The 57671-nt window shown below is 69.4% G+C and carries 53 protein-coding genes and 1 pseudogene (1 of these 54 running past the window's edge); 30 read left to right on the forward strand and 24 right to left on the reverse strand.

All coding sequences use genetic code 11. The annotated features are described in order from the left end of the window. Window positions 1–66: 66 nt before the first annotated feature. A protein-coding gene (locus ACYU8I_RS12195) for an IS3 family transposase (RefSeq protein WP_460841302.1) occupies window positions 67–1235 on the forward strand; the annotation gives its coding sequence in 2 pieces (ribosomal slippage) (window positions 67–333 and window positions 336–1235; 1167 coding nt in all). A gap of 403 nt (window positions 1236–1638) precedes the next feature. On the opposite strand, the gene ACYU8I_RS12200 is transcribed toward ACYU8I_RS12195, so the two are convergent. Beyond that, a complete protein-coding gene (locus ACYU8I_RS12200; RefSeq protein WP_460841115.1) occupies window positions 1639–1953 on the reverse strand; it encodes an Lsr2 family DNA-binding protein in 315 nt (104 codons plus the stop codon). A 367-nt stretch (window positions 1954–2320) separates the two neighbouring features. Then, window positions 2321–3919 carry a hypothetical protein gene (locus tag ACYU8I_RS12205; protein ID WP_460841117.1) on the reverse strand — a complete coding sequence of 533 codons (1599 nt, stop codon included), beginning with the start codon at window positions 3917–3919 and terminating at the stop codon, window positions 2321–2323. A gap of 367 nt (window positions 3920–4286) precedes the next feature. On the opposite strand from ACYU8I_RS12205, the gene ACYU8I_RS12210 reads away from it, so the two are divergent. From ACYU8I_RS12210 to ACYU8I_RS12225, 4 genes are all read left to right on the forward strand, one after another. Continuing rightward, complete coding sequence (locus tag ACYU8I_RS12210; protein WP_460841119.1) at window positions 4287–4421, forward strand: hypothetical protein; 135 nt, start codon at window positions 4287–4289, stop codon at window positions 4419–4421. 583 nt (window positions 4422–5004) lie between these two features. Further along, entirely contained in the window at window positions 5005–6216 is a 1212-nt protein-coding gene (locus ACYU8I_RS12215) for a 2'-deoxycytidine 5'-triphosphate deaminase (protein ID WP_460841121.1), read from the forward strand. 690 nt (window positions 6217–6906) lie between these two features. After that, complete coding sequence (locus ACYU8I_RS12220) at window positions 6907–9465, forward strand: DNRLRE domain-containing protein (RefSeq protein WP_460841123.1); 2559 nt, start codon at window positions 6907–6909, stop codon at window positions 9463–9465. 24 nt (window positions 9466–9489) lie between these two features. Beyond that, complete coding sequence (locus ACYU8I_RS12225; protein ID WP_460841125.1) at window positions 9490–9924, forward strand: hypothetical protein; 435 nt, start codon at window positions 9490–9492, stop codon at window positions 9922–9924. A gap of 169 nt (window positions 9925–10093) precedes the next feature. Here ACYU8I_RS12225 and ACYU8I_RS12230 read toward each other — a convergent pair whose 3' ends face one another. The 3 genes and pseudogenes from ACYU8I_RS12230 to ACYU8I_RS12240 all read right to left on the reverse strand — a co-directional run bounded on the left by ACYU8I_RS12230 (window position 10094) and on the right by ACYU8I_RS12240 (window position 11991). Further along, window positions 10094–10927: an ImmA/IrrE family metallo-endopeptidase gene (locus tag ACYU8I_RS12230; protein WP_460841305.1), complete on the reverse strand. Its 834-nt coding sequence runs from the start codon at window positions 10925–10927 to the stop codon at window positions 10094–10096. Window positions 10928–10996: 69 nt separating this feature from the next. Next, a pseudogene (locus ACYU8I_RS12235) lies at window positions 10997–11209 on the reverse strand (helix-turn-helix domain-containing protein); the annotation flags it as partial. Next, window positions 11206–11991, reverse strand: coding sequence for a hypothetical protein (locus tag ACYU8I_RS12240; RefSeq protein ID WP_460841126.1), 786 nt, complete (start codon window positions 11989–11991; stop codon window positions 11206–11208). The gene ACYU8I_RS12240 and the pseudogene ACYU8I_RS12235, both read right to left, overlap by 4 nt. Before the next feature lie 266 nt (window positions 11992–12257). Here ACYU8I_RS12240 and ACYU8I_RS12245 point away from each other — a divergent pair, with 266 nt between their 5' ends. The 6 genes from ACYU8I_RS12245 (at window position 12258) to ACYU8I_RS12270 (ending at window position 21224) form a co-directional block, all read left to right on the forward strand. Then, entirely contained in the window at window positions 12258–12467 is a 210-nt protein-coding gene (locus ACYU8I_RS12245; protein ID WP_460841128.1) for a hypothetical protein, read from the forward strand. Between the two features lie 208 nt (window positions 12468–12675). After that, entirely contained in the window at window positions 12676–12930 is a 255-nt protein-coding gene (locus tag ACYU8I_RS12250; protein WP_460841130.1) for a multiubiquitin domain-containing protein, read from the forward strand. Continuing rightward, on the forward strand, window positions 12905–14086 hold the full coding sequence (locus tag ACYU8I_RS12255; RefSeq protein WP_460841131.1) for a ThiF family adenylyltransferase: 1182 nt from the start codon (window positions 12905–12907) through the stop codon (window positions 14084–14086). The genes ACYU8I_RS12250 and ACYU8I_RS12255 overlap by 26 nt, the downstream gene beginning before the upstream one ends. Then, a complete protein-coding gene (locus tag ACYU8I_RS12260) occupies window positions 14083–14514 on the forward strand; it encodes a DUF6527 family protein (protein ID WP_460841133.1) in 432 nt (143 codons plus the stop codon). Before ACYU8I_RS12255 ends, ACYU8I_RS12260 begins: the two co-directional genes overlap by 4 nt. A gap of 326 nt (window positions 14515–14840) precedes the next feature. Beyond that, window positions 14841–17738, forward strand: a complete 2898-nt coding sequence (locus tag ACYU8I_RS12265) for a DNRLRE domain-containing protein (protein WP_460841134.1) — start codon at window positions 14841–14843, stop codon at window positions 17736–17738. A gap of 102 nt (window positions 17739–17840) precedes the next feature. Continuing rightward, window positions 17841–21224, forward strand: coding sequence for an RHS repeat-associated core domain-containing protein (locus ACYU8I_RS12270; protein WP_460841137.1), 3384 nt, complete (start codon window positions 17841–17843; stop codon window positions 21222–21224). Window positions 21225–21555: 331 nt separating this feature from the next. Here the strand turns inward: ACYU8I_RS12270 and ACYU8I_RS12275 are convergent, their stop codons facing one another. Beyond that, the gene (locus tag ACYU8I_RS12275) at window positions 21556–21975 is read right to left on the reverse strand and encodes a hypothetical protein (RefSeq protein ID WP_460841139.1); all 420 of its coding nucleotides are present in this window, start codon (window positions 21973–21975) and stop codon (window positions 21556–21558) included. A 479-nt stretch (window positions 21976–22454) separates the two neighbouring features. Between ACYU8I_RS12275 and ACYU8I_RS12280 the strand changes: the two genes are divergently transcribed. The 3 genes from ACYU8I_RS12280 to ACYU8I_RS12290 all read left to right on the forward strand — a co-directional run bounded on the left by ACYU8I_RS12280 (window position 22455) and on the right by ACYU8I_RS12290 (window position 24672). Then, window positions 22455–23990, forward strand: coding sequence for a DUF6119 family protein (locus ACYU8I_RS12280; RefSeq protein WP_460841141.1), 1536 nt, complete (start codon window positions 22455–22457; stop codon window positions 23988–23990). Window positions 23991–24084: 94 nt separating this feature from the next. Then, a complete protein-coding gene (locus ACYU8I_RS12285; protein ID WP_460841144.1) occupies window positions 24085–24306 on the forward strand; it encodes a hypothetical protein in 222 nt (73 codons plus the stop codon). Window positions 24307–24507: 201 nt separating this feature from the next. Next, window positions 24508–24672 (forward strand): hypothetical protein, encoded by a 165-nt coding sequence (locus ACYU8I_RS12290; protein ID WP_460841147.1) that lies wholly within the window; start codon window positions 24508–24510, stop codon window positions 24670–24672. On the opposite strand, the gene ACYU8I_RS12295 is transcribed toward ACYU8I_RS12290, so the two are convergent. Next, complete coding sequence (locus tag ACYU8I_RS12295) at window positions 24632–24799, reverse strand: helix-turn-helix domain-containing protein (protein ID WP_460841307.1); 168 nt, start codon at window positions 24797–24799, stop codon at window positions 24632–24634. The two genes, ACYU8I_RS12290 and ACYU8I_RS12295, sit on opposite strands and share 41 nt — an antisense overlap. Here ACYU8I_RS12295 and ACYU8I_RS12300 point away from each other — a divergent pair. Both ACYU8I_RS12300 and ACYU8I_RS12305 read left to right on the forward strand, forming a co-directional pair. After that, entirely contained in the window at window positions 24719–24961 is a 243-nt protein-coding gene (locus ACYU8I_RS12300) for a hypothetical protein (protein WP_460841309.1), read from the forward strand. The genes ACYU8I_RS12295 and ACYU8I_RS12300 overlap by 81 nt on opposite strands. 296 nt (window positions 24962–25257) lie before the next feature. Continuing rightward, window positions 25258–25749 carry a DUF427 domain-containing protein gene (locus ACYU8I_RS12305; RefSeq protein WP_460841150.1) on the forward strand — a complete coding sequence of 164 codons (492 nt, stop codon included), beginning with the start codon at window positions 25258–25260 and terminating at the stop codon, window positions 25747–25749. Window positions 25750–25758: 9 nt separating this feature from the next. Here ACYU8I_RS12305 and ACYU8I_RS12310 read toward each other — a convergent pair whose 3' ends face one another. Then, window positions 25759–26154: a low affinity iron permease family protein gene (locus tag ACYU8I_RS12310; RefSeq protein ID WP_460841152.1), complete on the reverse strand. Its 396-nt coding sequence runs from the start codon at window positions 26152–26154 to the stop codon at window positions 25759–25761. Between the two features lie 141 nt (window positions 26155–26295). Between ACYU8I_RS12310 and ACYU8I_RS12315 the strand changes: the two genes are divergently transcribed. The 6 genes from ACYU8I_RS12315 to ACYU8I_RS12340 all read left to right on the forward strand — a co-directional run bounded on the left by ACYU8I_RS12315 (window position 26296) and on the right by ACYU8I_RS12340 (window position 31469). Then, window positions 26296–27336: an amidohydrolase family protein gene (locus tag ACYU8I_RS12315; RefSeq protein ID WP_460841154.1), complete on the forward strand. Its 1041-nt coding sequence runs from the start codon at window positions 26296–26298 to the stop codon at window positions 27334–27336. Continuing rightward, window positions 27312–27911: a cysteine dioxygenase gene (locus ACYU8I_RS12320; protein WP_460841156.1), complete on the forward strand. Its 600-nt coding sequence runs from the start codon at window positions 27312–27314 to the stop codon at window positions 27909–27911. Before ACYU8I_RS12315 ends, ACYU8I_RS12320 begins: the two co-directional genes overlap by 25 nt. Window positions 27912–27940: 29 nt before the next feature. Next, window positions 27941–28972, forward strand: coding sequence for an aldose epimerase family protein (locus tag ACYU8I_RS12325; protein ID WP_460841158.1), 1032 nt, complete (start codon window positions 27941–27943; stop codon window positions 28970–28972). Window positions 28973–28997: 25 nt separating this feature from the next. Then, window positions 28998–29990, forward strand: a complete 993-nt coding sequence (locus ACYU8I_RS12330; RefSeq protein ID WP_460841160.1) for an aldo/keto reductase — start codon at window positions 28998–29000, stop codon at window positions 29988–29990. Window positions 29991–30339: 349 nt separating this feature from the next. Continuing rightward, window positions 30340–30843, forward strand: a complete 504-nt coding sequence (locus ACYU8I_RS12335) for a nucleoside deaminase (RefSeq protein WP_460841162.1) — start codon at window positions 30340–30342, stop codon at window positions 30841–30843. Next, window positions 30840–31469, forward strand: a complete 630-nt coding sequence (locus ACYU8I_RS12340; protein ID WP_460841164.1) for a CDP-alcohol phosphatidyltransferase family protein — start codon at window positions 30840–30842, stop codon at window positions 31467–31469. Before ACYU8I_RS12335 ends, ACYU8I_RS12340 begins: the two co-directional genes overlap by 4 nt. Before the next feature lie 62 nt (window positions 31470–31531). Here ACYU8I_RS12340 and ACYU8I_RS12345 read toward each other — a convergent pair whose 3' ends face one another. From ACYU8I_RS12345 to ACYU8I_RS12370, 6 genes are read right to left on the reverse strand one after another with little or no spacing between them, the layout of a single operon-like run. After that, entirely contained in the window at window positions 31532–33007 is a 1476-nt protein-coding gene (locus ACYU8I_RS12345; RefSeq protein WP_460841166.1) for a phytoene desaturase family protein, read from the reverse strand. Next, a complete protein-coding gene (locus ACYU8I_RS12350; protein ID WP_460841168.1) occupies window positions 33004–34104 on the reverse strand; it encodes a glycosyltransferase family 2 protein in 1101 nt (366 codons plus the stop codon). The genes ACYU8I_RS12345 and ACYU8I_RS12350 overlap by 4 nt, the downstream gene beginning before the upstream one ends. Beyond that, window positions 34101–34901, reverse strand: coding sequence for a carotenoid biosynthesis protein (locus ACYU8I_RS12355; protein ID WP_460841170.1), 801 nt, complete (start codon window positions 34899–34901; stop codon window positions 34101–34103). The genes ACYU8I_RS12350 and ACYU8I_RS12355 overlap by 4 nt, the downstream gene beginning before the upstream one ends. Further along, the gene (locus ACYU8I_RS12360; RefSeq protein ID WP_460841173.1) at window positions 34898–35587 is read right to left on the reverse strand and encodes a hypothetical protein; all 690 of its coding nucleotides are present in this window, start codon (window positions 35585–35587) and stop codon (window positions 34898–34900) included. The genes ACYU8I_RS12355 and ACYU8I_RS12360 overlap by 4 nt, the downstream gene beginning before the upstream one ends. Further along, window positions 35584–36489 carry a YhjD/YihY/BrkB family envelope integrity protein gene (locus tag ACYU8I_RS12365; protein ID WP_460841175.1) on the reverse strand — a complete coding sequence of 302 codons (906 nt, stop codon included), beginning with the start codon at window positions 36487–36489 and terminating at the stop codon, window positions 35584–35586. Before ACYU8I_RS12365 ends, ACYU8I_RS12360 begins: the two co-directional genes overlap by 4 nt. 36 nt (window positions 36490–36525) lie before the next feature. After that, complete coding sequence (locus ACYU8I_RS12370; protein ID WP_460841177.1) at window positions 36526–36969, reverse strand: hypothetical protein; 444 nt, start codon at window positions 36967–36969, stop codon at window positions 36526–36528. Between the two features lie 41 nt (window positions 36970–37010). Between ACYU8I_RS12370 and ACYU8I_RS12375 the strand changes: the two genes are divergently transcribed. The 3 genes from ACYU8I_RS12375 to ACYU8I_RS12385 all read left to right on the forward strand — a co-directional run bounded on the left by ACYU8I_RS12375 (window position 37011) and on the right by ACYU8I_RS12385 (window position 41921). After that, window positions 37011–37901 (forward strand): AAA family ATPase, encoded by an 891-nt coding sequence (locus ACYU8I_RS12375; RefSeq protein WP_460841180.1) that lies wholly within the window; start codon window positions 37011–37013, stop codon window positions 37899–37901. Further along, complete coding sequence (locus ACYU8I_RS12380) at window positions 37901–39412, forward strand: VWA domain-containing protein (RefSeq protein ID WP_460841182.1); 1512 nt, start codon at window positions 37901–37903, stop codon at window positions 39410–39412. Before ACYU8I_RS12375 ends, ACYU8I_RS12380 begins: the two co-directional genes overlap by 1 nt. 340 nt (window positions 39413–39752) lie before the next feature. Then, window positions 39753–41921 carry a HelD family protein gene (locus ACYU8I_RS12385; RefSeq protein WP_460841184.1) on the forward strand — a complete coding sequence of 723 codons (2169 nt, stop codon included), beginning with the start codon at window positions 39753–39755 and terminating at the stop codon, window positions 41919–41921. 103 nt (window positions 41922–42024) lie between these two features. Here the strand turns inward: ACYU8I_RS12385 and ACYU8I_RS12390 are convergent, their stop codons facing one another. Then, complete coding sequence (locus ACYU8I_RS12390; RefSeq protein ID WP_460841187.1) at window positions 42025–42990, reverse strand: type IV toxin-antitoxin system AbiEi family antitoxin domain-containing protein; 966 nt, start codon at window positions 42988–42990, stop codon at window positions 42025–42027. 297 nt (window positions 42991–43287) lie between these two features. Here ACYU8I_RS12390 and ACYU8I_RS12395 point away from each other — a divergent pair, with 297 nt between their 5' ends. The 3 genes from ACYU8I_RS12395 (at window position 43288) to ACYU8I_RS12405 (ending at window position 47241) form a co-directional block, all read left to right on the forward strand. After that, complete coding sequence (locus tag ACYU8I_RS12395) at window positions 43288–45117, forward strand: chorismate-binding protein (protein WP_460841189.1); 1830 nt, start codon at window positions 43288–43290, stop codon at window positions 45115–45117. A gap of 283 nt (window positions 45118–45400) precedes the next feature. Continuing rightward, window positions 45401–45991: an anthranilate synthase component II gene (locus ACYU8I_RS12400; RefSeq protein ID WP_460841193.1), complete on the forward strand. Its 591-nt coding sequence runs from the start codon at window positions 45401–45403 to the stop codon at window positions 45989–45991. Continuing rightward, window positions 45985–47241 carry an anthranilate synthase component I family protein gene (locus tag ACYU8I_RS12405; protein ID WP_460841195.1) on the forward strand — a complete coding sequence of 419 codons (1257 nt, stop codon included), beginning with the start codon at window positions 45985–45987 and terminating at the stop codon, window positions 47239–47241. Before ACYU8I_RS12400 ends, ACYU8I_RS12405 begins: the two co-directional genes overlap by 7 nt. A 291-nt stretch (window positions 47242–47532) precedes the next feature. Here the strand turns inward: ACYU8I_RS12405 and ACYU8I_RS12410 are convergent, their stop codons facing one another. The 9 genes from ACYU8I_RS12410 to ACYU8I_RS12450 all read right to left on the reverse strand — a co-directional run bounded on the left by ACYU8I_RS12410 (window position 47533) and on the right by ACYU8I_RS12450 (window position 55730). Further along, the gene (locus tag ACYU8I_RS12410) at window positions 47533–48873 is read right to left on the reverse strand and encodes a S1C family serine protease (RefSeq protein WP_460841197.1); all 1341 of its coding nucleotides are present in this window, start codon (window positions 48871–48873) and stop codon (window positions 47533–47535) included. Between the two features lie 153 nt (window positions 48874–49026). Next, entirely contained in the window at window positions 49027–50514 is a 1488-nt protein-coding gene (locus ACYU8I_RS12415) for a sensor histidine kinase (RefSeq protein ID WP_460841199.1), read from the reverse strand. Further along, entirely contained in the window at window positions 50511–51218 is a 708-nt protein-coding gene (locus tag ACYU8I_RS12420; protein WP_460841201.1) for a response regulator transcription factor, read from the reverse strand. The genes ACYU8I_RS12415 and ACYU8I_RS12420 overlap by 4 nt, the downstream gene beginning before the upstream one ends. A gap of 53 nt (window positions 51219–51271) precedes the next feature. After that, window positions 51272–52141, reverse strand: a complete 870-nt coding sequence (locus ACYU8I_RS12425; RefSeq protein ID WP_460841203.1) for a fructosamine kinase family protein — start codon at window positions 52139–52141, stop codon at window positions 51272–51274. 215 nt (window positions 52142–52356) lie between these two features. Further along, a complete protein-coding gene (locus ACYU8I_RS12430; RefSeq protein ID WP_460841205.1) occupies window positions 52357–52917 on the reverse strand; it encodes a TIGR03086 family metal-binding protein in 561 nt (186 codons plus the stop codon). Window positions 52918–52948: 31 nt separating this feature from the next. After that, window positions 52949–53995, reverse strand: coding sequence for a sigma-70 family RNA polymerase sigma factor (locus ACYU8I_RS12435; protein ID WP_460841207.1), 1047 nt, complete (start codon window positions 53993–53995; stop codon window positions 52949–52951). 120 nt (window positions 53996–54115) lie between these two features. Then, complete coding sequence (locus ACYU8I_RS12440) at window positions 54116–54637, reverse strand: low molecular weight protein-tyrosine-phosphatase (RefSeq protein WP_460841210.1); 522 nt, start codon at window positions 54635–54637, stop codon at window positions 54116–54118. Continuing rightward, a complete protein-coding gene (locus tag ACYU8I_RS12445) occupies window positions 54634–55011 on the reverse strand; it encodes a phage holin family protein (RefSeq protein WP_460841212.1) in 378 nt (125 codons plus the stop codon). The genes ACYU8I_RS12440 and ACYU8I_RS12445 overlap by 4 nt, the downstream gene beginning before the upstream one ends. A 29-nt stretch (window positions 55012–55040) precedes the next feature. Continuing rightward, window positions 55041–55730: a GntR family transcriptional regulator gene (locus ACYU8I_RS12450; protein WP_460841214.1), complete on the reverse strand. Its 690-nt coding sequence runs from the start codon at window positions 55728–55730 to the stop codon at window positions 55041–55043. Between the two features lie 77 nt (window positions 55731–55807). Here ACYU8I_RS12450 and ACYU8I_RS12455 point away from each other — a divergent pair, with 77 nt between their 5' ends. Both ACYU8I_RS12455 and ACYU8I_RS12460 read left to right on the forward strand, forming a co-directional pair. Next, window positions 55808–56704 carry a dimethylarginine dimethylaminohydrolase family protein gene (locus ACYU8I_RS12455; protein WP_460841217.1) on the forward strand — a complete coding sequence of 299 codons (897 nt, stop codon included), beginning with the start codon at window positions 55808–55810 and terminating at the stop codon, window positions 56702–56704. A gap of 256 nt (window positions 56705–56960) precedes the next feature. Next, on the forward strand, window positions 56961–57671 hold the 5' portion of the coding sequence (locus tag ACYU8I_RS12460) for a histidinol-phosphate transaminase (RefSeq protein WP_460841219.1). 384 nt of this gene lie beyond the right edge of the window; only the first 711 of its 1095 coding nucleotides appear in the window; its start codon is at window positions 56961–56963; the stop codon falls past the right edge of the window.

Here is a 57671-nt window from a genome sequence, read left to right on the forward strand (position 1 = left end):
GGAACTCTCTCGGGAACGCCTTCGGCATGGTGTACATCCTTCCAGCGCCGACACACATCGACGCAGATCAGATGTCACCGATCAGTGCAGCAGACCCCCCGCAACCGCGGTCCCGGCGTGACGCTGGCCCAGATCGCTCAGGACTTCGGGGTCCATGAGATGACGATCTCGAAGTGGATTCGTCAGGCCGATGTCGAGGACGGCGCAAGGCCCGGAGTCACCACGCAGGAGTCTCGCGAACTGCGTGAGCTCAAGCGTCGCAACCGGCTGCTGGAGCAGGAGAACGAGGTGCTGCGTCGGGCCGCGGCTTACCTGTCCCAGGCCCAGCTACCGGGAAAAGGCTCTACCCGCTCGTGAGAGAGCTCGCCGCGGCCGGCAACCCTGTTCGGGTGCCGGCCGCGGTGGCGTGCCGGGTGCTCAAGCTCCACCGCCAGCACTACTACGCCTGGCTCGCCTGCCCCGTCACCCCCACCGAACTCGAGGAGGCCTACCTCGCGAACGCGGTCTTCCACGCTCACCGCGAGGACCCCGAGTTCGGCTACCGGCTGCTCTTCGACGAAGTCACCGACGCCGGCCACCAGGTCAGTGAGCGGACCGTGCGGAAGATCTGCTCGGCCAACCAGTGGTGGTGCGTGTTCGGCAAGAAGCGCCGCGGAAAGAAGGGTCTGCCCGGCGCACCCGCGCACGACGACCTCGTCCGCCGACGGTTCACCGCACCCGGTCCGAACCAGCTGTGGCTGACCGACATCTCAGAACACCCCACCGCGGTCGGGAAGCTCTACATCTGCGCAGTCAAGGACGTGTGGTCCAACCGGATCGTCGGCTACTCCATCGCCGAGCGGATGACCTCCCAGCTCGCCGTCGACGCCCTTGAGTCTGCCGTCGCACGGCGCATTGCACGGGGCGCATCCGTGGCCGGCTGCACGCTTCACTCGGACCGAGGCGGCCAGTTCAGGAGCAGGAAGCTTCAGCAATCGCTATGGCGTCACCAGATGCTCGGATCGATGGGCCAAGTCGGCTCAGCCGGTGACAACGCAGCTATGGAGAGCTTCTTCAGCCTGCAACGCAACGTGCTGGACCGGCAGAAATGGACCTCCCGCGAAGAGCTCCGCATCGCCATCGTGACCTGGATCGAACGGACCTACCATCGCCGCCGACGCCAAGCCCGACTCGGCCGATTGACCCCCATCGAGTACGAAGCCATCATGACCACGCTGGTCGACCAGGCCGCGTGACCGACTGTCACAGATTGGTGCAGCAGCCCCAGGTCTTGTCAGCGTGTGAGGCCGTCAAGCAGCAATCTTTTGAGCGGAGGGTGACTGACCGTGTCGGTCTTGTCATCATGCCGATCGTAGTAACCAGTGCCCCGTTGGTCCGATGCTGGCTAGACGAGAACGGCGCATTGCAGCTCGCGAAGATCGAGTCTTTCCAGGTGTGGGGCAGTGGTGCTGACGACGAACCCCGGCGCACCTATGTCGTTTCCGAGGCTCGTCTGCCAGAGTTCGCGCAAGGACTCCGCCGGCTCGCGAGGGAGGCGAACCACAGACTGGTCGACCGCGTCCCCTAGAGCGAGCCTTCGACGGATCGTGAAGATGGTCCGAGAGCCGAAAGTCGACCAACGCGGCGGGATCGCGCCGGTCACCTGTGCCGTGGTGGCTGGGAGTTCGCCGCGACGTACTGCTCTCGTAGCTCGACCGGAGTGCGCCCACGGGGGGTCACGTCGACTCCGTGAACTTGAGCCGACTCCCGAATAGCCTTGCCGTCGCTCTTGCCGGCCGACTTCGCACTGGTCCTGCGCGCTGCACATCGTGCGAGCAGCCGCTCTGCTGGTTCGGCGCCACTCGTACTGGTGACTGCCAGCGCACGCACGGCCACGAGCAACTGTGCGCCAACGAGCAGTGCGACCGGTGAATGGAACACCCATAGCCCTCCGACACTGTCCTGATCAGCCACAGACGCTCGGCGGCCGCCACGAGCCGAGTCGCGGCCGCGTGCTGGTCACTATCTTGCAGACGCCCCAATGGGCGACAACGCCCTGGGTCGAACTACTTCTTCCCAAGCAATTTGTGGAAAGCTATCAAGCTGTCTTCGAGTTCATCCTGCTCTTCTTTGGATATCTCGGCGGACACCCCCTCGCCACCCTTCGGGATGGTCCAGGCCTCCTCATCCAGCGGTGAATCTGGTCGCGGTTCGCTCAAGACAAGCCTCCCCAACCACGCTTGTACGCGACCCCGGGATGGCCGAGGCTCACGGCAGTGCTTTGAATAATTCGGTAACATCTACCGACCATTATAACGCCTTTCGTATTTGAAGCAACGCACTACCATCGGCGTCGCGCGAATCTCGAGTAGGTCAGGGTGCGGAGGAGCCACCAATAGATCGAAAAACAGCTGATCGAGGCCATAAATGCGGCTCCGACCTTTGTGGCTAGGTCCCCTCCGAGCAAGACGAATGGCGCCGAGGTCAGGGATGTGAACAAGGTCGCCAAAACAGAGAGGCGGGCTCCGAGAGGCTGGCCTATTGAGAGGGAGGGGGTACTAAAGCCAGCCCACGCGGCGGATGCGACGGGGAGGGTGAATAGTGCGGCTGCAATAAAGCGCGCTTCGGCTGCGCCAACATAGAGACTGCTCACTAAGAGTAGCGTTGCCGCCACCGCTCCGATACTAGCGAAGGCCAGGCTCCCTGGGGGGCGTTCGATGAAAGTAAACTGCACTTCGATCGGGGCTCCGAGTCGACGAGCCCTTCGCACGTAGAAGTGGGCGAAGCGCTGGCCCAGCCTAGGCATCCAGCGGTCGTAGACGCCAGCGTGCTCTAACGCTGCTCTACTCGAGCTAACTAGCTTCTGACTGGCCAGATATGTGTTCTCGGGCCCTACGAACTCCAGGTGGTAGGAACGAGCGTCGCTGGCTAGGGCGCAGGAGATGCGGTATCGCGCGGGCGACGCCGCGAAGGCGGCAAGTATTGCCTTTCGAAACTCGCGCATCTTGCCTCGAAACCCAGTCTTGTCATTCGATGAGGAACTAGGTACAACGAAGTCCTCAATCTTCAGCAGGCGGGTATCCTCGGGGCTCTGAGGAAGCGCTACAACTATGACGTGCCGCGTGGCCAGAACGTCAAGCAGGCGAGCGAGCGACTTCATTTCTTTCGGGTGCGCAACCTTGGCAGATGCCAAGTGGCTCTTGACGGCGCTGAGCGCGGCCTGAACCTTCTCGGGATCGTCGCGCGTCGAGATTGCGGTGAGCGCGTTTCCCTCGATCTTTGTAAACAGATCAGCCGCCGCCGCAGCGCCAGTTTCGGCAAAACACTCCATAAGAACGCGACGCATCACAGCCATCGCAAGCGCAGTCGACTGGAAAAATGTGAGCGTGGTCAGTCCCTTGCCTCCTTCCGAAACGGCGCGGAAGTTTTGGAGGGTGCGTTTGTCCACGATGAGCACGGGGGTGAAGCACGGTGAGTTCGCCGGCACTCGCATCTCATGCTGAATCGTCCGCCTGACCGACCTAGTCTGTGGGGTAAGACGCTCCCGCGTTCGTTGGCGAACGAGATGGGGCAGCACGACGCCTTGCAGATAATGTTCAAGAGCGGTGTCAGTCAGTAACCCGCTGAGCCTCTCTCGCTCCGCGGCAACCTCGCCGCGCTTCAGTTGATGAGGGCGTGCGCCGGTGTTCTTCTTGCTGTAGGCGTAGCGGGCTGCATCTAGCTGATAGTGCGCCAATAAGGCCATGGCCGCGGCGGACAAGGAGGCGATGATGACGTAAACCACAGGCTTGCTGCGGTCCAGAAGAATCAAGAGGGCGCTGGCGACCGACACCAGGCTCAACGCCAGAACGCCTATCGCCTGACGGGAGAATCTGTTCGAGTCCTCCTCTTCGGAGGAGTCCTCCGTGTCCTGCGTGGGCGGCGCAGATCCATCCGGCATGCGCGAAGTGTCCACCAGGGGCGGTGATCTTGTGAAGATCGTGTCTCGCCATGTCCTCCGAGTGCTATCACGCTTGCGCCTAGAAACCGCTGAACTGCATGTTCGACTCGCTCTTGTCAGCTCTCCGGTCTGTCGAGTCCCGCCTCGGATGCCGATTATCCAGCACGAGAGCGAGTCGACGAGTATGTCTATTATTCAGCCGATCCGTTCGAACTGTGCGGGTCGTCGCGGCCCGTCCCGCGACCTGACCCGCATCTCCAACCTCACTGACGTGTAGATCGCCACCGTCAGGGCCGCCGCTGAGGCCGAGGCGGCCCGAGTCGACGGCCTGCGTGCCGTCGCTCGCCGCGCCATGCACGGCGTCGCCATGGTCAGCCAGCTGGAGCAGCAGCTGTCGCAGATGATGCCGCTAGCGACCAGCAGGCTCCAGGCCATCGGAGACATGCACGCCCTGGCCAGCGCCGAGATCGTCGCCGACACTGCACGCTGGCTCGGTCGGTAAGTGTCGTGGGTGCCCTCCTGGCGCTGGCGGTGCTGCTTGCCATCGGGGGCGTGCTCTGGTGGGTCTGTCACGAGGGAAGCCGCTCCATAGCCGACAGTCGAGACCGTCGGCGTCGTGAGGTGCAGCTCCAGCCGATGACCTACGCCGCCGTCATGCAGATGCTGGCCGAGGCCCGGCGCCAGGCGGACAGTTCCGCCACTGGACGGCAAACCCCGGGACGCAAGGAGGGTCGACGGCTCTGGAGACGGCTCACCGAACTGTTCAGCCGTCGCTAAGGACCCGATGGCACGCCGCGTCGGGTTGAACGACCCAAAGCACTCGTCAGGCGGATCACGGAGCGTTTTTCTCTCGTCCGGGGCGCCCGGCGCCACAGCGCGCCTGCCAATCGCTCAGCGTGGAACGGTGCCCGGGGCCGCAGATCGCGGCGGTCGCCGCGCCCCAACCGCTTCGCTCGGGGTCTGGGACGCCGCCTCCGTCCCGATCTGGCGCGTCGCAGGTTCGGCGCGGGGTGCCGCTTCAGCGCCCTGGGCAATACGCTCAGCACGTTGGGCAGGTTGCCTCAACGTAGAAAGGACTTGAGCGGTTGAAGACCTGGCGGGCTGAAGCGGGGGGCGTACTTCCCGACAGTCACCTCAAGAGGGCGATTGCGCAGGAAATCATCACAGGTGCGGAGATCCCTCCGGCCAACATTCAACCGGCCAGCTTGGACCTGCGGCTCGGAGAGGTGGCACATCGCATCCAGTGCAGCTTCCTGCCGGGCAATCGCAAGGTGCAGGAACGGCTCGAGGAGCTGACCACGAACCGACTTGAGTTGTCAGGGGACGGTGCAGTGCTTGAAGTCGGCCTGCCGTACATCATTCCGCTCATGGAGCGTTTGCGGCTACCGCAGCAAATGCGCGCCAGGGCTAATCCAAAGAGTTCAACGGGCCGTGCTGATGTCTTTACCCGCGTACTTACCGACGGTGGCGCGCGATTCGATGACGTGAAGCCCGGGTATGTCGGGCCACTCTATGTTGAGGTCGTGCCGCTGTCCTTCCCGGTTCGCGTGCGTAGCGGCCTGACTCTTAATCAGCTGCGGCTTAGTGTCGGCGACACAACACTGTCCGACGCAGACATCCGTGCGGAGCACGCCGCGCGCAGCCTGTTATCGCTGAACGGCAAACCTGTCAGACGCCAAGACTTGCAGTTGGCAAGCGGTCTATTCGTAGGTCTCAATCTGCGACAACCCAAGTCGCGAGGTGTTGGCTGGAAAGCTAGACGCCCGGCGCCGCTCCTCGATATGACTCGGACTCGCAGCGCCGAGCCGGAACATTTCTGGGAGAAGGTCGAGCGAGTCGAAGGTAACCGTATCATTTTGCAGCCCAACAGCTTCTACTTGCTGATGTCGCAGCAAGAAATCACCATACCGCCGCACCTTGCCGCGGAGATGGCTGCGTACGATCCGACCAGTGGCGAGCTGCGCACGCATTATGCCGGGTTCTTCGACCCAGGCTTTGGTTTTTCGGACACGAGTCCTGGCAGTGGTTCGACGGCCGCCCTGGAGGTACGCGCTCATGATGTGCCTTTCCTAGTCGAGCACGGCCAGCATGTTTGCAAGTTGACCTACGAGCGCATGCTGGAGCCCCCGTCGCAGTTATACGGCAGCGCCACGTCGGGATCGAACTATCAAGGGCAGACCGAGACACTGGGCAAGCACTTCGCAACTTTTCGCGAACCCCAGGACCGCCGAGAATCGGCTGATGTCCAGATGCCTAGCGGCGACGTACAGCTGAACCTGCCGACAGGTGACCTATGAGTGGCCCGCCCGACTCAAGTGAATGCCTGGGACCAGCCGATGTCGGCAAATTCTTCCGAGACGCCGTGAACGATGTCGACTACGCCTGTGAATATGATCCGCGACGCGACACGTATACGTGGGTAATCATCCCACCGGTTGATGAAGACTAACTTCGTCGGGCCGCACAGCGTGGCCACGGTGGCGAGAGAGTGGGCGAGCGTCGTCAAGCGAGGCAGGGACAGGCGCGGGGGGCTCCTGTAGCGCTGACGACTGGGCCCGGGCGCAGGGTGCCGGCGGTTGGTCACGGGTGTACTTGTCTTGATGAACGTTGAGCAGGGCGTTCGAAACGTCCGTGGGCAACACGAGATTGACAATGGCTCGCTACCGCTCGAGGCAGGAACGCCAGGGCCACGAGGAGTCGCTAGGATGGACTCGCACTGGGAATCGGAGTCGGCAACAGGCTCTTGCTCATGGCCTCAATCGCCGAGGCGAGCGCGCTGATAGTTGCGAGTCACAACCGATGGTCCTCCGTGAGTATGGCGACGTATTCCCAACCTGGCCGCGCTCAGACGCGGCTGGCGGTTTCTCGCCACATCATTCCGTTTCGCGCCGGACACGTCCTGGGCGTCCTAGGTTGCCAACACCCGTCGCACCTTCGACGGAGATCTTCACGGCGTTGCCCACGCCGTTCGGTCTGTTGGAGGACCCGTGCTCAGTGCTTCATTTCGCCGCTTCAGCCCCGTACCCGCGCTCGCTGCCCTGCTGATCAGCAGCTCGCTCGTCGCAATCCCAGTGAGCGCGAATGCAGAGCCTGAGGGGTCTGCGGCGGTGGAAACGGATCAGGAGCCGGAGCCCCAGGACCGTAACGGCGAGCTGGCTGCGGAGGCTCGCAGCTCCGGTGAGCGCGTGGAGGATGTCGAGAGCCGCACGGAGACGACACAGGTCTTCGTCAACCCGGACGGCACCGTCACCACTGAAATTGCATCGGGCCCCGTGCGCGCGCAGAACGCGGACGGCGACTGGGCAGACATCGACACCACGCTTGTCGAGGTAGAGGGAGGCTGGGCGCCGGCCAATGCCGCCAGTAGCTTTGCCATCCCTAGCGGCGGGTCGACGTTCGCGGACATGACAGTCGAGGGACGTGACATGAGCTGGCAGTGGCCGAGCGCCCTGCCGGAGCCGGTTATTGAAGGATCGACCGCCACCTATCCCGACGTGGTCGAGAACGGCGACCTAGTTGTCACCGCGACAGCCACTGGTTTCCGCCACGACATCGTGCTGCGCGAGGCGCCCACGAAGCCGGTCACATTCGAGATCCCCATCGTCGCTCCCCAGACGCGGGTCAAGGAAGAGGGCGACGGCAGCTTCACGGTCGAGACCTCGACGGGACGCGACCTGGTGACCTCCGCGCCGCCGATTATGTACGACGCCGACGTCGACGCCTCGGGCGAACCCGCGGACGTTGCTCCCGTGGATGCCCAGATCACGCGCACCACCCAGGGCGGTGTCATGACCCTAGCGCCGAGCCAGGAGCACCTCACCGACCCCGACACGACTTACCCGGTCACGGTGGACCCTTCGTTTACCGACACCCCGAGCGGTGACAACTGGGTCGACAGCGACGCACCTAACACTGGCTACCCGCATATGGATCGGCTGCACGTCGGCTACATGGCTGGCGGCAAGCGTCGCGCGTTCGTCCGTTTCAACAATGGGGCCGGCCCCTGGACGGGCCAAGAGGTCCTCGACGCCAAACTGGTGATGGAGAACTTCGACACTAGCTCGTGCTCTACCGGCACCATGCGCGTCTTCCGTGTCACAAGCCCCTGGCAGAACGACAGTCTCATTTGGAACAATCAGCCGGGTGCCACGCTTGACGGTATGGCCTCGACCTCGGTGGCCAAGGGAGCCAGTGGTTGCCCCGCCGGCAGCGTCGAGTGGGACGTCACCGAAATTGTCGATCACTGGACCTCGACCGATACCTCCAACAACCCCACGAACTTCGGGTTCCGAATCAACGCTGCTTCCGAGGCCTCGGGCGGCGGCTGGCGGTCCTACCGATCTGCCAATGAGGCGACAGGCAAACCTCGTCTCATCGTCAACACACTCGCCGCGCCTAGCACTACGTCGTACGGGGTTGACGAGTACATGCTGGAGGACCTTAAGAGGGTAGCCCAGTCTGAGGGAGTCTCTCTTGACGAAGCGGTAGCGAGATGGGGTTGGCAGAACGAGTTTGCAGATATTGTCGAAGAGATGAGCGAGACTCACCCCGAATCGTTCTCCTCTGCAGGCATAAATGAGTCGGGTGAGGTTGGCGGCACGATCTCCTTCACCAGCGATGCCCCGTCTGCTATCCAGTCCGAAGTAGACGTTGCGACCGACGATCTTCCCGTAGACATTGCCGTGGAGACCGACGCGACGTATACGCAGTCGGAAGAACTCTACGTTGTTACGCAAGCTCGCATCGCTGTCGAAAATGCCAGCGGCAGGACTGACGTCTCAACCGAATATGATGAAGTTGCAAACATTGTGCAGGCGACGGTAGGTGGAGGCGGGAGCCTGTCGGAGTCTAGCGTCGAAGCAGATGTCGCCGATCAACTAGATAACACGCTGCCCCCGATCGAGGTGCCGGGCGTAGAGGTCACCCTCCTAACGGGCAGCGCTGGTGTCAGCGAGACACTTCGAGGCGGAGCGAAGATCGCCAATGCCTCGGGGGCGTTCTGTACTTCCGGGTGGCCCGTTAAGGTCTTCGACCAACCGGAGTACGGGCTCGTAACGGCTGAGCACTGCCCGAATGACGCCACAATTTACTCCGGCCGCAGCGGCGCCTTGCGAGACGCATCCAAGAAACTTCCTGAGGCGAAGGGTGACATTCAGTATCACCGTGCCGGCAATGAAGGCGTCGGCAAGGCGTTCTACTACCAAGTAGGCAGGAAGCGGCTTGCGCTCGGTGTTAAGAAAGCCGTAAAGGGACAGTTCGTGTGCGTGTTCGGACGCACATCAAACGGCTCCCGCGAATATCATGGCGAACAGCTTCCCACGTGCTCGACTATACGGAAGGTGAATACGTCGGCGAGGGGCTACGACGGGCTGGCTTCACTCGGCAGCCACGTAACGAAGCCGGGCGACAGCGGCGGTCCTTGGTACTCGGGCGGGTATGCTTACGGCGTCCATTCTGGTACCCACGTGCGTCGCTGGGTCACTAGGAGCCAGTTTACGCCCGTGTATGGGAACCTCTTGGACATGGGTCTTATTCTCAACTATTGAGAGCGACTGAGAGGTCGTGGATAGATGCGCACCGTACTGTGGGCGGCCGGGGCTGGCGTCGGGGCGATGGCCGTCTTAGCTGTACTCGCCATTGCACACGGGGATAGCAAGAACCCTCGCTCCGTCGAGACCCCTGGAGGAGTCGTCTTGATTGCCGGCCCGACCGAAGACAATATGGAGGCCGCATTTCAAGGCCGGCTGGAATTCACTGCGGACGGTTGTCTAGGACTTGCGGGACCGGGACAGGCAGAAGCTCAAACAGTGCTGATCTTCCCAGCTAACGCAGCCGTGGTCGAATCAAGCCCCCTGAAGATCGAAGTCAATGGCAAGGTCGTGCGAATCGGCCAATCCTTCAGTGGTGGCGGCGGGTATGTAAGCGATCCCGGAGAGAGCGAGCTGATACCAGAGATTCCGAACAGCTGCCTTGGGCAAGAAGTATTTCTGGTATCCACGGACTAGCCGCTAGCTGATCAATCTAGCGGTGGCCTACTTCGCGAGAGTCGCTTCCGCTGGCAGGTGCCTCCAGTGGACGGCTCGACGGCTGGCTCATCGCATCGTTGCCCGTTTCTGAGATCGCAACGCCCGCTCTTCTGAGAATTCTTCGATGGCCCAGCAAGTCGATTCCCGGCTAGGATCCGTCGAAGATGACGCGCGGCCTATCAGCACTGGTCGCGGCCAGCACCCGATCAGTGATCTCGGCGGGCAGCCGGCTGGATGCCAGCAGCTCGTTGAAGTCAATCCCGCTCTCAATCATGAGCGATCGAGCCATGCCAAGCAGCTGTGGCGACTCCGCCGGCCCAAGCGGGCCGGGCTCCGGGAGGCCCCAGATCGAGAGTTGCTGGTTCGCCCGCCGGTAAGACGCGTCCGACAGACGCCCCAGCGCATGCGCGCGGTAGACGAGGGACTTGAGACTCACGCCCCATGTCCGCTTGAGGTCGTGGAAGGTCGGCCAATCGATGCGGCGAGGCAAGTCATCGATGATCTGTTCGCGAGGCATCAAAAACTCGGCGGCGAACATCTGAGCTTGACTCTCGACCACCTTGGAACCCGGCTCGATGTCCGGGTGCAGCAGCAGGTGCCCGAGCTCGTGCGCTGCGTCAAAGCGACTGCGTGCGCGGTCTTCTCGACCCTGACTTAAGAACACCAACGGTCGGCTACCCGAGTCGGTCGAGAAGGCGTTGACAGCTCGATCCGTCTTGTCGGGCAACCGCATCGTCACGATGCCGTGTGCCTCGAGAAGCTGAACGACGTTCCCGACTGGTCCGGGCGCAAGACCCCAATGGTGTCGCGCCGCGGCGGCAGCAGTAGCGATGTCGTCTGCATCGACTTGTTCCGGCACTAGGACATCGGGCAGAGAGCGCTCTGGTAGGTCGACGTACTCCGAGACCAGCTCGACTAACTCAAGACATAGCTCGCCATATGCGAGGGCTTGTTCGCGCGACATAGCCGTCGTCGATCTCAAGGATCGGAAGTGTGCGTGAGCGGCCGGAAGCGGCCGAAGCGGGCGACCAGCCCCGAAGAACTCTCGCGGCAATCCCAACGCAAGGGCGAGGTCACGTAGTACGCCCTGGGTGGGCTTCGTCTGATTCCGCTCGTACTGAGCTATGGCGGTCGGCGTGAGGTCTACTGCCCGGGCCAGGGCCGACTTCGTCAACCGGCGCAGTCGGCGGGCGACGGTTAGGCGTGTTCCATCGAAGTCAGTTGAGTCAGCTGGCGGGCGGCCAGGTCGGGATTGCTTCGTCATGACGACGCTCCCGTACCCGCGTCACCCCCGTGTGCTGGGCGCTTGCCGTGTGTCTTCAACGTGATCTTGGGAGTCGGAGACGACTGCTCATCGAAGCTCGGCCTGCGCGGTCCCGTGTGGCCGCCATTAGCTTCAGCCTTGCTGGACTCGTCGTGCCACAGCGCCCGCCATGCACCAAATGCCATCTCTCCCGCCGTCGGGACAGCGAGCCATCCAGACGTCAGCGGCAGGTCACGCTCACCCGCCCAGAGCACCATGAAGTTGCGAAGATGGCCTCGCGCCGGTCTACGACCGAGGTCAAACTCCAGCTGCCCATCGGGAGGTGTCGTGTAGCCGGAGAGCGCGCGCGAGTTCTCGAGTGCGAAGTCGTTTCGGACTTGACTCTCGTACTCCCAGTCACGGAAGCGATCCCACCTGGGCGACCTTCCGTGCTGCATGGGAACTTTCATGACGGCGATACGGAGATATGCGAGCTGCATCATGAGGGTGTCCCGCGGCGTAGACACCACGAGGCCGGGCACCTCCCAGCGGTCCTCGCTGGCGACACCTGCATCCCCGTGGAAGCGACGCTTAGCTCGTTCGCGAATGTTTTCACTGCACTGGATGCCAAGGGACTTTGCGGTGTCGCCGAGCTCGTCCGGCTCGAACCGCCCCAAGTTGTCGGACCAGACGTCTTGCAGGAGCGCTCGGAGGAGCTCAGTTAGACCAGAGTCGGCAAGTCCGGACACCGCAGTGTCGAGGTCACGGTCGATTGCCTCTTGCGCGTGAGTCACGTAAGACATGAAAGCACAGCGGACGTGTGGAGGCGGTGCTTGACAGCCGGTGAGCGCAAACATTGCTCAAAACTGAAGCATCGCGCTTGCGCTGCCGCCAGCGACATGCTGGAGTTGGCGCTGAGCACGGAGGCCCCGGCCGGGGCATCCCGGGCCGAGGCCTCACGCTTCCGTTGGAGTCGGAGCGGCGAGGTTATCCGCTCACGTGGTCTCTCACCAAGAGGGGCCAGTGGATTTCGAGGGCCGGGTGGTAGTGCTCGGAAGGAGCACCAGTAATGGGACGCAGCGTGAGCAGGAGCGCCAAGACCGGGAAGTTCGTCAGCAAGGCCACCGTGGCGCGGTGGTCCGGCAAGACGACGACGGAGCGGGTCGGGAGCGGGACGGGCAACAAGCGGACCGTCAACCGGTCGGCATCAAGCGGCCGGTTCATGACCGGCGCGACCGTGAAGCGCAATCCGGACGGCACCATCCAGCAGCAGGTCTGACCAAGACGGGGAGGCGCTCCGGGGAAACTCGGGGCGCCAAACCGATCGATGCCTCTCTTGCACAAGTCGTGATGCACGCCGCTGCATCTGGGCTCCGTGGCGTTGCGGGATGCGGTTGTGTAGCCGCTCGCAGCTCCTCAATATTTTGGCTTTCTGAAAATTTCTGTAAAATGCAAGTACTGAGAAACCTGGCTTAAGGAGGTAAAGCATGACTGACGAAAAGAAGCGTGTAATCACACTGATGGTGAACGGCCGACCCAGGGAGTGGCGCGATAAAGAAATCTCGTTCGAGGCAGTCGCCGCGCTCGCCTATCCGGAGCCGCCGTTCGGCGGCAATGTCGAGTACACCATTGGCTATCGGCGAGGTGAAGGCAACAAGCCTGAAGGGACCTTGACTGAAGGGAAGTCGGTCAAGATCAAGGACGGGATGATCTTCGATGTCACTCCTACTGATCTCTCGTAGCGAAGACCTCTCGCAACTACATGCCGAGGGATACGACATCCAGATCCGCGCAAATTACTTGATAGTGCGGTCTGTGCCCTACGTGGACGGAGACCAGAGCGTTCGCCGAGGAACGCTCATGTGCCCGCTCGAGCTTGCCAACGACCGGACAGTCCCGCCTGGCGATCACACCATGATGTTCGAGGGAGCCCGACCGTACACGTCCTCTGGCCAGCCACTGACCATCGTGGCAAGCGAAGGTCGACAGGAGCCGGCGCGCGGCATTGCGTATGATTTCGTGTTCTCTCGCAAGCCGACCGATAACAATAACCGGTACCGTGACTTCTACCACAAGGTGACCACGTATGTTCGGTTCCTTGAGCAGCACGCGCAAGAGATCGATGCGCAGGTTACGGCGCGGACCAATACGTTCGAGCTGGAGGCCGATGAGTCCTCGGTGTTTCGCTACAGCGATACGGCGACAACCAGGGCGAAGCTCGAGCACGTGACAGAGAAGTTGTCGTCGGACCGCGTGGCAATTGTCGGCCTTGGCGGTACCGGGTCCTACGTCTTGGACCTGGTAGCCAAGACGCCGGTACGTGAAATTCACCTGTTCGACGGAGATCGCTTCATTCAGCACAACGCTTTCCGGGCACCGGGAGCTCCCGCGGGCGAGCAACTCGAAGCGATCCCCGCGAAGGTTGAGCACTTCGAGGCGATCTACAGCAATATGCACCGAGGGATCGTGATGCATCCGTACTTCATCGATGAGACGAATGTGTCCGAACTGGCGGATATGTCGTTCGTCTTCGTCGCTGTCGACGACGGGTCCGCCCGACGTCTAATCACCGATACTTTGGGTGCCCAGCAAACCCCGTTCGTCGATGTAGGCATGGGGCTCTACGAGACCGACGCGCAGCTAGGAGGGCAGCTGCGGGTAACCACCAGCACGCCGACCAATCGCGAGCAGGCGCGTTCGCGCATGCCCATGGCGGCGAAGGACCCCAACAACCAGTACGCAGCCAACATTCAGATCGCAGACCTGAACGCTCTCAACGCCGTGCTGGCGGTGATCAAGTGGAAGAAGTTGCTGGGTTTTTACCAGGACACCGATCACGAGCGAAACACCGTGTACGTGGTCGGTGGCAACGCACTCATCAATGAGGACTGTGCATGACGCCGAGAGAGTCGTACACCCACGAGATAGTTGAGTTCATTCCGGAGACGCTCCAGCCGGGCGTGCTCTACGTCTCGTTCGTCTACGCCACGGCCGCGCACAGATGCATGTGTGGTTGCGGCTACGAGGTGAACACGCCGCTCTCCCCGGCACAGTGGCGGCTGAGCTACGACGGCCGATCGATGTCGATCTGCCCTTCGATCGGTAACTGGAGCTTCGAGTGCGAGTCTCACTACTGGCTCGAGGGCGGCAGCGTTGAGTGGGCGGGCCGCTGGTCTAGGGAGAAGGTCGCCGTGGGCCGCGCTAACCGACGGCGCAGCATGCAGCGCTTGTACGGTGAACTGCCACCGGATGAGCCGAGCACCCCGCGACCCAAGGAGGGCCGACGGCCCTGGGGACGACTCACCAAACTGTTCAGCCGTCGCTAGGGCCCTATGGCACACCGCAATGGTTGAGCGGACCGAGGTGACGGCGCCCGAACCCGGTGCCTCTCCCGTCTTGGCTGCCCGGCACCGCGACGCGACTTCCAATATGTGTGCCGTGTAGTGACGCCCTAGGGCACCCTGTACATCTGTAGCGGCTGCTCTACGAACCTGACATAAATCGGGTTTGCCGCAGATGCCATAGCCCTTTCGGATCATTGATTCGCGGGGAGGTGGATTCGTACGGTCTGGCCGCACACGTTCGTGGATCTCGGCCTCGTTCTGTCTTGAGCGACCTAGCCGGCCACGCTTAGAACACCTGGGGCCGGCACATGCGTGCTACCAACTCATCTTCGCTGCTCTCCCGCGCTGCGCTGCTGTCTGCGCTCTTCGCTGTTGCCTTCGCTGGCTCACCGGTCATCGCCGAAGCGGCTGAGCCAGAGTCGGAACAGGCAGCAGAGGAGGCGACCGCCGAGGTGGACGAACGGCCCGACGCCGTCTCGGCCATGACGACCGCCCGGGTCACCAAGCGGCGCGTGGAGGATGTGTCGCAGCGGACGGAGACGACACAAACCTTCGCCGAGCCGGACGGCAGCTGGACGACGGAGGAGGCGACGGGTCCCGTTCGCGCTCAGGACCCGGAGTCAGGGGAGTGGGCACCGATCGATCCGGCGCTCGAGACGGTTGACGGCGGCATCGCGCCAGCCAGCGCGGTCGGCGGCTTGGTTCTGTCCGACGGCGGCGACAAGACCTTCGCGCGCATGGAGGTTGACGGCCGAGAGCTCGAGTGGCGCTGGCCAACGACCCTGCCCACGCCGTCAGTCGAGGGGGACACCGCTACCTACGCCGACGTCGTCGAGAACGGCGATCTGGTGGTGACGGCAACGGCGTCGGGCTTCCAGCACGACATCGTGCTCCGCGAGGCACCGAGCGATCCAGTTTCCTTCAGCATCCCCGTCGTGACTGGTGGCGGGCCGAAGGTGCGAGAAGACGCCGAGACCGGCAGCCTAGCTGTGAGGACCGGCGACGGCACCGAGCTGGTGACCGCCCCGCAGCCGGTGATGTACGACGCCGCCGTCGACGAGTTGGGGGACCCGGCAACCCTGCAGCCGGTCGACGCCGCCATCACGCAGACGCCGAGTGGCAGTGTGCTCAAGCTGTCGCCGGCTGCAGACTTCTTGACCGACCCGGAAACGGAGTACCCGGTGGTCATCGACCCGTCGTGGTCGGCAACCCCGAACGGTGACGCCTGGGTGCAGCAGGACGCACCGAACACCAACTACCAGACCAGCCAGGAGCTGCGGGTCGGCACCCGAAACGGCGGCGCCAACCGGTTCCGCTCGTTCGTGCGATTCGCAATCGGTGGAGCTCCCTGGAAGGGCGCCAAGATCACCTCGGCCTCGCTGGTCCTGCGCAACTTCGAGACCGATACCTGCAACGGCGGCGCCATTCGGATCCACCGCCTCACCGAGCAGTTCTCGGCAACTAGCGTCACCTGGAACAACCAGCCCACCGTCACCAGCTTCGGCGCAGACGACACCTCAGTCGCAAAGGGCTACTCCGGATGCGCGGCCGGCGATGTCTCCTGGGACGCCACCTACATCACCCAGATCTGGGCCGATAACGTCGCGGACCCGTTTGGCTTCCGCGTGAGTGCGGTCAGCGAGACCAACAACAACACGTGGCGCAAGTACCGCTCTGCTAACGCTCCAGACCTCAAGCCCCGCCTGGTGGTGAACTACACCCGCTACCCGAACACGCCCACCGGGCTCACCATGACGCCGTCGCTGAACGAGTTCGTTGGCTCGACGACGCCGAAGCTTTCGGCGAACGTCAGTGACGCCGACGGCGGGACTGTCAGGGCGCGGTTCGACTTCTACAAGGCGAGCGCCCCGGGCGTTCTCGATTTTTCGGTTGACGGATCGACGGTCTCTAGTGGCGGAACCTCAACGGCCACTGTGCCGGCAGGCAAGCTCGCTAACGGCGCGGGCTACACCGTCAAGGCCTACGCCAACGACGGCGTTGTTGCTTCCGGCAAGAACGCTACGTCCGGAGGCTTCGTTGAGCGGGCATTCACGGTCGACGACAGCGTCCCGTCGGCGATCGTGACCAGCACCGGGTACAGCAACGGTCAGTGGGCTACCACGAAGCCAGCGAGCAACACCTTCACCCTGGACGGTGACTTGAGCACCCGATCGTTCAACGTGACGCAGGACGACCAGTCAACGGTGGTCACTGCCGATTCGAACGGTGACGCCACGCTTTCTTGGAACCCCGAGATTGGGGCGCACCAGCTCACCGTGGCACCTGTGAGTCGAGCGGGAGCCGCTGGCAATCCAGTGGCGTTCGGCTTTGGCAGCGGCGGCACGTCAGCCATCACGCGACCGGCCGAGGGCGACCGGTCGTCGTCGACCTTCCCGGTCGAGGCCTCTGGCCCGGCAGGAGCGACGTCAGCAAAGGTGCAGTGGCGTTTCGCCCCTGACACCACCGGGACACCTGACCCCAATGCCGGCTGGGCCGATGCCACAGGTGTCACACTGGCCAACGGTTCGAACTGGTCCGGCTCTGTCTCGGGCACCGGTACCTCCGCGACCCCCGGCCTGATTTGGGACGCAGCCGCCGAGTCCGGTATCAGTTCGACGGCCCTGGTCGAGGTCCGCGTCGTCTTTACCTATCCCGGATCGACGAAGCCGTCGCCTTTGCGCCGCATCACGGTGGTGCCGCACGCCTTCGGTGGTTCGTTCCCGACTGATGAGGCTGGGCCCGGCCAGGTGGCGCTGTTCACGGGCGAGCTCGAGCTAAGTGAGGCGGACGTCAGCGTCCCGGGTTACGGCGGCGACCTGTCGCTGGGGCGCTCGCACCTGTCCATGGCTGGAACCCCATCCGGCCCGGCGGGCGTCTTCGGGCCCGGGTGGAAGGCCGGTCTCGCCGGACCCGACGAAGGGGTCGCCAGCCTCATCGTGACCGACCACACCGCAAGTGATGGATCAATCGTCTTCAACGCCCCCGACGGTGCTTCCTACACCTACCGGCACACCAGCGGCACGGCCGGTGCGCAGCAGACTGGAAGCTACGTTGGGGTCGGCGAGACCGCTCTCGATAACGACCGGCTCAGCCTCTCGATCGCAACCGAGCCCGGTCTGACGCACAGGCTGACGTTGACCGAAAACGACGGCGGTAAGACCGTCTGGATTCGCACCACGGGCGGTAACGGCGTCGACCCCACCTGAGTCACCGAGCAGATCGTCGGTGCAGAGTCGACGTCGACGACGACGTTCGCCCACGATGCGGCCGGCCGTGTCACGTGGGTTTTCGCTCCCGCACCAAGCGGGGTGACCTGCAACACCTCAAGCCAGACCGCGGGTTGCCGGGCGCTGCGGTTGAACTACAGCGACGTGAGCACTGGCGGCGTTACCGAGAAGCGGCTGACCAGCGTTGACCTCCGGATTTGGGATCCCGCCACGGGCTCCAACGGCCTTCCCGGCTCCTCAGCTGGCATGTCAACCCAGCCGGTGGCCAAGTACGCATACGACGCCACGGGACGTCTGATCGAGACCTGGGATCCTCGCATTGCCGATGGAAGCAACGCGGTGAAGACCGCCTACAGCTACAACAGCATCGCCGGGCATACCGTGCTTAAGACCGTCACCGAGCCCGGTCTTAAGCCCTGGACGTTCAACTACGACGGATCGGGCCGTCTGGCAACCGTCACTCGACCCCAGGACGCCGCCGTCGGCGGGGCCGACGCCACCTGGACCGTGAAGTACGACATCCCGCTCTCAGGAAGCGGGCTCCCCGACTTGACCGCTACCGCAACGGCTGCCTGGGATCAGCCCGCGGCGGACGCCCCAACCAGCGGGGCCGCGGTCTGGGGCCCCGATCGCATTCCTGCCAACTCACCCTCGGGAGACGACTACGAGTACGCCTCGCTGTCGTACTGGAGCAAGCCTGGACGCCTGACCAACGCCGCCGGCTACGGTGCAGGCGCATGGCAGGTCACCTCCACGCGCTACGACGCCCAAGGCAACAGCATCTGGACCCTCGACGCTGCATCGCGCGCCCAGGCGCTCACTGAGGGCAGCACACCTGCCCAGACCGCCGGAGCGGCGAACAAGTACGCATCCCTCACCGTCTACAACGCCGACGGCACCCGCGTCGAAGAGGGTTGGGGACCGACCCGCGACTTCGTCCTCGAGGACGGCAGCGCCATGACGGGTCGAAAGCTAACGCAAACGGTGTACGACGACGAATCCGACGCCGCCGGCTACCTCGACGGCCGACCCTCCAGCATCCCGGCAGGCGGGTTCAATCTCCCCGTTCGGGAACTGGTCTCCGCAACTGACCGGACCGGCCCCGGTGGGAACGGCACTCGCTTCGACATCAAGGAAACCCGCTATCGCTACGACGCCGTGCAGACGGGAGATGGCGACGGCTGGACCCTGCGCACTCCGACACGCGTGATGACGCAGGAGGGATCCGGTTGGTCAACGACCATTACCCGATTCGACGCGGAAGGCAAGGTCACCCAGACGCAGACCCCGCAGGCTGTTGAAGCGGGTGGACCCGCCGGCGGTTCGGCCGGTGCAGCGCGCACCAGTAACACCGTCTACTACACGCCCGGCAGCAGCGCCTCCCGGTCTGAGTGCCAGAACAAGCCCCAGTGGACGGGTTTGGTGTGTTGGACCGGGTCAGTTGGGGCGCCCTCGACCGGAGCTAACATCCCCGCATCCACCGTGGAGGGCTACTCAATACTGCTCGCACCAACCCGCTCGGTTGAAGCGTCCGGAGCAGCCACCCGGACCAGCGTCACGGGGTACGACGCCGCCGGACGCCCCACGTCGTCATCGATCGAGACGAGCGGGCTCAGCACGGCTGACCGAGCGGTGCCTGCCGTGTCGACGACCTACTCGCCGTCGACGGGTCTGCCGACCAGCACGACGAGTGGTTCGCAGACTATGACGACCGGCTACGACAGTTGGGGCCGCGTGACGTCGCAGACCGATGGCACCGGCAACACTGCAACAAGCAGCTACGACGCAGCTGGGCGATTGGCTACCGCGAACGACGGCAAGGGCACCTACGCCTACGGCTACAACGGCATCGACGTCGCCGGAAAGAAGGAGCGCCGCGGGCTAGTGACCAGCGTTGATGTTGGCTTGGCGTCCGGGCCAGACGTCTTTACCGGTGCATACGACAGCAACGGAAATCTCACGAAACAGGTCTACCCGGGCGGCCTAACCGCTAGTTATGACCGAGACCTCGATGGGGCCGCGGTCGGACTCACCTATTCGCAGTCCGGCAGTGCCCTCCTCGCGTTTAGTCAGGATCTCGACCGTGACGGGCGAGTTCGCACCAACCAAGGACCGGCCTCGAGCCAGACCTACAGCTACGACGATCGCAATCGACTCGTGAAGACCGAGGACACGACATACGACGGCTGTACAACTCGTCGTTACGGTTTCTCGAAGGACTCTAATCGGACCAGCCTGATCAATTCCGCTCCTGCAAGCGACGGCGACTGTCAGACCGCCACCGGATCAACCATCGCTTCGAACTTTGACGACGCTGACCGGATCACAACTACTGGCTATACCTACGATGCCCTCGGGCGAACGAAGATCGTCCCCGCATTCGATGCTCCGACCTCCGGCCTAAGCAATCCGGGAGATCTGACGCTTACGTTTCACGCCAACGATATGGCAGCCACGATTACCCAGACCGGCAACGAGAACGGCGCAAGCGTCACCAGGGCGCAAGATTTCGTCCTCGACGCAGGCGCGCGCATCTCGACGGTGAAATCGCTCAGCAACGGTGTATCGCTAGCCGAAGACACCAATCACTATGCGTCGAGCAGTGATAATCCCTCTTGGACCGCGACCAGGACCCGCGCTAACGCCACAACTGCGTGGACGGAGTCGTGGACACGGAACGTCACGGGCCTACAGGGCGACCTCGCGCTGACTCAGACGTCAACTGGTGTGGCGGAAGCCCAGCTTGCAAACCTTCACGGAGACAACGTCGCCCAAGCACCAGTGAGTTTCACTGGCCTCGGCTCATACGCCGAAGCGTCGGAGTTCGGCGCAGCACGCACCGACAGTGGTCCTGCCCGGTATGGCTGGCTTGGTTCCAAGCAACGCCAGTCTAACGGTATTCTGGGGGGTCTTACGCTCATGGGCGCTCGACTTTACAACCCAGTTAGCGGTCGTTTCCTATCGCGCGACCCCGTAAAGGGCGGAAATGACAACGCATATACCTATCCGCTGGACCCGATAAACCAGAGTGACCTCACTGGGAAGTGGTGTGTAGCGGGCATTGGAACCACCTGCACTAGGTACACTTGGGCCCCTAATGGCCGTCCGCTGCCGGTAAGACACAAGGTTCGATCGAAGCTGTGGAACAAGCATGGCATCTCATGGAGAACCGCAAGGGCGCTTGCGCCGCTAGGGTATTACTTGGGGGACCGCGGTTCCTACGGCCAATACACAGTGAAAATCTGGCAGGTAGTGCGCACCAGGAGTGGTGCGAAGAAGAAGACTGGGTACTGGGCGCGAATTACATATGGAATCAACTGGAACTCGGCTGCCGACGGGAAGACCTACGGTCTAACAACGATGTTTTGCTCCTCGTGGGGCAAGCGAGGCGTGTATACTATTTACGGCGATAATAAGTACAAGACTTTCTGTCCGTATTGGGTGAATAGCAATTACATTCCATAGCAGCCCTGAAGAACTCGTCATATCAACGCGTATCCATGCGTTGTATGCTGACGATGGTACGCTTAAAGAACCGGCTAGCGCGGGTAGAATCTTGGCCGGTTTTATCTTGGCGTGTCGCTTGGACCCAGATCGAACGACAGATGATAAAGAGATGATTCCCGCCCAACTCGGGGCGAGGGTGGATACCGCCGGCTGGGCAGTCAAGTTGGGTTCGGCGAATTCTGCCTGGGCGCTGCTCTTGGCCAGTCGGCGCGAGGTAAATAGTCAAAAGGAGGGCGACGCTATCTGGGTGCGGCCCGAGACTCTCGATCCAATCGACTTGATCGATGGGTCAGAGCGCCTCGCGAGCCTTACGCGTCAGTGGCGCATCTTGGAGTCGAACTACGCCCGGCGGAACTACGGAAGCCTTGCTGATCTGGAACTCACGGTCACACCTGCCTGACGCTGAGGACCGCAATCTGGCGCTATAGGTCTTCACCCGGGAGGGGTCGGGCATCTCCGAGGTCGCCGACTTGGCGGGACGTCGCTCGCGGCGGTCCAGCAGGAGTTGGGCACCCGGGCTAGCTGACGCGCGCGCTCGAGGCGGCGTGCGTAACGCCGAGCTGGTGACGGCCTCGCTCTGCACGAGCGCGGGCACCGAGAAGCCGCTGACCAAGGCCAGCGTGTCGAGCTCGCCGGGGATCAGGCCGTTGACAGCCTCGGCCGCCGCCTCGGTGTTCAGGTTCAGGTCGACGGCGTGCTTCTTCGCCACAGCAGCAACGCTCATACCCGATTCGTAGTCGGCAATGAAGCGATCGACCTGGGCGCAGCTGAAGCGCGTCTGGCGCTGTCGTCTTGAAACTCCGCGGGCTCGGGAGGGCCAGGGCCCAAAGGCCTAAAATAGTGCAGTTGCTTGCTACTTGGCCTCGTTCGCGTTGGTCCCACTGTTGCATCAGCCCGCCAGTAGTCGCCAACCCAACCAAGTGCAGCCGTAGGACTACCCCCATGGCAGGGGTCGTTCTTGTTCTCGCCGGGAACCGCATCGGTACATGTCCGAGCAGCATCCGGGTCGGCCCGAGTGCACCTGACGCATGTCGGAGGGGCGCCAACATCCCCACTTAGTGACAGGGCATCAGGACATAGCCTGAGGCGCGATTGTGGGAGGACTGAGGTGTACCGATGGCTCCTGCGATGCGTAGGCAATATGCAACGTCTCGCGTAAGGAGTACAATCGGAAATAAAGGGGGACCAATGCGGCTCAACATCTTTCGCATACCAACGGACCAGGTCGCTGCTCTAAGGGAAAAGCTCGCTTCCAGTGGCCTCAATGTCATCAAAGAGGTTGATCAGGGATCTTGGCACGGCGACTTCTTTTTCTCCGAACATCCAGTACCTAGCGCTATCCCCTGGGTGCAGACGTTCCAGTCCTACTTCGCCGAGGACCTAAAACCTCACAACCGTAATTACTTTGCCGTGTTCCTGTTTGTTCGCGGCGGCGACTGTTTCGCTCTCAGTTATGGCAAGTCGCATTTCTACGTCCGACCGTTCTGCGACTACGATTTTGGCATTGAGCTTGCGAAGCGCATCGCCAACGAAGAGGACATTCGACAAACCGCTTCGAAGCGCTTCGCGGGTAGCCGTCTTAAGGACATCAAGAGCTACTCATCAAACACTCCACTCATAATCGAAAGTGGCGAGTCCGTCGACTACATTCAAGCATCGGTCGCCGAAAGCAACCAGGGCGACTATGGAAAGACCGGGAAGTTTGGAACGTCGGCACAAGTGGCTCCCAAGATTGCTCCGCCTGAGATTGGCGCTTTTCTAACAATGCTAGTTGATGAGTTGGAACGACCTGCGAAGTTCCCACTCCCTCGCACGTTGATCATCACCGAGAAAGACGAGATAGCCCAGTTTGACGAAATGCTCTTGGATGAGTTGCAGAGTGACATTGGGACTAGTGATTTCACTAACAATACGATTGACTTATACGGCGTCGACTTCGTTTTTCCAAGTGAAGGTACGTTCGTGTTGCGATGCGGACGTGGCAACAAGAGGCAACTCGAGCAGCTGACGATGGGTGATCTCAAACAGTACATTCAAGATTGTGAGATACCCCGGGAGGACATCCTAAAAATCCGTATCACGCATGAGCCCGAGGGTGGTGCTAGGTACACGGAGAGCATCAAGGAATCGATTGACTTCATAGCTGACGACGATCGAGTAGTGCTAACGAGTGGTAAGTGGATGAAGTTCAACCAGGACTACTTGAAGTTTCTTGATGACGCAATTCGCGAAATCGAGGTCGAGGAGGCTGAACCACAATTCGCCGTGATTAACATCACCGAGCCTGAGTTCAACGTGTCGGCCGATGTCGTTGCGGCCGGTTACGAGCTTGCCGACAAGGATTTCGAGATCTTCAAGACGCGTCGGCCGACGCCTGTCGAGGCGTGGGATTTGCGCAAAGGCGGGACCGTATATGCGGTCAAGTTCGGATCTGCACAGAAACTGCATTATGCCTGCGACCAGGCGCTGAACGTCCTTGAGCTCTTGCGCAATAAGGCCGAAGCGAAAGAGGTCCCGCATTTCGATCGTTACTGCCTTTGGCTGGGTTATCGAGTAAAAACGATGCCCGACAATCTGGCCGACACGGGATCTATCATCCTTAAGCAGAAGATCGAAGCATGGGCCCGGAAGGCAGTGGAGCTCGGCGTAGTGCCCGCTATCAAGCTAAGCCAGCGTGTGGTGAGTGGTCTCGACTCGGGACCGGGCGGCCCCGCCGATGCTTAATCGCGGACTTCGGAGAACAAACTAAGGAGAATGTATGATTATTCTATTGAGCTACGACCTGAATGGTGGCGAGCGCCCGTCAGCATATGAAGACGTGAAGAAGATGATCGCGAAACACGCGATTGATTACAAAAAGCCCCTTTATTCGCAGTGGTTCATTGAAACCGATGACTCGGTGCAAGTCTGGCACGATCGCATGAAAGAAGTTGCCGATACCGACGATAATTGGTTCATTTTCAAGATTGGAAGATCGAACAGGCAGGGTTGGCTGAATCGTAATGTTTGGACTTGGCTGAAGGAACGGAGCGGAGACTAACGTTAGTCTACCCTGCTCGTAGCCCTGTAGTAGGACTGAAGGGATAGCTCCGGTCACCCACTGGCTGACACCATGGCGCCACTGGCAAGTGCATGCGGCTTCTGCGCCGGTTGAGGAGCTCGACACGGCGGCAGCCATCGCCCACCAGCGGTCGGCGTTGCTCAAAGCCGGGCTCGCTGCAGTGAACAGTTGCAGACCGTCGTGGCCACCATCGCGTCCGTCTACGCGGGCGACAAGAAGCGCAGAGAACGCGGGCCGGTGACGGTCGATGCCGTCGTGAACCCACAGGTCGATCCGGATGACATGAGCAGAGCACTGCACAAGATCATGCGGGGGATTCGCGAGCACTACGACCGTAAGCCTTGAGCTGGTTGCTGACCGTGGTCCGGCTGCAGTCGTAACGCTTACCAAGTTGGAGGTACGACCAGCCGGCGGCACGGAGCTCGGCAGCCTCGCTCAGCCGATCCGCCGGGATGCCGTGCTGGTAGCGGATCTCGATGCCGAGTCGGTGCAGGTGACCACTGACGACATCCCGGTCGACGCCGTGCTTCTTCGCGACCTGCTCGATGTTGAGGCCGGCCAAATAATCGGCCGCGACAGCCTGGACCTGTGCCTTGTCGAGGCGCTGGTGTTTCTGGCGTTTGGCTCGTGCTGACCGAGGTCGACAGGGAAGAACCGGCTCCCCGGAGCATATTCTTGCCAGTTGGTCCCATATGTGTTGTTTCCAACTATGACTCAGTTGGCCCGCGTCACGAGACCCCGGCAGCCACACGGCTGCCGGGGTCTCGCTGTTCGCCGCTGGGCGCGGGTCGCGGCCCGGCCGGATCGTGGAACCTTCTCGTCACCAGGTGACGAGGAAGCTCCACGACGACTGCTCAGCCCTGCAGCAGCTGCTCCACCCGGATCTCCACGGCCTGGGCCGGGTGTGGGGCGGTGGGACAGACTGGTCGCATGCTGCCCCGAGGAGTCCGCCCGGTCGCGCCCGGCCCCGGCCAGGAGTCGGTGTGGGACTACCCCCGCCCGCCCGCGCTGGTCGCCTCCGACCGCAGCATCGAGGTGCGCCACGGCGACGTGCTCGTCGCGTCGACGCGGGCGGCGTACCGCGTGCTCGAGACCAGCCACCCCCCGACCTGGTACCTCCCGCCCGACTCCGTGCCCGACGGCGTCCTCGTCCCCGCCGGGGGCCGCGGCAGCTGGTGCGAGTGGAAGGGGCAGGCGCGCTACTTCGACGTCGACGGCGTCCCGCGCGCGGCCTGGGCGTACGACGACCCGACGTCCGGCTTCCGCGACATCGCCGGCTACCTCGCGTTCCATCCCGCGCTGCTCGACTGCTTCGTCGACGGCCAGCGGGTGGTGCCGCAGGAGGGCGGCTTCTACGCCGGCTGGGTCACCGACGACGTCGTCGGCCCCTTCAAGGGGATCCCGGGGTCGATGGGCTGGTAGCCGCCCTCGTCAGTGCCGCTCCTCCAGCCCGACGGCGTCGCGCAGCTTGCGGGTGGCGTCGTGCAGCGACGGGTCGTCGGCGGCGCGTGACTCCATCAGCTCGGCGAGCGCCTCGGCCAGCACGTTGAGCTTCTCCTGCGCGGCCTCCTCGGCGCGGCGGCCGGAGTTCTCGAGCAGCGCCAGCAGCAGCAGCGTCACCACCGAGGCGGTGGTGTGGATGACGTACTGCCACTCCTTCAGGTTGGGCCACAGCGGCGCGCTCGCCGCCCAGCCGACGACGACGACGAGGCAGACGGTGAAGAACGGCGCCGAGCTCGCCTGCCGGTGGCCCCACTCGACGAACTTCTCGAACCCGTTGCGTCCGTCGCTCTCACGACGGTCCTCCGCCGCGTCGTTGCGCTCCATCTGCGCAACGTAGCCACGCCGGGCGGTTGCGACAGCCCGCGCGACACAACACGCCGCGCCGGATCGTGGGACGTCTCACGAGAGTCCTCGAATCGGATAAAGTCAACTGACTTGCTTGAGTAATGCGAGAGGAGGACCGCCGTGCCGTACGACGACATCGCTCCCCAGGAGGGTCGCGGCTGCCGCGGCTCCTCCGAGGACCCCGTCGGTGCCATCGACGTCCACCAGCACCTGTGGCCCGAGGAGCTGCTCGACCGGCTCCGCGCGCGCAGCCGGGCGCCGTACCTGCGGGGCTGGACGCTCCACCTCGACGGCGAGCCGCCGTACGACGTCGACCCGCGCGCCCACGACGTCGCGGCCCGCGTGGCCGCTGACACGGAGGCCGGTGTCGGACTGGCCTGCGTCAGCCTGTCGGCGCCGCTCGGGCTCGAGTCGCTGGCCGCGCCGAGCGCCCGGCCGCTGCTCGACGCCTGGCACCGAGGGGTCCACGAGCTGCCCGCCCACTTCCGTGCCTGGGCGTCGGTGCCGCGCGAGGACGCCGACCCGGGCAGGCTCGCGGGGCTGCTGGCCGAGGACCGGTTCGTCGGCGTGCAGCTGCCGGCCTCCGACCTGCTGACGCCGCGGGCGTGGGAGGGCGCGCTCGACCTGCTGCGCGTCGCCGAGGCCGCGGGCAGACCCGTGCTGGTGCACCCCGGGCCCGAGGCCGCGCCGCCGCTGGCGCGCGACCTGCCGGGGTGGTGGGCACCGGTCGTCGGTTACTCCGCCCAGCTCCAGGCCGCCTGGTGGGCCTGGCACGCCGCCCGCCTGCGGCCCGACGTGCCCCGGCTCCCCGTGGTCTTCGTCGCCGCGGCCGGGCTCGCACCGCTGCTCACCGAGCGCCACCAGCTGCGCGGCGGCACCCGTGCGCCGGTCGACCCGCTGCTGCTGCTCGACACCTCCGGCCACGGCGAGCGCGCGCTCGAGGCGGTCGTGCGGGTCGTCGGGATCGACCCGCTCGTGCTCGGCAGCGACGCGCCGTACGCCGCTCCGCTCACGCACCTGCTCGGCGACGCGGCCACCCGTGCCGTGCGCCACGCCAACCCCCGTCGCCTGCTCGGCCTCGGGATCTCGCACCGCACCCCGCACACCCCCCTCACCCGGATCGGAGGAGCGTCGTCATGGACACCGACACTCGTCAGCTGACCCCCACCCGCACCAGCAGCACCATCACGACGCCGTGCGGCGTCCCGGCCGAGGCGGCCGCGGCGCTGACGTCGTACGACGCCGACCTGCAGGTCGTCGACCTGCCCGACCGCGACCTGTCGAAGGGCGAGCTCGAGCAGCTCGCCGCCGCCGTCGCCCAGCACCCCGAGGCCTGGCAGCACCTGGTGGCCTTCGACGGCGAGCATCGGGTCTACGCCTCGCTGCACCGCGACAACCACGTCGACGTGTGGCTGCTGTGCTGGACCCCGGAGAACGACACCGGCTGGCACGACCACGACGTCTCGTCGGGTGCGGTCGCGGTCGTCGCCGGCGAGCTGGTCGAGAACAACCTGACCATCGCCCACGGTGCCCGCGAGACGCGCGTGCCCGCGGGTTCGGTGTTCTCCTTCGGCCCCGACCACATCCACCGGCTCAACGGGGCGTCCCACGGCAGCGTCAGCGTGCACGTCTACTCGCCGCCGCTGTGGCGGATGGGGCAGTACGCCGTCGACGACGCCGGCGTGCTGCGCCGCCAGTCGCTGTCGTACGCCGACGAGCTGCGGCCGATCGACTAGCCCCGGGGGCCGGCCCCTACGGTGACCCCATGCCCTCGCTGCAGCAGGTCGCCACGGTCCCGGAGGGGCCGGTCCACCGCCTCACCCTCGGCGCCGCGCCGGGCGTCGAGCTCGACCTCGTCGACCTCGGCGCGACGGTCGCGGGCCTGCGCGTCACCGGCGGTGACGGCGTACGACGCCAGGTCGCGGTCACCTACCCCGACCCGACCGACGCGCTCACCGCCACCGAGTACCTCGGCGGCACCATCGGCCGCGTCGCCAACCGTGTCGCCGGCGCCCGGTTCGGGCTCGACGGCCGCGAGGTGCGGGTGGCCGCCAACGAGGGCGCCCACCTGCTGCACGGCGGCCCGGTCGGCTTCGACAAGCGGCTGTGGCGCGTCGAGGAGCACGACGACCACCGCGCGGTGCTGAGCCTGACCAGCGACGACGGCGACCAGGGCTTCCCCGGCACGCTCGAGGTGCGGCTCGAGATCGAGGTCGGCGACGACACCCTCGACCTGGTGCTCAGCGCCACCACCGACGCCCCGACGCCGGTCGCGCTGACCAGTCACCTCTACCTGTGCCTGACCGGCGCCGACGAGACCACCGCCGGCGTCCGCGACCACGACCTGCAGCTCGCGGCCAACCGGGTCCACCACGTCGACGACGAGCTGATCCCCGTCGCGGGCCCGGCGCGGCCGCTCGACGGGTCGCCGTACGACCTGCGCACGTCTCGCCACCTCGCCGACGCCGTCGCCGAGACCGGCGGCGGACTCGATCACGACTACGTGCTGACCGGCTCCGGGATGCGCGAGGTCGCGTGGCTGACCGCGCCGCTCGCCCGCTCGCGCGCGGTGCTGAGCACCGACCAGCCCGACCTCCAGGTCTTCACCGGCCAGGGGTTGTCGTCGCACCGGCCGTACGCCGGCATCGCCCTCGAGCCGCAGACCCCGCCCGACGCCGTCAACCGCGCCGGCGCCGACGGCTTCCCCGACATCACGCTGCGCCCGGGCGAGACCTACACCTGCCGGATCTCGTGGCGCTTCGAGGCGCTGGCAGACTCGCCCGCAGAGTCTCGGTGAACGTTCACATCCCAGGAGGAACCTGATGCAGCACCGCACCCTCGGCCGCACCGGACGCACCGTCTCGGCCGTCGGCCTCGGCACCTGGCAGCTCGGCGCCGACTGGGGCGAGGTCAGCGAGTCCGACGCCCGCGAGGTGCTGGAGGCCTCGCTCGAGGCGGGCGTGACGTTCTACGACACCGCCGACGTCTACGGCGACGGGCGCAGCGAGCAGGTCATCGCCGGCTTCCTGCGCGACCACGCCGACGCCGGGCTGTTCGTCGCCACCAAGATGGGCCGGCGCGTGGAGCAGCAGCCCGAGAACTACACCCCCGACAACTTCCGCGCCTGGACCGACCGCTCGCGCCGCAACCTCGGCGTCGACACCCTCGACCTCGTCCAGCTGCACTGCCCGCCGTCGGCCACCATCGACGACGAGCGCACCTACGACGCCCTCGACGCGCTCGTCGCCGACGGCACCATGGCGGCGTACGGCGTGAGCGTCGAGACCTGCGACCAGGCCCTCGCCGCCATCGCGCGGCCCCACGTCGCGAGCGTCCAGATCATCCTCAACCCGCTGCGGCGCAAGCCGCTCGAGCAGGTGCTCCCCGCGGCCGTCGAGGCCGGCGTCGGGATCGTCGTGCGCGTGCCGCTCGCCTCGGGCCTGCTGTCCGGCAAGTACGACGAGTCGACGACCTTCGCCGACGACGACCACCGCAGCTACAACCGCGACGGCTCCGCCTTCGACGTCGGCGAGACCTTCTCGGGCGTGCCGTACGACGTCGGCCTCACCGCCGCCGGTGAGTTTGCCGGCATCGTGCGCGAGCACCTCGACGGCGTGACCTCGGCCCAGGCCGCCATCGCCTGGGCGTGGCAGCAGCCCGGCGTCAGCACCGTCATCCCCGGCGCCCGCAACGCCGACCAGGCCCGCGCCAACGCCGCCGCCGGCGACGTCGCCCCCCTCGGCGACGACGTCCTCGCCGCCGTCGAGCAGGTCTACGACACCCACGTCCGGGAGCTCGTCCACCACCGCTGGTGATCCCGCCGCCCTTCGTGGCTCGCTCCGCTCGCACCTCAGGGACCGGCGGCCTCGCCTCGCTCAACCTCGGGACCGGCGGCCTGACTCCGCTCCCTGAGGAGCCCGTGAGGGACGAGCGGGCGTCACGAAGGGGCACCTCGGGACGGGCGGCCTCACTCGGGGACCGGCTGTCTGACTCCGCTCCCTGAGGAGCCCGCGAGGGACGAGCGGGCGTCACGAAGGGGCGCCGTCGCCGGGTGCGGGGGTCTCGCGGCCCCGCGCCCTTCGTGGCTCGCTCCGCTCGCACCTCAGGGACCGGCGGGCTCGGGGCACGTCGACCAGCCCGTTCCGGTTCGGGTACGGCGCAGGGGTGACCGACGCGCCGTACGACCCCGCCCTCGTCGCCCGCTCGATCGAGCTGGCGGCGGCCAACGTGAGCAACGGCGGCAAGCCGTTCGCGACGATCGTGGTCGACGCGGCGAGCGGCGAGGTGCTGCACGAGGCGACCAACCAGGTGTCGCAGACCGGTGACAAGACGGCCCACGCCGAGATCACCGCGATCCGCGAGCTGGCGGCGCAGGGGCGCGACGACCTGAGTGGCTGCGACGTCTACGTGACGGCGTACCCCTGCCCGATGTGCCTCGGCGCGCTCTACTACGCCGAGCCCGAGCGCGTGGTCTACGCGGTGACGCGCGAGGAGGAGGGCGAGCACTACGAGGACGGCGGGCGCTACACGACGCTGGCCGGCTTCTACGACGAGTACGCCAAGCCCGTCGCCGAGCGCGCGCTGCCGTCGGTGCACGGCGAGCCGCAGGGGCTCGGGCTCGACGACCTCACCGAGCCGTTCCGGGCCTGGACCGCGCAGCACGGGTGAACGACGACGCGGTCGACCGCTGGTCGCAGCGCCACGGCGGGCTCGAGACGCAGTCGCGCTGGGTCACCGGCTGGGCTCGGCTGACCGACGCGATCGCTCGGCCGCTGGCGCGACGGGTGCCGGCCGACGTGGTGACGGGGCTGGGCGTCCTGGTCGTGGCGGCCGCCGTGTCCGTCACCGCGCTCGGCGCCGCCTGGACGGTGCTCGCGGCCGTCCTGGTCGTCGCGGGCGCCGTGCTCGACGGCGTCGACGGGGCGGTGGCATCGCTGCGCGGCGGCGGCACCCCCTGGGGCCGGGTGCTCGACCCCCTCGCCGACCGGGTGAGCGACCTCCTGCTGGTGCTGGCGCTGTACGTCGCCGGCGCCCCCGCCTGGCCCTGCATCGGGCTGGCCGTGACGACGGTGCTGCTGGAGGGCCTTCGGACGACGGCGCAGGTGGTGGGGATGGACGGCCCCGGTGTCATCAGCGTCTGGGAGCGTCCGTCACGCGTCATCGTGGCCGTGATCGGCCTGGTCGTCTCGGCCGCCCTGCCCACGCAGCTCACCTGGGTCGCCTGGGTCGGCCTCGCCCTCGCTCTCCTCGGCCTCGCCCAGCTGCTGGTCGCCGTGCGTCGCGCGCTGGGGTGAGCCGTCCCTCACGACGCGTCGACCAGCCCCGCTCGGCCCTCGCGCCTTGACCAGACCCGTGACTACGCCGGGCTCACCTGCTCGGCGACGATCCCGGCGGACAGGAGCACGAGGGGGAGGCCGCCGCCGGGGTGGGCGGAGCCGCCGACGAGGTGCAGGCCGGGGACGGGCGGGTCGTTGGCGGGGCGCAGGAAGGCCGCGCGGGCGCCGTTGGAGGAGGTGCCGTAGATGGCGCCGCCCGGGCTGCCCGTGAGCCGCTCGAGGTCGGCCGGGGTGCGCAGCTCGCGCCACCGGACGTGGGGCCGCAGGTCGAGCCCCCGGTCGGCGGCGACCTCGAGCACGTGGTCGGCGTAGGCGTCGGCGACGCCGGGGGTGTTCCAGTCGACGCCGTCGGCACCGTGCCGGGGGGCGTTGACCAGCACGAACCACGCCCCCGCACCCGGGCCCGGCACGACGGCGGGGTCGTCGGGAGCGCTGAGGTAGACGGTCGGCCGGGTCACCACGCGCCCCGCGGCGAGCGCGTCGAACTCGGCGTCGTAGTCCTCGGCGAAGAGCACCCGGTGGTGCGCGCCGGGCGGCGGGTCGTCGAGGGCGAGCAGCAGCGCGAAGCCGGAGTACGACGCCTCGGCCCGCGCCGCGCGGCGACCGGCGCGGCGGGCGGCCCGTGCGCCGGGCCCCACGACGAGCCGGTCGAGCACCACCCGTGCGTCGGCGTTGGCGACGACGACGTCGGCCTCGACCACCTCGCCCCCGACCTGCACGCCGGTCACGCCGCGGGTGCCGGTGACCACGGCCTCGACCTCGGCCCCGGTGCGGACGTCGACACCGAGCGAGCGCACCCGCTCCAGCAGGGCGTCGGAGATGCGCCGCAGCCCGCCGGCGACGTACCAGGAACCGAAGGCCTGCTCGACGTGCGGCACGGTCAGCAGGGCGGCGGGGGCGCGGCGCGGGTCGGAGCCGGAGTACGTCGCGTAGCGGTCGAGCAGGGTGCGCAGCCGCGGGTCGTCGAGGTGGCGTCGGCCGGCGGCGCGCAGCGAGCGCCACGGCGCGACGGTGCGTACGTCGTGCGGCCGGGCGGCGAAGCGGACCATGGCGCCCGGGCCGACGGGGGACTCGAGGAAGGGCCGGTGGGCCGCGGCCCACACCCGCTCGGCCTCCCGCGACAGCGAGGCCCACTGCGCCCCGGCCCCCGCCCCGAGGGCGTCGTCGAGCGCTACCGAGACGTGTGCCGGGTCGCCGGGCAGGTCGAGCACGGTGCCGTCGGCGAAGCGGTAGGAGCAGGCGGTCGCGAGCCGCTGCAGCGTCAGCGACTCCGAGAGCGGCGCGCCGGTCGCGGCGAAGAGCTCCTCCAGCACGTGCGGCATGGTCACCAGCGACGGTCCGGTGTCGAAGCGGAACCCGTCGCGCTCGAGCAGCCCGAGCTTGCCGCCGACGACCTCGGCGCGCTCGAGCACCGTGACCACGTGCCCGGCGGCGGCGAGCCGGGCCGCGGCGGCGAGCCCGCCGACGCCCGCGCCGACCACGACGACGCGGCTCATGCGACCCTCACCGGCCTGCCCTTCCACGTCACCGTGCCGCGGCGGCGGCGCACCAGCGAGTCGACGGCCAGCGCCTGCAGCGCGACGACCGACGCGGGGTGGAGCAGGGCGTCGGGCACCACCCGGCCGCCGGTGCGGTGGCCGCTGAGGGCGCGGGCGGCGGCCGAGGCGGCGTACCCGAGCAGCCCGACGCGTGAGCCGCGGGCGGCCGCCACGGCCGGCACGACGTGGGTCAGCACGAGCAGCGCGCCGACGGCGACCGCGCCCGCGGGGGAGCCGAAGGCGGCGCCGAGCGACTTCGACCAGCCGTCGCGGAGCGCGGCGGGCGAGTCGTACATGCGGCAGCTCGCGACCTCGGTGCCGTCGACCACGCCGCCCCGACCGCCGGTCGCCTTGACGCGGCGCACGAGGGCGAGGTCCTCCAGCACCTCGGCGCGTACGGCGCTGTGCCCCCCGGCCCGGCGGTAGGCCGCGGCGTCGATTGCGAGCAGCTGGCCGTTGCCGGCGGTCAGCGAGGGTCGGGTCGAGCCCTCGGCGAGCCCGAGCGGCAGCGTCGAGAGCCACGACCACTGCAGCAGCGGCTGCACCAGCCGCTCCACGAGGCCGTGGGCCTCCTGGCGGGGGTAGGGGCAGACGACGTCGAGGCCGGCCGAGCGCAGCAGCGCGGCGGTGGCGGTGAGCCCGTGCGGGGCGACCCGCACGTCGGCGTCGACGAAGACCAGCAGGTCGGCCCCGTCGGCGGCCTCCGCGAGCTGGTGGCAGGCCCACGGCTTGCCGAGCCAGCCGTCGGGCAGCGGCGCGCCCTGCAGCAGCTCGATCCCGGCGTGGTCGGCCAGCAGCGCGCCGGTGCCGTCGGTCGAGCCGTCGTCGAGCACCAGCAGCCGCGCCTCGCCCGGCCAGCGGGAGAGGGCGTCGGTGAGGTGGCGCAGGCACGCCTCGACGTGGCCGGCCTCGTCACGCACGGGCAGCAGCACCGCCAGGCGCTCCGCGGCGGGTGCTGCACCCGCGTCGGGGACGCGCAGCCGCCGCAGGTTGTCGAGCAGCAGGCCGAGGGAGAGCAGCGAGAGGCTGCTGCCCGCGGTGACGGGCAGGCTCACCGCAGCAGCCGCCGCGCCCGCTCGACCATCCGCAGCGCCACCGGCACCGCGACCAGCGCCATCACCAACCCGCCGACCAGGGCCACCGGCGGGCGGCCGAAGAAGACGGCGTGGGCGAGCACGGAGGAGAAGTAGGTCCACAGGTAGACCGCGAGCGGCACGACCGGGGTGGGCTCGAGCCGCGGCACGACCCGGTCGAGCAGGCCCACCACCAGGAAGGAGACCAGCAGCCAGCCTGCGAAGTTGGTCAACGGGATGCCCTCGACCCCGGGCAGGTGGGGCGAGGGGTTCGCCCAGGCCCAGTGGCCCGCGTCGACCATCTGGGGGTCGAGGAAGACGTCCCACGCGGTCAGCGCGAAGGCCCCGACGACGACCCGGGCGAGCGCCCCGCCGGCGAGCAGCCGACCCACGTGCAGCGCCGGCCACGCCATCATCACCCAGGCCATCGGCACCACCGCCGGCACGCCGAGGGGCTGCCACCCGAGGGTGCCGCTGTAGGCGTACTCCCCGAACGGCACGCCCGTGTGCACCCCGACCACCTCGGCGAGCAGCCCGCCCCCGCCGGCGACGAGGAGGAGCGCGGCGGCGGTGGCGGCGCCGTACCGGACCAGCGCATGGGTGAGCGCCGCGGCGGCCAGGAAGCCGACCGCGGCGATCGTCAGCGGCAGGGTGCCGCCGCCGGTCAGCGGGAAGGCGATCTGGGAGAGCACCCCGCACGACGCGAGCACGACCGGCACGGCGTCGGCCCAGGTCCAGGCGAGCGCGGGGCGGCCGGGGTGCACGGAGACGGCGGTCACGGGGTCCTCCGGTCGTAGGTGCCGGCGACGTCGTCGACGGCGAAGCGGGCGAAGAGCTCCTCGGCGTACCAGCGGGCCGGGCCGGTACGCCGCACCGCCTCGCGGTGGGCGGCGGAGCGGTGGGCGAAGTCCTCGAGCGCGTTCGCGGACTCCCAGAGCGAGAACGTGCCCTGCAGCAGCACGGGCGCCTCGCCGATGCCGATGGCGAGGCGTACGCCGGGCGAGGCGTGCAGGTCGCGCACCACGGCGGGCACGGCGCGGCGGAAGGAGCGGGCGGTGGTGGGTCGCAGCCGGGCCCGCGTCAACGCGGCCACGGGGCCGTCGTGGCGGGCGGCCGAGGGGGAGCGGAGCGGGCCGAACGGCTCGTGACCGCCCCAGCGGCCGCGGGAGCCGAGCGGGCGCAGCCGCAGCCGCAACGTCTCGTGGGCGTCGGCGTCCCAGGGGTCGGTGACCCGGGCGTCGGGACCGCGGTCGGCCGCCGTCGCGTCGTCCCACACGGTGAGCAGCGCCCAGTGGTGGGGGTCGGCGTCACGGGGCGCGAAGCTGCGGCCCGACCCGGTGCCGAGCAGCCGCGCGAAGCGCAGCCCCGGCGTGCGGCCCAGGTGGCGCCGCCCGGTCGCCATGCGTCGCATCGCCGGCAGGGCGCGGTCGACGCCCCAGACGCGGAGCTCGACGACGGGGCTCACGCGGGCACCTGCGCCGTCCGGGCCTCGTCGCGCTCGCGCAGCCGGTCGTCGACCGCCGAGACGGCCGTCCAGCCGACGAGCAGCACCACGTGGACCACGTAGAGCCAGAGACCGACGGCGACCACGCCGCCGACGACGCCGATGCCGGCGTACGGCAGGCCCACGTCGATCGGGATGGCGAGGAACGACTGGAAGCCGTGCAGGAAGCCGGCCAGGAACGCCCCCACCACGAGGCCGCCGACCACGGCCACCGAGGGACGCGGCGAGCGCGGCACGACGACGGCGAAGGCCCAGGCCAGCAGGGCCGACAGCACCAGCCACGTGGCGTGGAAGCCGACGACCACGCGGAGCGCGAGGTGCCAGGCGCCCGGACCGCCGCCCTCCGGCGACCACGGGACCAGCAGCTCGCCGACGGAGAACCACCCCCACGCCAGCACCGGCAGCACGACGGCGACGGGCAGCAGGCCGGCGCGCGCCCGCCAGCCGGTGAAGCGGTCGGGGTTGGTGCGCGGCTTGGGCCGCAGCAGCAGGGCGGCGCGACGCAGCCCCTCGCCGTAGAACGAGGCGGGGAAGAGGAGCACGAGCGCGCCGACCACGCCCAGCGCCGTACCCGCCCGCACCAGCTCGACGTACGGCCCTCGCCCGCCCATGTCGTCGGGCACCAGCACCTGCAGCGCCAGCAGCCGCTGCTCGGCGCCGTCGGCGCCCCACCACCAGGTGGTCGTCCAGACAGCCAGGAGCAGCCACGCCACCAGGCTGATGCCGGAGAAGAAGGTCAGCGTCGCCGCGGCCGCGGCGAGGTCACGCCCCTGGAGCCGCTCGCCGACCGCGCGCGCGAGGGTCACGGACTCGCGGCGCGCCACGGCCCACGGTCCGCCACGGCCCGGCTCGGTGATGCGCACTCCCTCCACCGTAGGTCGGTACCCCACACGCCCGACTCACGCGCGACGGCGACGCACCAGCACCGTGACCAGCGCCACGACGGCGAGACCACCCACGACCCACGGCCCGACCGGGCCGCTGAGCCACGCCACCACCACGGCGACGCCGACGAGCACGTAGAGCGCCGCCCGCAGTGCCGCCCCCACGACCACCGCGACGAGGGCCGGCGCCAGCCGCACCCGCAGCAGGCCCGCCGCGAGGCAGGCTGCGGTCTGCAGGCCGAGCGCCAGGTACGACGCCGCGACCGCCGGCGCGCCCCACCGCCCGACCACCTGCTGCGCCCGCACCATGCCCGGCCGGGCGAACAGCCGCTCGGCCGCCTCCCGCCCCTCGCCCGCGCGCCGGGCGCCGCGCCCCACGGCGTACGTCGCCGCCCCGCGCAGCGCGCCGATCAGCCACAGCAGCGCGAACGCCGTGACCACGGAGGTGTCGTCGGGCACGTGCCCATCGTCGCGCCGCGAGGCGCTGGCACGATGACCGGGTGAGCACGAGTGCGGACCTGTCGGACTGGTTCGAGTCCCCGGCGCAGGTCGAGAAGGCGTTGGCCGACGTCGGCTACCTCGCCGACACCGCCACCGCGACGACCACCTTCCTCGCCACCGCGCTGGGCAAGCCGCTGCTCGTCGAGGGCCCGGCCGGCGTGGGCAAGACCGAGCTGGCCAAGGCCGTGGCGAGCGCCTGCGACGCCGAGCTGGTGCGGCTGCAGTGCTACGAGGGCCTCGACGAGGCCCGGGCGCTCTACGAGTGGAACTACAAGAAGCAGCTGCTGCGCATCCAGGCCGGCACGTCGGGTGACTGGGCCGACACGCAGGACGACATCTTCACCGAGGACTTCCTGCTCACCCGGCCGCTGCTCACCGCGATCCGCAACGACCACCGCACCGTGCTGCTGGTCGACGAGGTCGACAAGACCGACGTCGAGGTCGAGGGGCTGCTGCTCGAGGTGCTCAGCGACTTCCAGGTGACGATCCCCGAGCTCGGCACCGTGGCCGCGACCCGTCGCCCGCTCGTGCTGCTCACCTCCAACGCCACCCGCGAGCTGTCGGAGGCGCTGAAGCGTCGCTGCCTCTTCCTGCACGTCGACCACCCCGACCGCGAGCGCGAGCTCGCCATCGTGCGCTCCCAGGTGCCCGAGGTCGACGCCCGGCTGGCCGGCGAGGTCGTCGACGCCGTCGGTCGGCTCCGCGGCCTCGAGCTGCGCAAGGTGCCCTCGATCGCCGAGACCGTCGACTGGGCGCGCACCCTGGTCGCGCTCGAGGTCGGCACCCTCGACGAGGCGGCCGCCGCCGCGACCCTCGGGGTCGTGCTCAAGCACGCTTCCGACCAGGAGCGGGCCCTCACGGCGCTGAGCCGCGCCTCCCGCCGTCGCTGATGCCCCTCGTCGAGCGCCACGTCGGCTTCCTCCGGGCGCTGCGCGACGCCGGCCTCCCCGTCTCGACCGCCGAGGGGCTCGACGCCGTGCGGGCGGTCGGGTCGCTCGGCCTCGCCGACCGCGAGGTGCTGCGAGCGGCGTACGCCGCCACCGTGGTCAAGCGCGCCTCCCACCGCCGCCCCTTCGACGACCTCTTCGACCTGTGGTGGCCGGCGCTGGTCGGCGACGGCGCCCACCCACTCCCCGAGGACGACCCCTCGGTCCCTGAGGAGGGCGAGGAACGAGCCCGTCACCCGCTCCCTGAGGAGCGCGAGGAACGAGCCCGTCACCCGCTCCCTGAGGAGCGCGAGGAACGAGCGCGTCACCCGCTCCCTGAGGAGCGCGAGGAACGAGCGCGTCACGAAGGGGCGACCACCCCCGCCGACGGACCCGAGGAGCTCGCCCGGCTGCGCGACGAGGTGGCCGAGGCCCTGGCCGACGACGCCGACCTCGAGCCCCTCGCCCGGGAGGCGGTACGCCGCTTCGGGCGGTTGCGCGGCCGCGGTCCGGGCGAGCAGCGCTGGTCGGCCTACACCGCGATGAACCGCGTCGGCGCCGACGACCTCGTCGCCCGGCTGCTCTCGGGGCTGGCGGAGCGAGGTGACGACGACCCCGCGACCCGGCGGCTGCTCGAGCAGCGCGGGCGTCGCTTCGAGGAGCTCGTCGAGGCCGACGTGCGTCGCCGCAGCGCCGAGCAGCGCGGGCCGGAGCACGTCGCGCGGCACTCGGTGCGGCCCGGCGTCGACCAGGTCGACCTGTCGAGCGCCTCGCGCGCCGAGCTCGAGCTGGTGCGCCGCGAGGTCGCCCCGCTGGCCCGACGGCTGGCCACCCGGCTGCGCCGCGAGCAGCGGCGCCGCCGTCGCGGGCCGCTCGACGTGCGCCGCACGCTGCGCGCGGCCACGGGCACGGGCGGCGTGCCTCTCGACACCTTCCACCGCTCCAAGCGCCCCGGCCGGCCCGAGCTGGTGGTGCTGTGCGACGTCAGCGGGTCGGTGGCGGGGTTTGCCGGGTTCACGCTGATGCTGGTCTTCGCGCTGCGCGAGCAGTTCGAGCGGGTGCGCGCCTTCACCTTCGTCGACGACGTGCACGAGGTGACGGGGGAGTTCACGCCCGGTGCCGACCCCGTCGAGGTGCTCGAACGGCTGGCCGCGAGCGCGCGGCACGCGAGCCGGTTCGGGCGCACGCAGTACGGCCGGGCGCTGCGCCGCTTCGTCGAGGACCACCCCGACGCCGTCGGCCCGCGCACCCACCTGCTCGTGCTCGGCGACGCCCGCTCCAACCACGGCGACCTCGGCCTGCCCGTGCTGGCCGGCCTGGTGCGCGACGCCCGCCGCGCCTTCTGGCTCAATCCCGAGCACGCCCGCCACTGGGGCACCGGCGACTCCGGCGCCCCCGACTACGCACGCCTCCTGCCCATGGTCGAGTGCCGCAACCTCACCCAGCTCGGCGAGTTCGTCCACGACCTCGCCTGAGCCCCTGTCCCCGTCCGTCGTGTCACCGGGTCTCGAGGCTCGTCGCTGGCGCTCCTCGCACCTCGACCACCATGGCGGGGTGCGCCCCGAGCGCGCGCCGGTCCCTGAGGTGCGAGCGCAGTGCCCCTCCGGTCCCTGAGGTGCGAGCGCAGCGAGCCACGAAGGACCGCCCCTTCGTCCTGCCGCCGGTCCCTGAGGTGCGAGCGCCGTGCCCCTCCGGTCCCTGAGGTGCGAGCGCAGCGAGCCACGAAGGGCGGCCGCGATCCTGGACTCCGGCACCAGGACGACACCCGCCCCGAGTAGAGTTGACCGTTCGCTCGAACGGCTCGTGGAGGACCCGGTGGACGACGACGTGGCACAGCGCGAGGTCGCGCGGGAGCAGGAGTACGTCGACACGGTCTACGCCCAGATGCAGAAGGCCGCCGCCTCGGCGCAGCAGCTCGCCACCGAGGGGCTCGCCCGGGGCCGCATCGGCAACGAGGGCGGCCTCGTCGAGCGTGACGCCATGGTCTACCAGGCGGCCCGCCGCATCGCGACGCTCGACGCCGCTCACGAGGGGCTGGTCTTCGGCCGGCTCGACCTGCGTCCCGAGCTCGACTCCCCGCCGCGCTACATCGGTCGCATCGGCCTGCGCGACGACTCCTACGACACCCTGCTGATCGACTGGCGTGCGCCTGCGGCCGCGACGTTCTACCAGGCCACGCCCGCCGAGCCCCGGGGCGTCGTACGCCGCCGCATCCTGCGCAGCCGGGGCGTCACCGTGCTCGGTGTCGAGGACGACCTGCTCGACGACTCGGTCGAGACCGACCTGCCGATCGTCGGCGAGGGCGCGCTGCTGGCTCAGCTCTCGCGCGCCCGCGACCGGTCGATGCACTCCATCGTCGCGACCATCCAGGCCGAGCAGGACCAGGCGATCCGCGCCCCCGAGAAGGGCGTCGTCACCATCGCCGGCGGCCCCGGCACCGGCAAGACGGTGGTGGCGCTGCACCGGGCGGCGTACCTCCTCTACGCCGACCGCCGCCGCTACGAGACCGGTGGCGTGCTCATCATCGGGCCTAGTGGCGTCTTCATGCGCTACATCGAGCGGGTGCTGCCGTCGCTCGGCGAGACCGCGGTCGCGCTGCGCTCGCTCGGCGAGGTCGTCGACGGGGTGAAGGCCTCGCGGCGCGACGACCCGGCCGTGGCCGAGGTCAAGGGCTCGGCCGCCATGGCCGAGGTGCTGCGGCGTACCGCCCGTCAGGCCGTGCCCGACGCGCCCCGCGAGCTGCGCTTCTTCTACCGCGACGACGTCGTCGTGCTCGGCGGTCGTGAGCTGGGCGCGCTGCGTCGCCAGCTGCTCTCGCAGGGCAAGCGCAACCGCACCACCACCCGGGTCGCCTCGACGCTCGTCGACGCGATGTGGCGCCAGGTGAGGGGTGAGCGGGCGCGTGAGCGCAGCAAGGAGGAGTTCGTCGAGGAGGTGCGCGGCAACGACGCCTTCCTCGAGTTCGCCGCCGCGTGGTGGCCGGTGCTCGACGCCCCCACGGTGCTGTCGTGGCTGCGCGACCCCGAGCTGCTGGCCCGCGTGGCCGAGGGCGTGCTCGACGACGAGGCGCAGCGTCTGCTGTCGAAGTCGTGGGCCTCGCCCGCCTCGTCGCTGACCGTCGACGACGTGCCGCTGCTCGACGAGCTGCGCTACGCCCTCGGCGACCCGCCGCTCGAGCGCACCGGCTCGGTCGACGACGAGTGGCTCTCGCTCGAGGACCAGGCGCTCAGCGAGGTGATGCGCGAGGAGGTCACGACGGCCGCCGACCGCGAGTACTCCGCCGGGCCGGGCTGGACCCCGCCCACCAACCGCACCGAGGACGACGGCTACGCCCACGTGCTCGTCGACGAGGCGCAGGACCTCACGCCGATGCAGTGGCGCATGGTCGGACGCCGCGGCCGCACCGCCACCTGGACCATCGTCGGCGACCCCGCCCAGTCGTCGTGGCCGGTGCCCGCCGAGGCCGCCGCCGCCCGCCGCGACGCGCTGCTGTCGCCGGGCGGCCGCGAGAAGCCGCTGCACGAGTTCCACCTCTCGACCAACTACCGCAACTCCTCCGAGATCTACGCCTTCGCCGCGGCGTACGCCGAGCGCGTCGGCCTCGACGCCGACCTGCCCCGCGCCGTGCGCTCCACCGGCACCGACCCCGTGGAGCGCCAGGTCGACGACCTCGAGGCGGCGGTGCGCGAGGAGCTGCTCGACCTCGCCGGCTCGCTCGAGGGCACCGTCGGCGTCGTCGTCCCCGTCGCCCGCGTCGGCGAGGTCAGCCGCTGGGTCGCCTCCTGGCCGGAGGTCGCCGCAGACGTCGGCGACGCCGAGTCGCGCATCGCCGTGCTGACCGGCCTGGAGACCAAGGGCCTGGAGTTCGACGGCATCGTCGTCGTGCAGCCGCAGGAGATCGAGGACGAGTCCCCCACCGGCCGCGCCACCCTGTACGTCGTCTACACCCGCGCCACCCAGCGCATGGTCACGCTGACCTCGTAGCCCGCGTGGGGGTCAGAAGAATCCGGCGGCCTGGGCTGTAGATCCGGCGGAGTCGCTGCGGTGCTGCGCTGTCACCAGGTGACAGTGCAGCACCGCACTGACGTCACGCCGCCTCCGCGACGGCGACGGGGCAGCCGGGACCGCACCCGTGGGGCTCGACCCGTACGCCGCACCGGCGCATCAGGGCGACGACCTTGACCGTCGTGCGGCACGGACGGGCGAAGACCTGCCCGTACGTCAGCCTGCCGGTCGTCGCGCCCTCGACCGCCGCGTCGAGGTCGCGCTCGTAGTCGGCGTCGCGCTGCTCGGTGGTGTCGTGGAAGAGGCGGCCATCGAGCTCCAGGCGGCACCGTGTGCCGTACTGCGCGTCGCGATAGATCACCCTGGTCGGCGAGCCCGCCCTCACCTGGCGCTCGGCGCGAGGCAGTCCGTGTGGCCGTTCGACCCGCGCGAGGTAGCCGTGCTCGAGGACCGAGCAGGTGCCCGCGGCCACGTCCAGCAGGATGCCGCGCACCCAGGCGCGGGCCCGCACCCGCGACCGCCCGTCGAGCGCCTCGAGCAGCCGCGTCGCCGTCGTACGCCGCCCCTGGCACGCCTTGGCCAGAGCGGCGACGACGTCGAGCTCGCCCCTCGCGGCCACCGCCACGTCGAGCGCGGCTTCCTCGTAGCGCATCCGTGGTGGGCCGAGGTTCCACTGCACCAGGGTCCCCAGCCCGGAGACACGGTGCACCCGCACGCCGGTGGGCGGGTCGATGCCGGAGCGGTCCCGCGCGACCGCGACGTGGATCGGCCCGTCGTCGAGCACCCTCCCGCCAGGCCCGTCGGCGGCACGCAAGGCCGACGGACCCCACAGGGCAGCGCCCGGGGCCACGAGCAGCACCGCGGCCCAGGCCCGCTGGACCCACGTCAGCGGCCCGTTGTGGGTCACGTAGACGCCGGGGTGCACGGTGGTCCACTCGCGGCGTCGCAGCAGGCGTCGGATGTCGTGGTCGCTCAGACCTGCCGCTCGAGCCTGCCGCCTGGCGATGACGCCGGCCTGGAGTCTCAGCAGGCGCTCCACCTCGTCCATGGCGGACGAGCATGCGTCGTACGGCCCTCGGCGTCGAGCGGTCTCCGCGCTGCCTGTGGACAACGCGGTGCTGCGCTGTCACCTGGTGGCACCGCAGCACCGCACTGATGTCGGGTCTGCTGCGCGGGTAGCGTTCGGCGGGTGACCCTTCGAGACGCCTCGTCCCTCGGCTCCTCAGGGACCGGGAGGGACGCCTCGTCCCTCGGCTCCTCAGGGACCGGGGGGGACGGCTCCTCAGGGACCGAGGTCGATGCCCGTGCCGCTCTCGAGCAGCTGCTGGGGCACGAGGCGTGGGCGGTGGTGCGGTTGCGCGACAGCCCGACGGTGACGCTGGTGGGGGGCACGCCGGAGCACCTCGACAAGCTGACCGACGTGCCGCTCGAGGAGGGGCCGCCCGAGGCGGGCCGGCGCTTCGACCGGCTCGTAGCGGTGCCGTTCCGGCAGGTGCGGGAGCGGGGGTTCGCCGCGCACGACGACGGTGCGCCGCTGGTGGCCGTGGCCCTCGAGACCGAGGTCGAGGTTCCGCTCGACGACCTGCTCGACGCGCTGCCCGACACCGAGGCGGCGTACGACGACAAGGGCGGCTTCGAGACCTCCGACGACGAGTACGCCGAGGTGGTCGAGCAGATCATCCGCGACGAGATCGGCCGGGGCGAGGGCGCCAACCTCGTCGTCGGTCGGCACTACCGCGCGCAGCTGCGCGACTGGGGGCCGCAGGCGGCGCTCGGGGTGCTCAAGCGGCTGCTGACCGGCGAGCGCGGGGCCTACTGGACGTACTGCTTCTGGACCGGCGAGCGCTTCCTCGTCGGCGCCTCGCCCGAGCGGCACGTCAGCGTGCACGGCGGCGACGTGCGGATGAACCCCATCTCCGGCACCTTCCGCCTGCGCGGCCTCGACGACGCCTCGCGCAAGCCGCGGCTGCTGGAGTTCCTCGCCGACGAGAAGGAGATCTTCGAGCTCTTCATGGTCGTCGACGAGGAGCTGAAGATGATGTGCGACATCTGCCACGAGGGTGGCCAGGTGCTCGGGCCGTTCCTCAAGCCGATGACGCACCTGGTGCACACCGAGTACCTCCTCGCCGGCCGCACCCGCGCCGACGTCCGCGAGGTGCTGCGCGACACGATGTTCGCCGCGACCGTCACCGGGGCGCCGGTCGAGAACGCCTGCCGGCTGATCGAGCAGTACGAGGAGACCGGCCGCGGCTACTACGCCGGCGCGCTCGCCCTGCTCGGCCGCGACCCCGACGGCGCCCCCACCGCCGACAGCCCCATCGTCATCCGTACGGCGCAGATCAGCGCCGACGGAGCCCTCACCGTGACCGCGGGGGCGACGCTGGTGCGCGACAGCGACCCGCACTACGAGGTGGCCGAGACCCAGGCCAAGGCCGGCGGCATCCTCGCCGCGTTCGGCCTGGCGCCCGGCGCGACCGGTGCGCCGGCGGCGGTGGCCGACCTCGTGGCCGACGAGGACGTGCTGATCGCGCTGGCCTCGCGCAACCAGCGGCTGGCGAAGTTCTGGCTCACCGACCAGGCGGGAGCGGCCCCAGCGGCCCCGAGCCTCGAGGGCAAGCGGATCGTGATCCTCCACGGCGAGGACGACTTCGTGAACATGCTGGCCCACGTCTTCTCGGTGCTCGGCATGACCTCGACGGTGGTGCGCCACGAGGACTACGCCCCCGGCGTGCTCGACGCCGACCTCGTCGTCGTCGGCCCCGGCCCGGGCGACCCGCAGCAGCACGACCACCCCAAGATCGCGGCGTACCGCCGCGCCGTGGGCGACCTGCTCGCCGCCGAGCGGCCGTTCCTCGCGGTGTGCCTGGGTCACCAGGTGCTGTGCGACGTGCTGGGGCTCGACCTCGGGCTGAAGGACATCGTCTTCCAGGGCACGCAGAGCCGCGTCGAGCTGGGCGGTCGGGTGGAGCCGCTCGGCTTCTACAACACCTTCGTCGCGCGGGTGCCCGACGGCGGCCTGCCCGACGGCGTCACCGTCGAGGCCGACGCGGCGACCGGCGACGTCCACCAGGTCAGCGGCCCGCACTACCGCGGCGTGCAGTTCCACGCCGAGTCGATCCTCACCGAGAACGGCTTCGCCCTCCTGCGCGGCCTGCTCCTGGAGCTCCTGGGGTGACGGGGCATGCCGGCCCCTGAGGTGCGAGCCCAACGGACGACCCCGCTCCCCGAGGTGCGAGCGCAACGGACGACCCCGCTCCCTGAGGTACGAGCGGAGCGAGCCTCGAAGGGTGCCCCCTCGTGACGCCCGCTCGTCCCTCGCGGGTTCCTCGGGGAGCGGCTGCTCAGGGCCCGCTTCCTGAGGTGCGAGCGGAGCGAGCCTCGAAGGGTGCCCCCTCGTGACGCCCGCTCGTCCCTCGCGGGCTCCTCGGGGACCGGCTGCCGAGAGCCCGCTCCCTGAGGTGCGAGCGCAGCGAGCCTCGAAGGGGGCGGCCCGGGTCGTCGTCGTCGACCACCACGACTCCTACACCTGGAACCTCGTCCACCTGCTCGCCGGCCTCACCGGCGTGCTGCCCGAGGTCGTCGAGCACGACGAGCCCGGAGCGCTCGGGCGTGCGGCGGCGGCCTCCCACGTCGTGCTCTCGCCCGGGCCCGGGTACCCCGGAGCCGCGCAGGACTTCGCGCTGGGCCGCGCGGTCTTCGACCTCGACGTTCCGCTGCTCGGGGTCTGCCTCGGCATGCAGGCGCTGGTGACGGCGTACGGCGGCACCGTCGCCCGCGTCGCGCCCGCCCACGGCGAGGTGGCGCTGGTCGACCACGACGGCACCGGGCTCTTCGCCCGGGTCGAGGGGCCGTTCGAGGCGGTGCGCTACCACTCGTTGGCCGCGACGACCGTGCCGTCGGAGCTGCGCGTGACCGCCACCGAGCGCCTCGACGGCGTCGTGATGGCGGTGGCGCACGTGAGCAAGCCGCAGGTCGGCGTGCAGTTCCACCCCGAGTCGGTGCTGTCGCAGGCGGGCGAGGCGATCGTCGAGGAGTTCTTGTCGTGGTGAGCCCGGGGCTGCAGGTCGAGGACGTGGTGCGCGACGGGCTCGTCCGCAGCAACCGCGTCTTCTGGCTCGACGGCGGGGGCGCCCGCGACTGGTCGGGCTCGCGGTCGCTGGTCGGCGTGCTCGACGACGACGACGTGTCGCTGACCTACGACGCCGCCGCCCGTCGGGTGGTGCGCCACGTCGGCGACCGCGAGGAGGTCGTCGGCGACGACGTCTTCACGGTGCTCGAGGCCGAGCTCGCCCGTGACGCCGGCGACCCGTCGGTGCACTGGGTCGGGTTCCTGGGGTACGCCGCGCGCCCCGACCTGCCTGCCCGCGCGTGGGGCCGCGGTCCTGACGCTGTGTGGATGCGCTGCGCCGACGTGCGGTTCTTCCGGCACGAGGTGGCGGGGTCTCGACAGGCTCGACCGACGACACCGCAGCACCCGTCTGTCGAGACCACTCCCGACTGGTACGTCGCGGCGTTCGCGGGGGTGGAGGAGCAGCTGCACGCGGGCAACAGCTACGAGGTCAACCTGACCTACCGCGAGCCGGTGGCCGTCGACGGCGACCCGTTGGCGGCGTACCTCCGGCTCCGCGCGGCCAACCCGGCGCCGTACGCCGGGATGCTGAGCCACCGCGGCACCCACCTGCTCAGCAGCAGCCCCGAGCGCTACGCCACGGTGAGCGGCGACCGCTGGGTCGAGACCAAGCCGATCAAGGGCACGACGCCGCGCGGCACCGACCGGGGCGAGGACGACCGGCTGGCGCAGCACCTCGCGACCGACCCGAAGTTCCGCGGCGAGAACCTCATGATCGTCGACCTGCTCCGCAACGACCTGTCGATGGTCTGCGACGTCGGCACGGTCGCGGTGCCGCACCTGATGGAGGTCGAGTCGTACGCCGCCGTCCACCAGCTGGTCAGCACCGTGCGCGGGCGGCTGCGCGACGACGTCTCCACGGTCGCGGCGCTGCGCGCGCTGTTCCCCGCCGGGTCGATGACCGGCGCCCCGAAGCGCCGCACCATGCAGGTCATCGACACCGTGGAGGCGTCGCCGCGCGGACCGTACGCCGGGGCGTTCGGCTGGGTCTGCGCCGACGGCCGGGCCGACCTCGGCGTGGTGATCCGCTCGCTGCTCGGAGCCCCCGACGGCAGCTGGTGGCTGGGCACCGGGGGTGGGATCACGGTGCGCTCGGAGGTCGACGAGGAGTGGGCGGAGACGCGGTGGAAGGCGTCGCGCCTGCTCGGTGCCGCTGCGCCGGCGGGGTGACTGCTGCCGGTCTGGCTTCGGAGGCGGTGCTTTTCGAACGACAAGCACCGCCTCCGAAGTTTCCGACCGATCCGCTCCCTGCCGCCGGCGTGTCGAGGGACGGATCGGTCGGAAAGTCGGCCCCGGGGGGACTTTTCGAACGAAAAGTCCCGGCGACGAGTCACGCAGACCTGCGCCGCACCTCCCCGGGTCTCGGGTTCCGGGGAGGTGCGGCGAGGGGGCGGGCGGCGCGAGGGGGAGGAGCGCCGGGCCCGCGGTGCCCCGGGGGAAGGGAATCCCCGGGGGACACGGTCAGGACGACGGCTGTCCGGCGTCCGAACCGAGGTCGGCGGTGGTGGTGCTGCTCTGGCCGTCACGCGTGTAGGTGATCGTCACGTCGTCGCCGGGCCGGTGACCGCGGACGGTGGCGACCAGCGAGTCGGGACCGTCGATGACCTGGTCGTCGACCTTGGTGATGACGTCGCCCTCCTGCAGGCCCGCCTCGTCCCCGGAGCCGCCCGGCTCGACCGCCGAGACCAGCGCGCCGGGCGTGGGGTTGTCGATCGAGGTCTCCGGCTCGCCGACCGAGACGCCGAGCCGGGCGTGGGTCGGGGTCTCACCGGACGCGATCTGGTTGACGATCGGCAGCACCTCGTCGATCGGGATGGCGAACCCGAGCCCGATGGAGCCGGCCTGGCCGCTGCCGTCGCTGGCGGAGCGGATCGAGGAGTTGATGCCGACCACCCGACCCGACATGTCGACCAGCGGGCCGCCGGAGTTGCCGGGGTTGATGGCGGCGTCGGTCTGGATCGCGGGGTACGTCGTCGACTGCGTCGCCTGCTGCTGCTCGCCGAACGGGTCCTGCTGGCCCTCGCCCTCGCTGGCCGACACCGACACCGGACGGTTCAGGGCGCTGACGATGCCGGAGGTGACGGTCGCGTCGAGGCCGAAGGGGGAGCCGACCGCGACGACCGACTGCCCGACCTCGAGGTCGTCGGACTGGCCGATCGCGGCGGGGGTCAGGTCGCTGACGCCCTCGGCCTTGATGACGGCGATGTCGACGAGCGGGTCGGTGCCGACGATCTCGGCGCGGGCGGTGGTGCCGTCGTCGAAGCTGACGGAGATGGCTCCGTCGCCGGACGCCGCCTCCACCACGTGGTTGTTGGTGAGGATCTCGCCGTCCTCGCTGAGCACGATGCCCGAGCCGGACCCGGCGCCCTCCGAGCCGACCACGTTGACCTTGACGACGCTCGGCAGCACGGCCGACGCCACCGACTCCACGGTGCCGTCCTCCACGACGGAGGTCTTCGTCGCCTCGAACTGCCCCGACGTCGTCTGCGTCGAGGTGCCCGCCCCGTCGCCGTCGAGCGCGTCGTACGCCGCTGCGCCGCCGAGCCCGGCGGCTCCGCCGACGACCAGCGCACCGGCCAGCACCGCGGCCACCAGGCCGGTGCGGCCGAGCTGGCGCTTGGGGCGAGGCTGCGGCGCGGGAGCGGCGTACCCCTGCCAGATGGGGGGCTGCTCGAAGCGAGTGGTGTCCTCGGCGCCCTGCTGGGGCTGCGGCTGGGGGGACTGCGGCTCGCTGGCGGTGGGAGGCGTCAGCGGCGCGGTGTGCTCGTCCCGGTCGTCGGGGCGACGGCTCTCGTCGGTCATGACTCCACTGTGCGCAGCCATCCTGAGAGGCCCCTGGGAAGACCCTGGCCGCCGGCTTCGGATCCGCCGAGGACTGTCTGAGAGGTGCACCGGGCTCGTTCGCGGTCGCGACGGGCTCGACCAGCGGAGGCGTGCCGACCAGCGGGGGGCAGGTCAGTGGTCGGCGCGCTCGCGCGAGCGGGCGCGGGGCCGCTCGGCGGCGTCGTCCTGCAGCTGCGGCGGGGCCGAGGCGCCCGGGACGTGGAACCAGAACGCCGCGCCGCCGTCGGGTCCGCTGCCGGCGCGCACCTGGCCGCCGTGGCGGTCGGCGACGGCCTTGACGATCGACAGCCCGAGGCCGGAGCCGGGCAGGGTGCGTGACTCCGCGGAGCGGTAGAACCGCTCGAAGACGTGCGGCAGGTCGGCGGCGGAGATGCCGCGGCCCTGGTCGGCGACCAGGAGGGTGCCCTCGGCGAGGTCGACGGTGACGACCCCGCCGTCGGGGCTCCACTTCACGGCGTTGTCGAGCAGGTTGGTGATCGCCCGCTCGAGCGCCGCGGCGTCGCCGTTGACCCACCAGGGCCGGGTCGAGACCTCGAAGGTGACGGTGGTGCTGCGGCGGCGCACGCGCGTCACGGCCTGCCCGACGACGGCGGCCAGCTCGACCGGCTCGACGGCGGGGGTCGCCGGCTGCTCGCGGGCGAGCTCGGTGAGGTCGCCGATGAGCTGGGTGAGCTCGTTGATCTGGGCCCGCACGTCGTCGAGCAGCTCGCGGCGCGACTCGCGCGAGAGGTCGTCGGACGACTCGGCCATCGACAGCAGGTCGAGGTTGGTGCGCAGCGAGGTCAGCGGCGTGCGCAGCTCGTGGCCGGCGTCGGCGACGAGCTGGCGCTGCCGCTGCTGCGAGGCCGACAGCGCCGCGAGCATGCCGTTGAACGCCAGCGCGAGCCGGGCGACCTCGTCGTTGCCCTCGACGGGCAGCGGCCGGAGCTCCTCGGTGCGGGCGATGTGCTCGACGGCGGAGGTGAGGTGGCGTACGGGGCGCAGGCCGTTGCGGGCCACGGCCCAGCCCGCCAGACCGGCGGTGACCATGCCGAGCACGCCGAGCAGCAGCATCACCAGCCCGAGCTTGTCGAGCATCCGGTCGGTGGGCTCGAGCGACTGCGCCAGCACCAGCGCCTTGCCGGGCTGCGCCTGCACGGCCACCACCCGGTAGCGCTCGTTGTCGATCAGCACGGTGCGGGCCGAGGAGCCCTTCTCGCCGAGCGCGACCTGCACCTCGGGGGTGAAGGAGCGCGACGCGTTGGTCTCGCCGTCGGTGCCCTGCACCGTCGCCTCCTCGGGGGTGGCGGTGAGGAACAGGATGCGGACGTCGGCCGCGCCCAGCGCCCACGGCGGCACCTGCTGGCCCTGCAGCGACTCGAGGGTGTCGGTGTGCGCGGCCTGCGCCGCCCGGTTGAGCAGGGACTCGTCGAGGGCGTCGAGGCTCTGCATCCGCACGACGGCGTACGCCGCGAACGCGACCGCGGTGACCGCGACGCCCACGGCGATCGTCGTCAGCAGCGTGACGCGGCTGGCCAGCGAGCGGCGGTAGTGCAGCGCCCCGCGGCGGGGTCCGTCGCCCTGGTGGTCGCCCTCCCGGCCGGGGTAGCGCTCGCTCACGACGACTCGCGCAGGACGTAGCCGACGCCACGGACGGTGTGGATCAGCCGGGCCTCGCCCTCGGCCTCGGTCTTGCGGCGCAGGTAGCCGACGTAGACCTCGAGGCTGTTGGCGGTGGTCGGGAAGTCGAAGCCCCACACCTCCTCGAGGATGAACGAGCGCTCGAGCACCCGTCGGGGCCGGCGCAGGAACAGCTCGAGCAGCGAGAACTCGGTGCGGGTCAGCTCGATGAGCCGGTCGCCGCGGCGTACCTCGCGGCTGGCGAGGTCCATCGAGAGGTCGGAGAAGGCGATGCGCTCGTCGGCGTCGTCGTCGTCGGGGGTGACCCGGCGCAGCAGCGCGCGGATGCGGGCGAGCAGCTCCTCGAGCGCGAACGGCTTGGTGAGGTAGTCGTCGGCCCCGGCGTCGAGACCCTCCACCCGATCGCCGACCGCGTCGCGGGCGGTGAGCACCAGGATCGGCACCGTGTTGCCGACCTTGCGCAGCGCGCGGGTGGTCTGGAGACCGTCGAGCGCCGGCATCATCACGTCCATCACGACCGCGTCGGGGTCGATGCCGCCGATGCTGGCCAGCGCCTCCGCGCCGTCGGAGGCCGTCGACACGCGGTAGCCGTTGAACTCCAGCGACCGTCGCAGCGACTCCCGGACCGCCCGGTCGTCCTCGACCACCAGGACGTGCTGCTTGTCCTCCTGACCTGCGCTCACGGGTCCTAGGGTGCCACCGCTGCCTGAGCCGTGGCTGAGATCGGTGGGTGAGGTCAGGCGAGCCGGCGTGCGGCCTCGCCGGCGCGGGCGCCGTACTGGCCGCCGAAGAGGCAGGCGTGCACGAGCAGCGGGAAGAGCTGGTGCAGCGGCTGCCGGTCGGGCCAGCCCTCGGCGAGAGGGTGCACCTCGGCGTACGCCTCGAGCACCCGCGACAGGTGCGGCAGGCCGAACAGCGCCAGCATCGCCAGGTCAGTCTCGCGGTGCCCGCCGTGCGCGGCGGGGTCGACGAGGACGGCCCGGTCGCCCGACCAGACGACGTTGCCCGACCAGAGGTCGCCGTGCAGCCGCGACGCCGGCTCGTCGGGACCGGCGAGCGCGTCGAGGCGTCGTACGACGGCCTCCACGGCGGCGGCGTCGTGGTGCGCGATGCGGCCGCGGTCGGAGGCGAGCCGCAGGTAGGGCAGCACCCGGTCGGTCGCCCAGTGCTCGGCCCAGCCCGGCGCCTCGCGGTGGCGCAGCGGGAGGGTGGCGACGTAGCCGTCGCCGGCCCCGCCCGGGGGAGCGCCGTACGCCGCCGCCCCGCTGCGGTGCAGCGCCGCGAGGTCGCGGCCGAACGCCGCGGCGGCCTCGGGAGTCGGTCGGGCGTGCTCGACCCAGCCCAGCACCAGGCAGTCGGGCTCGACGGCGAGCACCTCGGCGACCGGGCAGGTGCCCGGTCCGGCCAGCCACCTCAGCCCGCGCGCCTCGGCGGCGAAGAAGTCGTCGGGTGCGCCGGACCGCGTCTTGGCCAGCGCCGTCCGGCCGTCGGCGAGCCGCAGCCGTGTCGCGGTCGCCACGTCGCCTCCCGCTACCGGCGCGGTCGACGCGACCGCCGTGCCCAGCAGCTGCTCGACCCGCTCCGCCACTCCCCGGTTGCGTGCCACGCCCCCACCCTGCCCGACCACCCGCTCCCTGAGGAGGTTGCGCAGCAACCGTCTCGAAGGGCGCGACCCACCGCCCTTCGAGACGGGCGCAGAGCGCCCTCCTCAGGGAGCGGGGGCGGGCGGAGCGCCCTCCTCAGGGAGCGGGGGCGGGCGGAGCGCCCTCACCAGGGAGCAAGCGGCGGCGGAGCGCGCTCCTCAGGGAGCAGGGCGGCAGGTCAGGCGGCGGGCAGGCCGGCCGACCAGGCGGGGTCGCGGCCGAGGTGGGCGAGCAGGTGGTCGGCGGCCGGTGCGCCGGGGGCGACGGGGACGACCGGCCCGAAGCGGGACCCCCGATCGCCCACGGCGGCCTGGGCCACGGGCAGCAGCCGTGCCGCGAGGTCGGCGGGGACGACGAGGGGGGCGCCGGTGGCGCGGGCGACGTCCCACCCGTGCACGACGACCTCGAGCGCCCCCACCAGCGTCAGCGTGTCGCGTCCGAGCGGCAGGTCGCCGACGGCCACCGGGGCCGAGGTCACCCGGGCCTCCCACCCGGCCCTCACGACGCGGGCACGCCGGCACACCTGGTCGACCAGCACCGGAGCCGGGCCGTCGGCAACGGGGGCCACGTCGACCTCGACCCGTCCCGAGGCGGCCTCGCCGAGCGCGGCCAAGGAGTCCTCCATGTGAACGAGCAGGTCGCGCAGCACCCAGCCGCGGCACGGCGTGGGGGCGTCGAGGTCGGCGGTGCGGGCGTGCTGCAGCGCCCCGTGGGTCCAGGTCAGGGCAGCGTCGAGCACCGCCACCGAGGGTGGCGGACGGTGCGCCACGTCAGCCTCCGACGTACGACGCGGGCAGCCGCTCGGGCAGTCCGAAGTAGCGGAAGAGCTCGTCGGCACCGATGTGCGGCTGACCGTCGGGGCCCATCAGCTGGCCGTCGCGGCGCAGGTCGAAGAAGGCGGCGACGTGCTGGACCTTGCCGCCGACCACCTGCAGCACCTGCAGCTGGAACGGCACGAACTCGCCGTCGGGCGTGCGCATGTAGAGGCCGAACGCCGGCTGGCCGTTGGCGGTGGTGCGGATCATCGGCATGTCGTGGCGACCACCGGGGCAGTTGACCTCGATCAGCTGCGCGATGGTCTCGGGGCCCTGGTACCAACCGGTGAACGGCGGCATCTCCCAGACCGCGTCGTGCGCGAGCATCTGCGCGAGCGCCGCGGTGTCCTTGGCCCAGAAGGCCTGGGTGTAGCGCTCCAGCATCGCCTCGAGCTCGGGGGAGAGCTCGTCCTCGACGGTGCCCTCGGTCAGCTGCTTCTCGGCGAGCTGGGCGTGGGCGCGCTGGAGCGCGGAGTTGACTGCGGCGACGGTGGTGTCGAGCGCCTCGGCGGTCTCCTTGGCCGACCACCGGAGCACGTCGCGCAGCACCAGCACCGCGCGCTGGCGGGGCGGCAGGTGCTGCAGCGCGGCGACGAACGCGAGCCGGATGGCGTCGCGGTTGCCGACGACCTCGGCCGGGTCGACGTTGGCGACGTCGACCATGACGTCGGGTATCGGCTGCAGCCACGGCACCTCGTCGGCGGTGACGAGCTCGTCGGTGGCCCGGGCGTCGGGCATGCCGAGCCCGGTCGGCATCGGCCGGCGGCCCTTGCGCTCGAGGCCGGTCAGGCAGACGTTGGTGGCGATCCGGTAGAGCCAGGTGCGCACCGACGAGCGGCCCTCGAAGTCGTCGTAGGCCTTCCAGGCCCGCAGGTAGGTCTCCTGCACCATGTCCTCGGCGTCGTAGACCGACCCCGTCATCCGGTAGCAGTGCGCGACGAGCTCGCGGCGGTAGACCTCGGCCACCTCGGGGAAGGTGGTCTGCTCGAGCTGCTGCGTCATGGGGGTCCTCCTGCGGTGCGTGCGACGGTGCGGCAGGGGGAGTGACCCGCCCCGCCGCCCGGACTCATCGGTCGGTGCCATCCAACGTCGACCGCGCGGCCCGTCACAAGGGTCCGGAGGTCACGGTTCGAGCGCCTCGAGGCCGGCCACCAGCCGGATGCAGGTGCGCTCGACCATCGCCAGCACGTCGGCGAAGCCCTGGTCGCCGCCGTAGTAGGGGTCGGGCACGTCGGGGGTCGGCTCGTCGTCCGCGACGACCGGGTCGAAGGCGCGGAACAGCCGCACCCGCTCGGTCTCGCCGTCAGGACTGATCTCGGCCAGGTTCGCCGCGTCCATCGCGAGCACGAGGTCGCGACCGGCCCCTGAGCGACCGGCCCAGGAGTCGTCCCACTGCTGGCCGCGGTGGGCCGAGGCGTCGTACCCCTCGGCCTCGAGGTGGGCCGCGGCGCGCACGTCCATCGCCTCGCCGACGTGCCACGGGCCGGTGCCGCAGCTGTCGACCTCGACCCGGCCGGCCAGTCCGGCGTCGTCGACGAGCCGGGTCATCACGACGTGCGCCATGGGGGAGCGGCAGATGTTGCCGAGGCAGACGAAGGCGATCCGGTACGGCGACCCGAGCGGCGGCGGGAGCTCGGGCGTCACCGGCGCGGCTCGGGCAGCAGCGCGTTCAGCACGACGAGGCAGACCGAGATGGCGATCGAGCCCCACAGCGCCGGCCAGAAGCCGGCCACGTCGAAGCCCAGGTCGAGCGCGCTGGCCGCGGCGCCCGCGAGCATGAGCATCAGCGCGTTGATGACCAGCAGGAACAGCCCGAGGGTCAGCACCACGATCGGCAGCGACAAGAAGCGCACGGCCGGCCGCACGAAGGCGTTGATCGCCCCGAGGATGGCGCCGATGACGACCAGCTTCACCGCCAGCTGGGTGTCGTCGACCGCGCGCAGCGTGATCCCGTCGACGAGCCACACCGCCGCGCCCAGCGACAGCGCGTTGACCAGCAGCCACAGCACGAACCTCATGGCAGGAGGGTAGGTCGCCCGTCCCAGGGCTACCCGCGCCCGAGCACCACCTCGGCGAGCGAGGTCTCGGCGTCGGCGAGGTGGGCGGTGAGCTCGGCGAGGGCGCCCGCGGTGTCGCCCGACTCGACGAGGTCGACCAGCGTCTCGTGGGAGTGCACCTGCTCGGCCGCGTTGCCACGGGAGCGGTCGACCTGCGCCAGCGCGAGCCGGATCTCGGCGTACAGCCCGTCGACGAAGGCCAGCAGCCGTTCCGAGCCCGCCAGCCCCACGATCGCGCGGTGCACCCGCAGGTGGGCGGCGGTGAAGGTGGAGGTCGGCCCGTCGCCGCGGCGGGCGTCGGCGTACGCCGTCAGCGCGGCACGCAGCTCGGCGCGCGACTCGGGCGTCGCGGTCGCCCACGCGCGCACCCCGGCGCCCTCGGCGACCAGCCGGCACGCGGTGACGTCGTGCACCTGCGCCGCGTCCATGCGTCGTACGACGATGCCGCGGCGCGGCAGCCGGTCGGCCAGGCCCTCCGCGACGAGCGCGCCGAACGCCTCGCGGACCGTCGAGCGCGCCACGCCGAGCGCGGCCGCCAGCGCGACCTCGCGCAGCGGCGTGCCGGGCTCGATCTCGCCCTCGAAGAGCGAGCGCCGCAGCTCCTCGGCCACGCGGTCGACCGTCGACGCCGCCTCGTCGAGGCGCAGGCCGGCGTACGGGTCGGGTGCGGCGGACGTCACCCCCGAAGTGTCGGACAGATCGGCGAGGTGTGCCACACTGGCGTCAGATTGTCCGACAATCCGACCGTGGAGGCCTCATGAGCCCGACCCCGTCCCCGCTCCCGTGGGGCCGCCGCTACCTCGCCGTCTCGCCCGACCACTTCCGGGTCGACTACGTCATCAACCCGTTCATGGACCCCGCCGTGCAGCCCGACCCCGCCCGCACCCGCGCGCAGTGGGACGCGATGGTCGCCGCGATCCGTGCAGCCGGCGCCGAGGTCGAGGTGCTCGGGCAGCTGCCCGAGACGCCCGACATGGTCTACGCGATGAACCTCGGCCTCGCCCTCGAGCGCCCCGACGGCACCCCCGAGGTCGTGCTCTCGCACATGCGCCACGCCGAGCGGCGCGGCGAGACGCCGGCCGCCGAGGCCTGGTGGCGGTCGCAGGGAGCCGTCGTACGACGCGTCGGCCGCGACGCCGTGGGCCCCCACCTCGAGGCGGGCGACGCCTTCGCCTGGCGGGGCGAGCTCGTGGTCGGGTTCGGCCCGCGCACCGAGGAGCTCGCGCTCAAGCACCTCGCCACCGAGCTCGACCTCGCGGTGCGCGGCGTACGCACCACCCACCCGGGCATGTACCACCTCGACCTGGCCTTCTGCCCGCTCGACGCCGAGGCCGCGATGGTCTGCCCGGTCGCCTTCGACGAGCCCTCGGCCCGCGCCCTGCTCGACCTGGTGCCCGACCCGCTGGTGCTCGACGAGGCCGAGGCGATGACGTTCTGCGCCAACTCCGTCGTGGTGGGCCGCACGGTCGTCATGCCCGCCTGCCCCGACCGGGTGCGCGTCTGGCTGGAGGCGCGCGACTTCGAGGTCGTCGTGGTCGACACCTCCGAGCTCGAGAAGGGCGGCGGCGCCGTCCGCTGCCTCACCAACCCCCTCGACGTCCGCCTCGGCCGCGACCTCGACCTCGTCCCCGGCGGCCGCGTCGTCCTCCCCTGACCCCTCGCTGGTCGAGCCGGTCGAGGCCACGCCCCTTCGTGGCTCGCTGCGCTCGCACCTCAGGGAGCGAGGTGTCGGACGCTCGCACCTCAGGGAGCGAGGCTTCGGACGCTCGCACCTCAGGGAGCGGGCCGTCCTCCGTTCCAGGAGGAGCCGGCGAGGGACGAGCGGGCCGTCCTCCGTTCCCTGAGGAGCCCGCGAGGGACGAGCGGGCGTCACGAAGGGGCCGTGGCGCTCCCGGACTAGGGTCGCCCCCGTGACGACCGCACCAGGCACCCCTCCACGTCCCCGCGCTGCCGTCGCCGCGCTGCCGGCGTACGTCGCCGGCAAGCCGCCCGCGCCGCGCGACGGGCGGCCGGTCTACAAGCTGTCCTCCAACGAGAACCCCTACGAGCCGCTGCCGGCGGTGCTGGCGGCGGTCGAGCGGGCGGCGAAGGGGATCAACCGCTACCCCGACATGGGCAACGCCGCGCTGTACGCCGCCCTCGCCGAGCGGCTCGGGGTGGGCCCGGAGCAGCTGGCCGCGGGCACCGGCTCGGTGGCGCTGCTCTACCACCTGTTCAACGCCTACTGCGAGCCCGGAGACGAGGTGGTGACGGCCTGGCGCTCGTTCGAGGCCTACCCGATCGCCATCACCGCGGCCGGGGCGACGTCGGTGCGGGTGCCGCTCGACGCGGAGGGTCGTCACGACCTCGACGCGATGGCGGCCGCGGTCGGCGGACGCACCAAGGTCGTCGTGGTCTGCACGCCCAACAACCCGACCGGTCCCGCGGTGACGCAGGCCGACCTGGAGCGCTTCGTCGCGGCCGTGCCGGCCGAGGTGCTGGTGGTGGTCGACGAGGCCTACCGCGAGTTCGTCACCCTCGACGACCCGGTCGACGCCGTGCCGCTCGTGCAGCGGCACGCCAACGTGGTCACGCTGCGCACCTTTGCCAAGGCGCACGGTCTGGCGGGGCTGCGGGTGGGC

Source organism: Nocardioides marmoraquaticus (assembly GCF_054777915.1).

What these genes read in the sequence shown, in the direction of transcription:
- ACYU8I_RS12210 (WP_460841119.1), top strand. Translation starts at nt 4,287, where the DNA reads ATGGTCAGCCAGCTGGAGCAGCAGCTGTCGCAGATGATGCCGCTAGCG.
- ACYU8I_RS12260 (WP_460841133.1), top strand. Translation starts at nt 14,083, where the DNA reads ATGACGCCGAGAGAGTCGTACACCCACGAGATAGTTGAGTTCATTCCG.
- ACYU8I_RS12310 (WP_460841152.1), bottom strand. Translation starts at nt 26,154, where the DNA reads ATGGAGCGCAACGACGCGGCGGAGGACCGTCGTGAGAGCGACGGACGC.
- ACYU8I_RS12280 (WP_460841141.1), top strand. Translation starts at nt 22,455, where the DNA reads ATGCGGCTCAACATCTTTCGCATACCAACGGACCAGGTCGCTGCTCTA.
- ACYU8I_RS12240 (WP_460841126.1), bottom strand. Translation starts at nt 11,991, where the DNA reads ATGTCTTACGTGACTCACGCGCAAGAGGCAATCGACCGTGACCTCGAC.
- ACYU8I_RS12250 (WP_460841130.1), top strand. Translation starts at nt 12,676, where the DNA reads ATGACTGACGAAAAGAAGCGTGTAATCACACTGATGGTGAACGGCCGA.
- ACYU8I_RS12265 (WP_460841134.1), top strand. Translation starts at nt 14,841, where the DNA reads ATGCGTGCTACCAACTCATCTTCGCTGCTCTCCCGCGCTGCGCTGCTG.
- ACYU8I_RS12410 (WP_460841197.1), bottom strand. Translation starts at nt 48,873, where the DNA reads ATGACCGACGAGAGCCGTCGCCCCGACGACCGGGACGAGCACACCGCG.
- ACYU8I_RS12205 (WP_460841117.1), bottom strand. Translation starts at nt 3,919, where the DNA reads ATGCCGGATGGATCTGCGCCGCCCACGCAGGACACGGAGGACTCCTCC.
- ACYU8I_RS12225 (WP_460841125.1), top strand. Translation starts at nt 9,490, where the DNA reads ATGCGCACCGTACTGTGGGCGGCCGGGGCTGGCGTCGGGGCGATGGCC.
- ACYU8I_RS12390 (WP_460841187.1), bottom strand. Translation starts at nt 42,990, where the DNA reads ATGGACGAGGTGGAGCGCCTGCTGAGACTCCAGGCCGGCGTCATCGCC.
- ACYU8I_RS12455 (WP_460841217.1), top strand. Translation starts at nt 55,808, where the DNA reads ATGAGCCCGACCCCGTCCCCGCTCCCGTGGGGCCGCCGCTACCTCGCC.
- ACYU8I_RS12445 (WP_460841212.1), bottom strand. Translation starts at nt 55,011, where the DNA reads ATGAGGTTCGTGCTGTGGCTGCTGGTCAACGCGCTGTCGCTGGGCGCG.
- ACYU8I_RS12325 (WP_460841158.1), top strand. Translation starts at nt 27,941, where the DNA reads ATGCCCTCGCTGCAGCAGGTCGCCACGGTCCCGGAGGGGCCGGTCCAC.
- ACYU8I_RS12435 (WP_460841207.1), bottom strand. Translation starts at nt 53,995, where the DNA reads ATGACGCAGCAGCTCGAGCAGACCACCTTCCCCGAGGTGGCCGAGGTC.
- ACYU8I_RS12380 (WP_460841182.1), top strand. Translation starts at nt 37,901, where the DNA reads ATGCCCCTCGTCGAGCGCCACGTCGGCTTCCTCCGGGCGCTGCGCGAC.
- ACYU8I_RS12305 (WP_460841150.1), top strand. Translation starts at nt 25,258, where the DNA reads ATGCTGCCCCGAGGAGTCCGCCCGGTCGCGCCCGGCCCCGGCCAGGAG.
- ACYU8I_RS12245 (WP_460841128.1), top strand. Translation starts at nt 12,258, where the DNA reads ATGGGACGCAGCGTGAGCAGGAGCGCCAAGACCGGGAAGTTCGTCAGC.
- ACYU8I_RS12255 (WP_460841131.1), top strand. Translation starts at nt 12,905, where the DNA reads ATGTCACTCCTACTGATCTCTCGTAGCGAAGACCTCTCGCAACTACAT.
- ACYU8I_RS12320 (WP_460841156.1), top strand. Translation starts at nt 27,312, where the DNA reads ATGGACACCGACACTCGTCAGCTGACCCCCACCCGCACCAGCAGCACC.
- ACYU8I_RS12330 (WP_460841160.1), top strand. Translation starts at nt 28,998, where the DNA reads ATGCAGCACCGCACCCTCGGCCGCACCGGACGCACCGTCTCGGCCGTC.
- ACYU8I_RS12345 (WP_460841166.1), bottom strand. Translation starts at nt 33,007, where the DNA reads ATGAGCCGCGTCGTCGTGGTCGGCGCGGGCGTCGGCGGGCTCGCCGCC.